General features: G+C 63.4%; 49 protein-coding genes and 2 tRNA genes (1 of these 51 running past the window's edge). 29 read left to right on the top strand and 22 right to left on the bottom strand.

Features of this window, described 5'->3' with window-relative positions; all coding sequences use genetic code 11:
- The 7 genes from dnaK to AYB31_RS10175 form a co-directional block, all read left to right on the top strand.
- Positions 1–1,424, top strand: the 3' portion of a protein-coding gene (gene dnaK, locus AYB31_RS10205) for a molecular chaperone DnaK (protein WP_068828280.1). It extends 493 nt beyond the left edge of the window; 1,424 of the gene's 1,917 nt are visible here — the last part of the coding sequence; the start codon falls outside the window, past its left edge; the stop codon is at positions 1,422–1,424.
- 123 nt (positions 1,425–1,547) lie between these two features.
- Positions 1,548–2,675: a molecular chaperone DnaJ gene (gene dnaJ / locus AYB31_RS10200; protein WP_068828275.1), complete on the top strand. Its 1,128-nt coding sequence runs from the start codon at positions 1,548–1,550 to the stop codon at positions 2,673–2,675.
- A 10-nt stretch (positions 2,676–2,685) separates the two neighbouring features.
- Positions 2,686–3,489 (top strand): 4-hydroxy-tetrahydrodipicolinate reductase, encoded by an 804-nt coding sequence (gene dapB, locus AYB31_RS10195; protein ID WP_068828273.1) that lies wholly within the window; start codon positions 2,686–2,688, stop codon positions 3,487–3,489.
- Positions 3,490–3,674: 185 nt separating this feature from the next.
- Positions 3,675–4,811: a glutamine-hydrolyzing carbamoyl-phosphate synthase small subunit gene (gene carA, locus AYB31_RS10190; protein ID WP_068828272.1), complete on the top strand. Its 1,137-nt coding sequence runs from the start codon at positions 3,675–3,677 to the stop codon at positions 4,809–4,811.
- Between the two features lie 36 nt (positions 4,812–4,847).
- A complete protein-coding gene (gene carB / locus AYB31_RS10185; RefSeq protein ID WP_068828270.1) occupies positions 4,848–8,069 on the top strand; it encodes a carbamoyl-phosphate synthase large subunit in 3,222 nt (1,073 codons plus the stop codon).
- Positions 8,066–8,542 carry a transcription elongation factor GreA gene (greA, locus tag AYB31_RS10180; RefSeq protein WP_068828269.1) on the top strand — a complete coding sequence of 159 codons (477 nt, stop codon included), beginning with the start codon at positions 8,066–8,068 and terminating at the stop codon, positions 8,540–8,542. The genes carB and greA overlap by 4 nt, the downstream gene beginning before the upstream one ends.
- A gap of 10 nt (positions 8,543–8,552) precedes the next feature.
- Positions 8,553–8,954, top strand: a complete 402-nt coding sequence (locus tag AYB31_RS10175; protein ID WP_068828321.1) for a DUF4149 domain-containing protein — start codon at positions 8,553–8,555, stop codon at positions 8,952–8,954.
- Positions 8,955–8,967: 13 nt separating this feature from the next.
- Here the strand turns inward: AYB31_RS10175 and yhbY are convergent, their stop codons facing one another.
- A complete protein-coding gene (yhbY, locus tag AYB31_RS10170) occupies positions 8,968–9,279 on the bottom strand; it encodes a ribosome assembly RNA-binding protein YhbY (protein ID WP_068828267.1) in 312 nt (103 codons plus the stop codon).
- Positions 9,280–9,839: 560 nt separating this feature from the next.
- Between yhbY and ftsH the strand changes: the two genes are divergently transcribed.
- The 17 genes from ftsH to AYB31_RS10085 all read left to right on the top strand — a co-directional run bounded on the left by ftsH (position 9,840) and on the right by AYB31_RS10085 (position 26,553).
- Positions 9,840–11,747, top strand: a complete 1,908-nt coding sequence (gene ftsH, locus AYB31_RS10165; protein ID WP_068828265.1) for an ATP-dependent zinc metalloprotease FtsH — start codon at positions 9,840–9,842, stop codon at positions 11,745–11,747.
- A gap of 9 nt (positions 11,748–11,756) precedes the next feature.
- Positions 11,757–12,608, top strand: coding sequence for a dihydropteroate synthase (folP, locus tag AYB31_RS10160; protein WP_068828263.1), 852 nt, complete (start codon positions 11,757–11,759; stop codon positions 12,606–12,608).
- Positions 12,609–12,623: 15 nt separating this feature from the next.
- Positions 12,624–13,961, top strand: coding sequence for a phosphoglucosamine mutase (gene glmM, locus AYB31_RS10155; protein ID WP_068828261.1), 1,338 nt, complete (start codon positions 12,624–12,626; stop codon positions 13,959–13,961).
- Between the two features lie 66 nt (positions 13,962–14,027).
- Positions 14,028–14,783: a triose-phosphate isomerase gene (tpiA, locus tag AYB31_RS10150; protein WP_068828259.1), complete on the top strand. Its 756-nt coding sequence runs from the start codon at positions 14,028–14,030 to the stop codon at positions 14,781–14,783.
- Positions 14,784–14,787: 4 nt separating this feature from the next.
- Positions 14,788–15,168, top strand: coding sequence for a preprotein translocase subunit SecG (secG, locus tag AYB31_RS10145; protein WP_068828257.1), 381 nt, complete (start codon positions 14,788–14,790; stop codon positions 15,166–15,168).
- A 10-nt stretch (positions 15,169–15,178) separates the two neighbouring features.
- Positions 15,179–15,264: transfer RNA gene (locus AYB31_RS10140), tRNA-Leu, on the top strand.
- Positions 15,265–15,361: 97 nt separating this feature from the next.
- Positions 15,362–15,438, top strand: a tRNA-Met gene (locus AYB31_RS10135).
- 131 nt (positions 15,439–15,569) lie between these two features.
- On the top strand, positions 15,570–16,028 hold the full coding sequence (rimP, locus tag AYB31_RS10130; protein WP_068828319.1) for a ribosome maturation factor RimP: 459 nt from the start codon (positions 15,570–15,572) through the stop codon (positions 16,026–16,028).
- 47 nt (positions 16,029–16,075) lie between these two features.
- On the top strand, positions 16,076–17,557 hold the full coding sequence (nusA, locus tag AYB31_RS10125; RefSeq protein ID WP_068828255.1) for a transcription termination factor NusA: 1,482 nt from the start codon (positions 16,076–16,078) through the stop codon (positions 17,555–17,557).
- A 27-nt stretch (positions 17,558–17,584) separates the two neighbouring features.
- Positions 17,585–20,080, top strand: coding sequence for a translation initiation factor IF-2 (gene infB, locus AYB31_RS10120; RefSeq protein WP_068828253.1), 2,496 nt, complete (start codon positions 17,585–17,587; stop codon positions 20,078–20,080).
- Between the two features lie 99 nt (positions 20,081–20,179).
- Positions 20,180–20,557, top strand: a complete 378-nt coding sequence (gene rbfA, locus AYB31_RS10115; protein ID WP_068828251.1) for a 30S ribosome-binding factor RbfA — start codon at positions 20,180–20,182, stop codon at positions 20,555–20,557.
- 2 nt (positions 20,558–20,559) lie between these two features.
- The gene (truB, locus tag AYB31_RS10110) at positions 20,560–21,480 is read left to right on the top strand and encodes a tRNA pseudouridine(55) synthase TruB (RefSeq protein WP_068828249.1); all 921 of its coding nucleotides are present in this window, start codon (positions 20,560–20,562) and stop codon (positions 21,478–21,480) included.
- A 176-nt stretch (positions 21,481–21,656) separates the two neighbouring features.
- The gene (gene rpsO / locus AYB31_RS10105; RefSeq protein ID WP_068828248.1) at positions 21,657–21,926 is read left to right on the top strand and encodes a 30S ribosomal protein S15; all 270 of its coding nucleotides are present in this window, start codon (positions 21,657–21,659) and stop codon (positions 21,924–21,926) included.
- 210 nt (positions 21,927–22,136) lie between these two features.
- The gene (gene pnp, locus AYB31_RS10100) at positions 22,137–24,242 is read left to right on the top strand and encodes a polyribonucleotide nucleotidyltransferase (protein WP_068828246.1); all 2,106 of its coding nucleotides are present in this window, start codon (positions 22,137–22,139) and stop codon (positions 24,240–24,242) included.
- A gap of 95 nt (positions 24,243–24,337) precedes the next feature.
- Positions 24,338–25,750: a DUF4013 domain-containing protein gene (locus AYB31_RS10095; RefSeq protein ID WP_068828245.1), complete on the top strand. Its 1,413-nt coding sequence runs from the start codon at positions 24,338–24,340 to the stop codon at positions 25,748–25,750.
- 202 nt (positions 25,751–25,952) lie between these two features.
- Positions 25,953–26,303 (top strand): BON domain-containing protein, encoded by a 351-nt coding sequence (locus tag AYB31_RS10090; RefSeq protein WP_068828243.1) that lies wholly within the window; start codon positions 25,953–25,955, stop codon positions 26,301–26,303.
- Positions 26,304–26,355: 52 nt separating this feature from the next.
- Positions 26,356–26,553, top strand: a complete 198-nt coding sequence (locus tag AYB31_RS10085; protein ID WP_068828242.1) for a CsbD family protein — start codon at positions 26,356–26,358, stop codon at positions 26,551–26,553.
- Positions 26,554–26,601: 48 nt separating this feature from the next.
- Here the strand turns inward: AYB31_RS10085 and AYB31_RS10080 are convergent, their stop codons facing one another.
- The 19 genes from AYB31_RS10080 to dksA form a co-directional block, all read right to left on the bottom strand.
- Positions 26,602–28,056: a rhomboid family intramembrane serine protease gene (locus AYB31_RS10080; protein WP_068828240.1), complete on the bottom strand. Its 1,455-nt coding sequence runs from the start codon at positions 28,054–28,056 to the stop codon at positions 26,602–26,604.
- 25 nt (positions 28,057–28,081) lie between these two features.
- Positions 28,082–28,378 (bottom strand): DUF2845 domain-containing protein, encoded by a 297-nt coding sequence (locus AYB31_RS10075; RefSeq protein ID WP_068828239.1) that lies wholly within the window; start codon positions 28,376–28,378, stop codon positions 28,082–28,084.
- Positions 28,379–28,406: 28 nt separating this feature from the next.
- Entirely contained in the window at positions 28,407–28,709 is a 303-nt protein-coding gene (locus AYB31_RS10070) for a DUF2845 domain-containing protein (protein WP_068828237.1), read from the bottom strand.
- A 34-nt stretch (positions 28,710–28,743) separates the two neighbouring features.
- Positions 28,744–29,031 (bottom strand): DUF2845 domain-containing protein, encoded by a 288-nt coding sequence (locus AYB31_RS10065; RefSeq protein ID WP_068828236.1) that lies wholly within the window; start codon positions 29,029–29,031, stop codon positions 28,744–28,746.
- 2 nt (positions 29,032–29,033) lie between these two features.
- Positions 29,034–32,063 (bottom strand): DUF748 domain-containing protein, encoded by a 3,030-nt coding sequence (locus AYB31_RS10060; protein WP_068828234.1) that lies wholly within the window; start codon positions 32,061–32,063, stop codon positions 29,034–29,036.
- Between the two features lie 89 nt (positions 32,064–32,152).
- Entirely contained in the window at positions 32,153–33,169 is a 1,017-nt protein-coding gene (locus AYB31_RS10055) for a class I SAM-dependent rRNA methyltransferase (RefSeq protein ID WP_068828232.1), read from the bottom strand.
- A gap of 175 nt (positions 33,170–33,344) precedes the next feature.
- A complete protein-coding gene (locus AYB31_RS10050) occupies positions 33,345–34,523 on the bottom strand; it encodes an acetyl-CoA C-acetyltransferase (RefSeq protein WP_068828230.1) in 1,179 nt (392 codons plus the stop codon).
- Between the two features lie 97 nt (positions 34,524–34,620).
- The gene (locus AYB31_RS10045; RefSeq protein WP_068828228.1) at positions 34,621–35,499 is read right to left on the bottom strand and encodes an oxygenase MpaB family protein; all 879 of its coding nucleotides are present in this window, start codon (positions 35,497–35,499) and stop codon (positions 34,621–34,623) included.
- A gap of 38 nt (positions 35,500–35,537) precedes the next feature.
- Entirely contained in the window at positions 35,538–37,475 is a 1,938-nt protein-coding gene (gene acs / locus AYB31_RS10040; protein WP_068828317.1) for an acetate--CoA ligase, read from the bottom strand.
- A 151-nt stretch (positions 37,476–37,626) separates the two neighbouring features.
- Positions 37,627–39,291, bottom strand: coding sequence for a glucose-6-phosphate isomerase (gene pgi / locus AYB31_RS10035; protein WP_068828226.1), 1,665 nt, complete (start codon positions 39,289–39,291; stop codon positions 37,627–37,629).
- A 114-nt stretch (positions 39,292–39,405) separates the two neighbouring features.
- The gene (gene panC, locus AYB31_RS10030) at positions 39,406–40,254 is read right to left on the bottom strand and encodes a pantoate--beta-alanine ligase (protein ID WP_068828224.1); all 849 of its coding nucleotides are present in this window, start codon (positions 40,252–40,254) and stop codon (positions 39,406–39,408) included.
- Positions 40,251–41,051, bottom strand: a complete 801-nt coding sequence (gene panB, locus AYB31_RS10025) for a 3-methyl-2-oxobutanoate hydroxymethyltransferase (protein WP_068828222.1) — start codon at positions 41,049–41,051, stop codon at positions 40,251–40,253. Before panB ends, panC begins: the two co-directional genes overlap by 4 nt.
- 179 nt (positions 41,052–41,230) lie before the next feature.
- On the bottom strand, positions 41,231–41,716 hold the full coding sequence (folK, locus tag AYB31_RS10020; RefSeq protein ID WP_068828221.1) for a 2-amino-4-hydroxy-6-hydroxymethyldihydropteridine diphosphokinase: 486 nt from the start codon (positions 41,714–41,716) through the stop codon (positions 41,231–41,233).
- A 1-nt stretch (position 41,717) separates the two neighbouring features.
- Entirely contained in the window at positions 41,718–43,121 is a 1,404-nt protein-coding gene (locus tag AYB31_RS10015) for a polynucleotide adenylyltransferase PcnB (protein WP_068828219.1), read from the bottom strand.
- A 672-nt stretch (positions 43,122–43,793) separates the two neighbouring features.
- Positions 43,794–45,215, bottom strand: coding sequence for a sigma-54-dependent transcriptional regulator (locus AYB31_RS10010; protein ID WP_068828217.1), 1,422 nt, complete (start codon positions 45,213–45,215; stop codon positions 43,794–43,796).
- 63 nt (positions 45,216–45,278) lie between these two features.
- On the bottom strand, positions 45,279–48,233 hold the full coding sequence (locus AYB31_RS10005; protein WP_068828215.1) for a sensor histidine kinase: 2,955 nt from the start codon (positions 48,231–48,233) through the stop codon (positions 45,279–45,281).
- Positions 48,217–48,393 carry a hypothetical protein gene (locus AYB31_RS21480; protein WP_153020693.1) on the bottom strand — a complete coding sequence of 59 codons (177 nt, stop codon included), beginning with the start codon at positions 48,391–48,393 and terminating at the stop codon, positions 48,217–48,219. Before AYB31_RS21480 ends, AYB31_RS10005 begins: the two co-directional genes overlap by 17 nt.
- Positions 48,394–48,483: 90 nt before the next feature.
- Positions 48,484–49,371 carry a tRNA glutamyl-Q(34) synthetase GluQRS gene (gene gluQRS / locus AYB31_RS10000; RefSeq protein WP_068828213.1) on the bottom strand — a complete coding sequence of 296 codons (888 nt, stop codon included), beginning with the start codon at positions 49,369–49,371 and terminating at the stop codon, positions 48,484–48,486.
- 93 nt (positions 49,372–49,464) lie between these two features.
- Positions 49,465–49,908 (bottom strand): RNA polymerase-binding protein DksA, encoded by a 444-nt coding sequence (dksA, locus tag AYB31_RS09995; protein WP_068828211.1) that lies wholly within the window; start codon positions 49,906–49,908, stop codon positions 49,465–49,467.
- 185 nt (positions 49,909–50,093) lie between these two features.
- Between dksA and AYB31_RS09990 the strand changes: the two genes are divergently transcribed.
- A complete protein-coding gene (locus AYB31_RS09990; protein ID WP_068828209.1) occupies positions 50,094–51,275 on the top strand; it encodes a pyridoxal phosphate-dependent aminotransferase in 1,182 nt (393 codons plus the stop codon).
- A complete protein-coding gene (gene sfsA, locus AYB31_RS09985) occupies positions 51,265–51,969 on the top strand; it encodes a DNA/RNA nuclease SfsA (RefSeq protein WP_068828207.1) in 705 nt (234 codons plus the stop codon). Before AYB31_RS09990 ends, sfsA begins: the two co-directional genes overlap by 11 nt.
- Positions 51,970–52,001: 32 nt before the next feature.
- Here sfsA and AYB31_RS09980 read toward each other — a convergent pair whose 3' ends face one another.
- Together AYB31_RS09980 and AYB31_RS09975 are read right to left on the bottom strand one after the other, a co-directional pair.
- Positions 52,002–52,319, bottom strand: a complete 318-nt coding sequence (locus tag AYB31_RS09980; protein WP_068828205.1) for a Rieske (2Fe-2S) protein — start codon at positions 52,317–52,319, stop codon at positions 52,002–52,004.
- A gap of 74 nt (positions 52,320–52,393) precedes the next feature.
- The gene (locus AYB31_RS09975; RefSeq protein ID WP_068828204.1) at positions 52,394–54,688 is read right to left on the bottom strand and encodes a TonB-dependent hemoglobin/transferrin/lactoferrin family receptor; all 2,295 of its coding nucleotides are present in this window, start codon (positions 54,686–54,688) and stop codon (positions 52,394–52,396) included.
- Positions 54,689–54,900: 212 nt separating this feature from the next.
- Here AYB31_RS09975 and AYB31_RS09970 point away from each other — a divergent pair, with 212 nt between their 5' ends.
- The 3 genes from AYB31_RS09970 to AYB31_RS22015 all read left to right on the top strand — a co-directional run.
- Complete coding sequence (locus tag AYB31_RS09970; protein WP_068828202.1) at positions 54,901–55,974, top strand: hemin-degrading factor; 1,074 nt, start codon at positions 54,901–54,903, stop codon at positions 55,972–55,974.
- Between the two features lies 1 nt (position 55,975).
- Complete coding sequence (locus AYB31_RS09965) at positions 55,976–56,860, top strand: heme/hemin ABC transporter substrate-binding protein (RefSeq protein WP_068828200.1); 885 nt, start codon at positions 55,976–55,978, stop codon at positions 56,858–56,860.
- 53 nt (positions 56,861–56,913) lie between these two features.
- The coding region (locus AYB31_RS22015; RefSeq protein WP_236715536.1) for an iron chelate uptake ABC transporter family permease subunit at positions 56,914–57,111 on the top strand (198 nt) is incomplete at its 3' end.

Here is a 57,111-nt window from a genome sequence, read left to right as displayed (position 1 = left end):
TCAAGCGCATCATCAACGAGCCGACTGCTGCGGCACTGGCTTACGGCATGGACAAGGCCAAGGGCGACCACACCGTGATCGTCTATGACCTGGGTGGCGGTACCTTCGACGTGTCGGTGATCGAGATCGCCGAAGTCGACGGCGAGCACCAGTTCGAAGTGCTGGCCACCAACGGTGACACCTTCCTCGGTGGTGAAGACTTCGATATTCGCCTGATCGACTACCTCGTCGACGAGTTCAAGAAAGAAACCGGCATGAACCTCAAGGGCGACCCGCTGGCCATGCAGCGCCTGAAGGAAGCCGCCGAGAAAGCCAAGATCGAGCTGTCCTCCAGCCAGTCGACCGACGTCAACCTGCCGTACATCACCGCCGACGCCAGCGGTCCGAAGCACCTGAACGTGAAAATTTCCCGTTCCAAGCTCGAAGCCCTGGTTGAAGACCTGGTGCAGCGCACCATCGAGCCGTGCCGTATCGCACTGAAAGACGCGGGCATCGACGTGGGTTCGATCAACGACGTGATCCTGGTCGGTGGTCAGACCCGCATGCCGCTGGTGCAGAAGACCGTTGCCGACTTCTTCGGCAAGGAAGCGCGCAAGGACGTCAACCCGGACGAAGCCGTGGCCATGGGCGCCGCCATCCAGGGCGCGGTACTGGCTGGCGACGTGAAAGACGTGCTGCTGCTCGACGTGTCGCCGCTGACCCTGGGTATCGAAACCATGGGCGGCGTGATGACCGCGCTGATCGAGAAGAACACCACCATTCCGACCAAGAAGTCGCAGGTGTTCTCCACCGCCGACGACAACCAGAGCGCCGTGACCATCCACGTGCTGCAGGGCGAGCGCAAGCAGGCGGCGCAGAACAAGTCGCTGGGCAAGTTCGACCTGGCCGAGATCCCGCCGGCGCCGCGTGGCGTTCCGCAGATCGAAGTGACCTTCGACATCGACGCCAACGGCATCCTGCACGTCGGCGCCAAAGACAAGGCCACCGGCAAGACTCAGTCCATCGTGATCAAGGCCAACTCCGGCCTGTCCGATGAGGAAATCGAGCGCATGGTGCGTGACGCCGAGGCCAATGCCGAGGAAGACCGCAAGTTCGAAGAACTGGCTGCAGTGCGCAACCAGGGCGACGGTCTGGTGCACGCCACCCGCAAGATGATCACCGAGGCGGGTGACAAGGCCACTGCTGACGAGAAGGCTGCCATCGAGAAAGCCATTGGCGATCTGGAAGCTGCGCTCAAGGGCGATGACAAGGAAGCCATCGAGGCCAAGATCAACGCCCTGTCCGAGGCCACCACGCCGCTGGCGCAGAAGATGTACGCCGAGCAGCCGCAGCCGGGTGCCGAGGCTGCTGAAGCCGATGCTGCCAAAGATGGTGCTGACGACGTGGTCGACGCCGAGTTCGAAGAGGTCAAGGACAACAAGTAAGCCCGCGGGACTACTTGCCTTCAGCCGGTCGCGGCGTGTGCCGCGGCCGGTCGCTCGACCACGCGGGGGCATGCTCCCGCGTTGGCGTGTCTGGAGCCGACGAATCAGAGGTGTTGAGGATTTATGGCCAAACGTGACTATTACGAAGTGCTCGGTGTGGAGCGCGGCGCCAGCGAGGCGGAGCTGAAAAAGGCTTACCGTCGCCTGGCGATGAAGCACCACCCCGACCGCAACCCGGACGACAAGGCCGCGGAAGAGAAATTCAAGGAGGCCAACGAGGCCTACGAAGTGCTCTCCGATGCCGGCAAGCGTTCGGCCTATGACCAGTACGGCCATGCGGGCGTCGACCCGCAAATGGGTGGCGGCGGTGGTTTTGGCGGTGGCGGAGCGAACTTCTCCGATATATTCGGCGACGTGTTCAGCGACTTTTTCGGTGGCGGCGGTGGCCGCTCCCGTGGCGGTGCCCAGCGTGGCAGCGACCTACGCTACACCCTGGAGCTGGACCTGGAAGAGGCGGTGCGCGGCACCACCGTGACCATCCGCGTGCCGACCCTGGTGGGTTGCAAGACCTGCGATGGCAGTGGCGCGAAGAAGGGCACCAGCCCGGTGACCTGCACCACTTGCGGCGGCATCGGCCAGGTGCGCATGCAGCAGGGCTTCTTCTCGGTGCAGCAGACCTGCCCGCGTTGCCACGGCAGCGGCAAGATGATCAGCGACCCCTGTGGCAGCTGTCATGGCCAGGGTCGGGTGGAAGAGAGCAAGACCCTGTCGGTCAAGGTGCCGGCGGGAGTCGATACGGGGGATCGCATTCGTCTGTCCGGCGAGGGCGAGGCGGGTTCCCATGGCGGGCCGGCCGGCGACCTCTACGTGGTGGTCAACGTGCGCGAGCACGCGATCTTCCAGCGTGACGGCAAGCACCTGTACTGCGAGGTGCCGATCAGCTTCGCCGACGCGGCCCTAGGTGGCGAGCTGGAAGTGCCGACCCTGGATGGCCGGGTCAAGCTGAAAATCCCGGAAGGAACGCAGACCGGCAAGCTGTTCCGCTTGCGTGGCAAGGGCGTGGCGCCGGTGCGTGGTGGCGGTGCTGGCGATCTGATGTGCCGGGTGGCGGTGGAAACACCGGTCAATCTGGACAAGCGCCAGCGCGAGCTGCTGGCGGAGTTCCGCAAGTCTCTGGAAGGCGACACTTCCCACTCGCCCAAGGCCAGCGGCTGGTTTGACGGCATGAAGCGCTTCTTCGGCGACATCTAAGGAATCGGCTATGCGACGTATTGCAGTGATGGGCGCCGCCGGGCGTATGGGCAAGATTCTGATCGAGGCGGTCGGCCAGGCGGAGGGGGCGCAGCTGACGGCGGCCATCGACCGCCCGGACAGCAGTCTGATCGGTGCCGATGCCGGCGAGCTGGCGGCGCTGGGCAAGATCGGCGTGACCCTGGTGGGTGATCTGGCGGCGGCGCTCGACCAGTTCGACGTGCTGATCGACTTCACCCATCCCTCGGTAACCCTGAAGAACCTGGAAATCTGCCGTCAGGCGGGCAAGGCCATGGTCATCGGCACCACTGGCTTCACGCCGGAGGAAAAACAGCTGCTGGCCGAAGCGAGCAAGCAGGTTCCGATCGTCTTCGCCGCCAACTACAGCGTCGGCGTCAACCTCTGTCTGAAGCTGCTGGATACCGCCGCGCGTGTGTTGGGCGATGATGTCGATATCGAGATCATCGAGGCGCATCACCGGCACAAGGTCGATGCGCCATCCGGCACCGCGTTGCGTATGGGGGAAGTGGTGGCCAATGCTCTGGGGCGTGACCTGCAGAAGGTTGCGGTCTACGGTCGCGAAGGTCAGACCGGTGCGCGCGAGCGCGAGACCATAGGTTTTGCCACGGTGCGCGCAGGCGACGTGGTCGGTGATCACACCGTGCTGTTCGCCGCCGATGGCGAGCGGGTGGAAATCACCCACAAGGCCAGCAGTCGCATGACCTTCGCCAAGGGCGCTGTTCGTGCTGCGTTGTGGCTGCAAAGCCAGCCTGCGGGGCTTTATGACATGCAGGATGTGCTGGGGCTGAGCTGAGATAGCTTTTTGGTCCATGCAGGCGGTGGACCGAAAAGGGACTTTCCTGTAAGCTTCCCGCTTTAGTGTGTCCACTAAAAGTAACGCAGAATGAATCAGATAAAAAAGCGGGGTGACGGTCAATACGTCACCCCGCTTTTTTACAATCTGCGTTTGAGCAAGTTCCAGATCTAAGGGAGGTCTTCTTGACTAAGCCAGCCATTCTCGCCCTTGCCGACGGCAGCATATTCCGCGGCGAAGCCATCGGGGCCGACGGCCATACCATTGGTGAGGTCGTCTTCAACACGGCCATGACCGGCTATCAGGAAATCCTCACCGATCCTTCCTATGCCCAGCAAATCGTTACCCTGACCTACCCGCACATCGGCAACACCGGCACCACGCCGGAAGACGCCGAGTCCAGCCGCGTGTGGGCTGCCGGTCTGATCATTCGCGATCTGCCGCTGATCTCCAGCAACTGGCGTGATAAGCAGCCGCTGGACGAGTACCTGAAAGAAAACGGTACCGTGGCCATCGCCGGCATCGACACCCGCCGCCTGACCCGCATCCTGCGCGAGAAGGGCTCGCAGAACGGCTGCATCCTGGCTGGCGAGGACGCTACCGAGGAAAAGGCTCTGGAGCTGGCGCGCAGCTTCCCCGGCCTGAAGGGCATGGACCTGGCCAAGGTGGTCAGCGCTACCGAGCGTTATGAGTGGCGCTCCAGTGTGTGGAATCTGAAGGACGACAGTCATCCGGAAATCGCCGCCAGCGAGCTGCCTTATCACGTGGTCGCCTATGACTACGGCGTCAAGGTCAACATCCTGCGCATGCTGGTTGCCCGTGGTTGCCGCCTGACCGTGGTGCCGGCGCAGACCCCGGCCAGCGAAGTGCTGGCGCTGAATCCGGACGGTGTGTTCCTCTCCAACGGTCCCGGCGACCCCGAGCCGTGCGACTACGCCATCACTGCGATCAAGGAAATTCTCGAAACCGAGATTCCGGTGTTCGGCATCTGCCTCGGTCATCAGCTACTGGCCCTGGCCTCAGGTGCCAAGACCCTGAAGATGGGCCACGGCCACCACGGTGCCAACCACCCGGTGCAGGATCTCGACAGTGGCGTGGTGATGATCACCAGCCAGAACCACGGTTTTGCCGTGGATGAGACGAGCCTGCCGGCTAACCTGCGCGCCACCCACAAGTCGTTGTTCGATGGCACCCTGCAGGGCATCGAGCGCACCGACAAGGCGGCCTTCAGCTTCCAGGGTCACCCGGAAGCCAGCCCCGGCCCGCACGACGTGGCCCCCTTGTTCGACCGCTTCATCGAAGCCATGGCCAAGCGCCGTTAAGCCCCGCCGACTGACCCAAGGATTCGAGTAAGAAACATGCCAAAACGTACAGACATCAAAAGCATCCTGATCCTCGGCGCCGGCCCCATCGTCATCGGCCAGGCCTGCGAGTTCGACTACTCCGGCGCCCAGGCCTGTAAGGCCCTGAAGGAAGAAGGTTTCCGCGTCATTCTGGTGAACTCCAACCCGGCCACCATCATGACCGACCCGGCCATGGCCGACGCCACCTACATCGAGCCGATCAAGTGGGCCACCGTGGCCAAGATCATCGAGAAGGAGCGCCCGGACGCCCTGCTGCCGACCATGGGCGGCCAGACCGCGCTGAACTGCGCCCTGGACCTGGAAAAGCACGGCATCCTGGAGAAATTCGGCGTCGAAATGATCGGCGCCAACGCCGACACCATCGACAAGGCCGAAGACCGCTCGCGCTTCGACAAGGCGATGAAGGACATCGGTCTGGCCTGCCCGGTTTCCGGCATCGCCCACAACATGGAAGAAGCCTACGGCGTGCTGGAGAAGGTCGGCTTCCCCTGCATCATCCGGCCGTCCTTCACCATGGGTGGCACTGGTGGTGGCATCGCCTACAACCGTGAAGAGTTCGAGGAAATCTGCGCCCGCGGCCTGGATCTGTCGCCGACCAGCGAGCTGCTGATCGATGAATCGCTGATCGGCTGGAAGGAATACGAGATGGAGGTGGTCCGCGACAAGAAGGACAACTGCATCATCGTCTGCTCCATCGAGAACTTCGACCCGATGGGCGTGCACACCGGCGACTCGATCACCGTGGCCCCGGCACAGACCCTGACTGACAAGGAATACCAGATCCTGCGTAACGCCTCCCTGGCGGTGCTGCGCGAGATCGGCGTGGAAACCGGCGGCTCCAACGTGCAGTTCGGTATCTGCCCGAACACCGGGCGTATGGTCGTGATCGAGATGAACCCGCGTGTGTCGCGCTCCTCGGCGCTGGCCTCCAAGGCCACCGGCTTCCCGATCGCCAAGATCGCCGCCAAGCTGGCCGTGGGCTACACCCTCGACGAGCTGAGCAACGACATCACCGGCGGCCGTACCCCGGCCTCGTTCGAACCGGCCATCGACTACGTCGTGACCAAGATTCCGCGTTTCGCCTTCGAGAAGTTCCCCAAGGCCGATGCCCGCCTGACCACCCAGATGAAGTCCGTGGGTGAAGTCATGGCCATCGGTCGTACTTTCCAGGAGTCCCTGCAGAAAGCCCTGCGCGGCCTGGAAGTCGGTGTCGCCGGTTTCGACGAGAAGCTCGAACTGAACGATCCGGAAGCCGAAAGCACCCTGCGCCGCGAGCTGACCGTGCCCAGCGCCGACCGCATCTGGTATGTGGCCGATGCCTTCCGGGCCGGCAAGACTGTCGCCGAGGTCTTCGACCTGACCCGTATCGACGAGTGGTTCCTGGTGCAGATCGAGGACCTGATCAAGGACGAGGAGCGCATCAAGACCCAGGCGCTGTCGGCCATCGACCGCGACCTGATGTTCAAGCTCAAGCGCAAGGGCTTCTCCGACATCCGCCTGGCCAAGCTGCTGGGTGTGACCGAGAAGACCCTGCGCAGCCACCGTCACAAGCTAAAAGTGCTGCCGGTGTACAAGCGAGTCGACACCTGCGCCGCCGAGTTCGCCACCGACACCGCCTACATGTACTCGACCTATGAGGAAGAGTGCGAGGCCAATCCGTCGACTCGCGACAAGATCATGATTCTTGGTGGTGGCCCCAATCGTATCGGCCAGGGTATCGAGTTCGACTACTGCTGCGTACATGCAGCCCTGGCGATGCGTGAAGACGGTTACGAGACCATCATGGTCAACTGCAACCCGGAAACCGTGTCCACCGACTACGACACTTCCGACCGTCTGTACTTCGAGCCGGTGACTCTGGAGGACGTACTGGAAATCGTCCGCGTCGAGCAGCCCAAGGGTGTGATCGTGCAGTACGGCGGGCAGACCCCGCTGAAGATCTGCCGCGCCCTGGAAGAAGCCGGCGTGCCGATCATTGGTACCTCGCCGGACGCCATCGACCGCGCCGAAGACCGCGAGCGCTTCCAGCAGATGGTCCAGCGCCTCGGCCTGCGCCAGCCGGCCAACGCCACCGCGCGCAGCGAAGACGAAGCTCTGGCTCACTCGAAGAATATCGGCTACCCGCTGGTGGTGCGTCCGTCCTACGTGCTGGGCGGTCGCGCGATGGAGATCGTCTACCAGGAAGACGAGCTCAAGCGCTACATGCGCGAAGCGGTGAAGGTCTCCAACGACAGCCCGGTGCTGCTTGACCACTTCCTCAACTGCGCCATCGAAGTGGACGTGGACGCGGTGTGTGACGGCGAAACCGTGGTGATCGGCGCGATCATGCAGCACATCGAACAGGCTGGCGTGCACTCTGGCGACTCCGCCTGTTCGCTGCCGCCGTACTCGCTGCCGGCACACATCCAGGACGAGATCCGCGATCAGGTCAAGAAAATGGCCCTGGAGCTCGGCGTGGTCGGCCTGATGAACGTGCAGATGGCCGTGCAGGGCGAGGACATCTTCGTCATCGAAGTGAACCCGCGCGCTTCGCGTACCGTGCCGTTCGTTTCCAAGTGCGTCGGCGAGTCGCTGGCCAAGGTGGCTGCCCGCGTCATGGCCGGCAAGTCGCTGGCTGAGGCAGGCTACGCCAAGGAAATCATCCCGCCGTACTTCAGCGTCAAGGAAGCGGTGTTCCCGTTCGCCAAGTTCCCGGGCGTCGACCCGATCCTCGGCCCAGAGATGAAGTCAACCGGTGAGGTGATGGGTGTCGGCGACAGCTTCGGCGAAGCCTTCGCCAAGGCTCAGCTGGGTGCCAGCGAAATCCTGCCGAACAGCGGCTGCGCTTTCATCAGCGTGCGCGAGGATGATAAAGAGCAGGCCGTGCAGGTGGCTCGCGACCTCGTCGGGCTGGGCTTCGAAGTCGTTGCTACAGCAGGTACCGCCCGTGTCATCGAGGCTGCCGGCCTGCCGGTACGCCGGGTCAACAAGGTGACCGAAGGCCGTCCGCACGTGGTCGACATGATCAAGAATGACGAAGTCACTCTGATCATCAACACTACCGAAGGTCGTCAGTCCATCGCTGACTCCTACTCCATTCGTCGTAACGCTCTGCAGCACAAGATCTACTGCACCACCACCATCGCGGCGGGGCAGGCGATCTGCGAGGCGCTCAAATTCGGTCCCGAGAAGACCGTGCGCCGGTTGCAGGATCTGCATGCAGGAATCAAGGCATGAATAAATACCCCATGACCGTCCAGGGCGCTCGCGCTCTGGAAGAGGAACTGGCACACCTGTCCAAGGTCGTTCGTCCCAAGCTCAGTCAGGATATCGGTGAGGCCCGTGAACTCGGCGACCTCAAGGAAAACGCCGAATACCATGCCGCCCGCGAGCAGCAGGGTATGGTCGAGGCGCGTATCCGTGATATCGAAGGTCGTCTGCAGAATGCGGTGGTCATCGACGTCACCACCATCGCCCATACCGGCAAGGTGATCTTCGGTACCACAGTTGAGATTGCCAACTGCGATACCGATGAAAGCGTGACCTATCAGATCGTGGGTGAGGACGAGGCGGACATCAAGCGCGGCAAGATTTCCGTGGGCTCGCCCATCGCCCGCGCCCTGGTGGGCAAGGAAGAGGGCGACGTGGTCGCCGTGCAGACGCCAAGCGGCCTGGTCGAGTACGAGATTGTCGAAGTCCGTCATCTTTAAGCGCCAGTCCCTGCGCGCAGGGGCTATCAGTTGGCAGCTGGCCCAGACGTTCTGGGTCGGCGGCCTGTGGCTGCTGCATTTCGTCATGCTGCCGGCACTGGAGAAACTTGGGCTGGCGCCCTTGCTGATCGAGGAGATTGGTGGGCTGCTGGGGCCACTGCTGATTGGCTTTGCCGCCTTCTGTGCCTTGCTGCAAGCCGTGGTACTGGTGCAGGCCGAAGGGCTGCGCAGCCTTTGGCAGGACATGCGCGGGCAGTTGTTGCTGGTGGTGGTGGTGATGGCGCTGGTGTTCTTCGCCGTCAGCCACTGGCAGCCGGATGCCGCGCGCTGGCTGCTGTTCAACTATATGGTGGTGGCTCTGTGCGGCCTGGTGCTGGTTCTGCAGCCGCTGCCGGGGCAGCGGGGCGAGTAAGGCGCAGCCGCTATCAGGCCTGATAGCGGTGGATGTTCGAGAGGTTCTTGTTCGGCTTGGGGTTCTTGCGGTAGATCAGTGCCATCTTGCCGATGACCTGAATCAGCTCGCAGCGGCCGGCGGCGGCCAGTTCGTCGATCAGGGCGCGGCGATCGTCGCGCTCGGTCAGGCGGAATTGCACCTTGATCAGCTCGTGATCGTTGAGGGCGCGCTCCAGCTCGGCGAGTACGCCTTCAGTCAGGCCGTTCTCTGCCACGATCAATACCGGTTTCAGGTGGTGGCCGATAGATTTGAAGTGTTTCTTCTGTTCGTTGGTAAGCGCCATAATCTGACCCTGTTGCTGAGAAACCCTGTCGCCAGGGCGCCTGGTGAAGCGCAGTCCGCTTCCCATGTGCCGGCGTGCCGGTTTCTGAAGTGTAAAAACGGCGTAGTTTACCCGAGCCGCCTCGGTAACGCCCATCTATCAGCATATCTGTTCGGGCGAAGAGCTCCGGGGTTCGTTACAAGGCTGGATTGCACGGCTTTAAAGGACACTTCGTTGCCTGTTGAGTGTTGCGATTGATCGAGGTTTTACCCTGAGAGGGGCGTCGGTGATCGTCATGCGGGCCTTGTGATTTCCGATATAGGCCCAATATGTACCATGTGAGTGCCGATACGGCTGGGTCCTGTCGTTTCAGGGTGGTGCTGGCTGGCGGATTTCGCGGCGCCTAGACTGGAACTGCAGTAGCGTCGCTCGATCAGAGTACCGAGGCCTCATAAAGGGTTACAGACGGCTCCTGCCTGCTGCGGGTGTTGTGTAGTAAGTTAGGTTGGTATCCATGCCAGCCGTCACGCGAAGCGCGTTTCAGGACGGGGCTTGCTTCAGAGGGTAGCGAATTGAACGACATGGCAAAGAACCTGATCCTGTGGCTGATCATTGCAGCCGTACTGGTCACGGTGATGAACAACTTCTCCAGCCCGAGTGACTCCGGCAAGCTGAACTACTCCGAGTTCATCCAGCAGGTGCAGGGTGGCAAGGTCAAACAGGTCACCGTCGATGGCTACATCATCAGCGGGCAGAATCTGGATGGCACCAGTTTCGAGACCGTTCGTCCGGCTATCGAAGACCGTGGCCTGATCAAGGACCTGATCGACAACAACGTCGAGATCGTCGGCAAGCAGCCGGAGCGCCAGAGCATCTGGACCCAGCTGCTGGTGGCCAGCTTCCCGATCCTGGTGATTATCGCCGTGTTCATGTTCTTCATGCGCCAGATGCAGGGCGGCGGCGGTGGCCGCGGCGGGCCGATGAGCTTCGGCAAGAGCAAGGCGCGTTTGCTGTCCGAGGATCAGGTCAAGACTACTCTGGCTGACGTCGCGGGTTGCGACGAGGCCAAGGAAGAAGTGGGTGAGCTGGTCGAGTTCCTGCGCGATCCGGGCAAGTTCCAGCGCCTGGGTGGCCGGATTCCTCGTGGTGTGCTGATGGTCGGTCCGCCCGGCACCGGCAAGACCTTGCTGGCCAAGGCCATTGCCGGCGAGGCTAAGGTGCCGTTCTTCACCATCTCCGGTTCCGATTTCGTGGAAATGTTCGTCGGTGTCGGCGCCTCTCGCGTGCGCGATATGTTCGAGCAGGCCAAGAAACACGCCCCCTGCATCATCTTCATCGACGAGATCGACGCCGTTGGTCGCCATCGTGGTGCTGGCCTAGGTGGTGGTCACGACGAACGTGAGCAGACGCTCAACCAGTTGCTGGTAGAGATGGATGGCTTCGAAATGAACGATGGCATCATCGTCATTGCCGCCACCAACCGCCCGGATGTGCTCGACCCCGCGTTGCTGCGGCCAGGTCGTTTCGACCGCCAGGTGGTAGTTGGTTTGCCAGATATTCGTGGCCGTGAGCAGATTCTGAAAGTGCACATGCGCAAGGTGCCGGTTGGCGACAATGTCGAGCCGGCGGTGATTGCGCGCGGTACCCCAGGCTTCTCCGGCGCCGACCTGGCCAACCTGGTCAACGAGGCTTCGCTGTTCGCGGCCCGTTCCAGCAAGCGTCTGGTGGAAATGAAGGAATTCGAGCTGGCCAAAGACAAGATCATGATGGGTGCCGAGCGCAAATCCATGGTCATGTCCGAGAAGGAAAAGCTCAATACGGCTTATCACGAGGCAGGTCATGCCATTGTCGGTCGACTGGTGCCCGAACATGATCCGGTTTACAAGGTATCGATCATTCCGCGTGGGCGTGCGCTCGGCGTAACCATGTTCCTGCCGGAGGAAGATCGCTACAGCCTGTCCAAACGTGCGCTGATCAGTCAGATCTGCTCCCTGTTTGGTGGTCGTATTGCCGAAGAGATGACGCTGGGGTTCGATGGAGTTACCACCGGTGCCTCCAACGACATCATGCGTGCGACTCATCTGGCGCGGAACATGGTGACCAAGTGGGGCTTGTCCGAGAAGCTCGGTCCGCTGATGTACGCGGAAGAAGAGGGGGAAGTGTTCCTTGGTCGCAGTGCCGGAAGTCAGCACACCAATGTTTCCGGTGAGACAGCCAAGGCGATCGACGAGGAGGTGCGCAGCATCATCGACGGCTGCTATGGCACTGCAAAGCGTTTGCTGGAAGAGAATCGCGACAAGCTGGACATGATGGCTGACGCGCTGATGAAGTACGAAACCATCGACGCCGACCAGATCGACGACATCATGTCTGGGCGCGATCCGCGTGAGCCGCGGGACTGGCAGGATGGTTCGGGTACTCCTCCGGCGTCGAAGGAAGAGGCCGAGCGTCCGCAAAGTCCAATCGGCGGTCCGGCGGGCGAGCACTAAGGCTGGCCCATGACTGTCGTGCAATACCCGTCCCGGCTGTCATGTGGCGGCCGGGTGCTTGATCTGACCCATCCGCAGGTGATGGGTATTCTCAATGTCACTCCAGACTCTTTCTCCGATGGTGGTCGTTTCGCTGCTCGCGACGCGGCCCTTCGGCATGCTGTTGAGATGGTGGCTGCGGGGGCGACCCTGATTGATGTGGGTGGCGAATCGACGCGTCCTGGTGCGCGTGCGGTTTCTCCGGTCGAGGAGCTGGAGCGTGTCGCGCCGGTGGTCGAGGCTATCGCGGCCGAACTGGATGTGGTTATTTCCCTGGATACCTCAACGCCTGCGGTAATGCATGAAGGTGCGCGCCTGGGTGCCGGTTTGATCAACGATGTGCGGGCCCTGCGCCGTGATGGGGCTCTGGAAGCGGCTGCCGATAGTGGTTTGCCGGTGTGTCTGATGCATATGCTTGGCGAGCCCGGCACCATGCAGCAGGATCCGCAGTACGACGATGTGGTGGTCGAAGTGCGTGATTTCCTTGCGCAGCGCATGGCTGTCTGTGTCGCAGCAGGTATTCCGTTGGAACGTATCGTGCTCGATCCTGGGTTCGGTTTTGCCAAGACCCTCGATCACAATCTGAGCCTGTTTCGGCATCTGGACGTGCTGCATGAGCTGAGGCGCCCTCTGCTGGTCGGGGTTTCGCGCAAGAGCATGATCGGGCAGGTGCTGGGGCGTGAGGTGCACGAGCGCCTTGCCGGCGGGTTGGCACTGGCTGCGTTGGCGGTGGCCAAGGGGGCTTGCATTTTGCGGGTTCACGATGTGGCCGAAACCGTCGATGCCGTTCGCATGATTGCCGCAGTGCAGTCTGCAAAATAAGAATTTGGAGTCGCCATGAGCAGAAAGTATTTCGGCACGGATGGTATCCGTGGTCGCGTTGGTCAGTTCCCCATCACGCCTGAGTTCATTCTCAAGTTGGGCTGGGCGGCTGGCATGGCCTTTCGCAAGCAGGGCAAGTGCCGGATCCTGATCGGGAAGGACACGCGCATCTCTGGCTACATGTTCGAGTCGGCGCTGGAGGCCGGACTGTTGGCGGCGGGTGCTGACGTGATGCTTCTTGGGCCTATGCCGACTCCCGCTGTTGCCTACCTGACCCGAACCTTTCAGGCCGAGGCGGGGATCGTGATCAGTGCTTCGCACAATCCGCATCATGACAACGGATTCAAGTTCTTTTCCGGATTCGGAACCAAGCTGCCGGATGAAATCGAATTGATGATCGAGGAGCTGCTCGATCAGCCGATGACGGTGGTTGAGTCCGAGCAGCTTGGCAAGGTCACCCGCATCAATGATGCGGCGGGGCGCTATATCGAGTTCTGCAAGGGCAGCGTACCCAATCACACCAGCTTTGCCGGACTCAAGGTGGTGCTGGACTGTGCTCATGGGGCTACCTACAAGGTCGCTCCCAGTGTGTTCCGCGAGCTGGGTGCCCAGGTTTCGGTGCTGGCGGCGCAGCCCAATGGCCTGAATATCAATGACAGCTGCGGTTCTACTCATGTCGAATCGCTGCAGGCCGAGGTATTGGCGCAGCAGGCTGACCTGGGGATCGCCTTCGACGGTGACGGTGACCGGGTGTTGATGGTCGACCACACTGGCGCTGTGGTTGATGGCGATGAGTTGCTGTACATCATTGCGCGCGATCTGAAGCAGCGTGGCAAGTTGCAGGGCGGCGTGGTTGGTACCTTGATGAGCAATCTTGGGCTGGAGCTGGCGCTCGCCGAGTTGCAGGTGCCTTTCGTGCGCGCCAAGGTCGGTGATCGTTATGTAATGGCTGAGCTGCAGGGACGGGAGTGGCAGTTGGGTGGGGAAAACTCCGGGCACCTCGTGTGCTTCCAGCACACCACCACTGGTGATGCGGTCATTGCTGCGTTGCAGGTGCTGATGGCCCTCAAGCGCAGTGGTGAAACGCTGGCGCAGGCGCGCCTGGCGCTGCGCAAATGTCCGCAGGTCCTGATTAATGTGCGTTTGGCGGGTGATGTCGATCCGCTTGAGGCTGTCGCTGTCAAGGATGCTTGCGCCAGCATTACCGAACGGATGGCCGGGCGTGGGCGGGTGCTGCTACGCAAGTCCGGTACCGAGCCATTGGTGCGGGTAATGGTGGAAGGTGATGACGAGAGTATGGTGCGGGGCTATGCCGAGGAGCTGGCCCGAGTCGTCAGTGATCTCTGTGCCTGATTTCGGCTTGCTAGTGCATAAGCTCTTGGGTAACATCTGCGCCCACTTTGAACGACGAGGTCTGGCATGCGTCGCCCCCTGGTAGCTGGTAACTGGAAAATGCACGGTACCCGCGCCAGCGTCGCAGAGCTGATCAAAGGCTTGCGTCAATTGGCCCTGCCTGCCGGCGTCGAAGTGGCAGTGATGCCGCCTTGCCTGTACATCGGTCAGGTGCTGGTCGGCATGGAAGGCAAGGCAATTTCGGTTGGTGCGCAGAACTGTGCGGTTGAGCCCGTGCAGGGTGCGTTGACCGGCGAAATAGCGCCGAGTCAGCTGGCGGATGCTGGTTGTAGTCTCGTGCTGGTTGGGCACTCGGAACGTCGCCTGATTTTGGGTGAGCGGGATGAGCAGGTAAGTCGCAAGTTTGCTGCTGCGCAATCCTGTGGTCTGGTGCCGGTGCTGTGCATTGGTGAGACTCTGGAGCAGCGTCAGGCGGGTCGAACTCTTGAGGTGGTTTCTGCTCAGTTGGGCAGTGTGATCGAAGAGTTGGGTGTCGGTGCTTTCGCTCAGGCGGTGGTGGCTTACGAGCCAGTTTGGGCTATCGGTACCGGCCTGACGGCGTCGCCGCAGCAGGCTCAGGAAGTGCACGCGGCAATTCGTGCGCAGCTGGCTGCTGAGAGTGCAGAAGTGGCACGCGGTGTAAGAATTCTGTATGGCGGTAGTGTCAAGGCTGCCAATGCTGCCGAGCTGTTCGGTATGCCGGATATCGATGGGGGGCTCATTGGTGGGGCCTCCTTGAATGCGGATGAGTTCGGTGCGATCTGTCGCGCCGCAGGAAGCTGAAGAAATGCTGGAAACAGTCGTAATCGTTGTGCATCTGCTGGGGGCTCTTGGGGTCGTCGGCTTCGTGCTGATTCAGCAAGGTAAGGGTGCCGATGCGGGCGCTTCCTTTGGTGCTGGTGCTTCTGCAACTGTGTTCGGCAGTCAGGGTTCGGCTACCTTTCTGAGTCGGGCTACTGCTATTCTCGCGGCGATTTTTTTCATTACCAGCTTGGGTTTAGCTTTCTTTGCTAAACAAAAGTCTGATAATCTTGTGCAAGCAGGTTTGCCAGATCCGGCAGTCCTCGAAGTACAACAGAAGCAACCGGTCGTTGAAGATGTTCCGGTGCTCGAAGCGCAAAAAGCTCCTGCCGGCTCGGCGGATGTGCCAAGCGCTCCGGAGCAGTAATACCCTCTTTGCCGAGGTGGTGGAATTGGTAGACACGCTACCTTGAGGTGGTAGTGGCCATAGGCTGTAGGGGTTCGAGTCCCCTCCTCGGTACCATATCTGGCAAGGCCCGCTGATCGCGGGCCTTGCTGTTTCAAATGGGGTCAGGTTGACCCTGCGGGGCAAGCTCCTTATAATCTTCGCCCAGCTTTGACGCGGGGTGGAGCAGTCTGGTAGCTCGTCGGGCTCATAACCCGAAGGTCGTTGGTTCAAATCCAGCCCCCGCAACCAGTAGTAGAGAAGCCCCTGTCAAGGGGCTTTTTGCTAGCTGAACAGTCCGCCACCGGCATAGATGCTGGGTGGCTCGATGGATGGGCGTTTCGCCCATTTTTTATTTCTACGACATGCGCGGAGGGCTTCGAGTGTCGAGCAAGCTGGAACAGTTGCAGGCCATGTTGGCCCCTGTGGTCGAGTCTCTTGGCTATCAATGCTGGGGAGTCGAGTTCATTTCCCAGGGCAGGCATTCCCTGCTGCGCGTTTATATCGATCACAGCAATGGCATTCTCGTCGACGACTGCGAAGCGGTTAGTCGGCAAATCAGTGCGGTGCTGGATGTTGAAGATCCCATTACCAGTGAGTACACCCTGGAGGTGTCGTCGCCGGGCATGGACCGACCGCTGTTCACTCTCGAGCAGTTTGCCGGGCATGTAGGGGAGCAGGTGAAGATCAAACTGCGTTCGCCCTTTGAGGGGCGGCGCAATTTTCAGGGTCTCCTTCGCGGTGTGGAGGAGCAGGACGTGGTGGTGCAGGTGGATGACCACGAGTTCCTGTTGCCGATCGATCTGATCGACAAGGCCAACATTATCCCCCGTTTTGACTGAGACGCGGATCCCGCGGATCCAATGGATTGCGAAAGGCGAGGCGTACGATGAGTAAAGAAGTACTGCTGGTTGTAGAGTCGGTATCCAACGAGAAAGGCGTGCCGGCTAGTGTGATTTTTGAAGCGCTGGAACTGGCGCTGGCGACAGCGACCAAAAAGCGTTTCGACGATGAGGTTGAGCTGCGCGTGGCGATCAATCGCCAAAGTGGCAACTATGAAACGTTCCGCTGCTGGACTGTTGTCGAGGATGACGCGCTGGAGAATCCGGCTGCCGAACTGACCGTCGAGCAGGCTCAGGAGCAGAAGCCCGGTGCCGTGGTCGGCGATATTGTCGAAGAACCGGTCGAGTCCATCGAGTTCGGTCGTATTGCAGCGCAAACTGCCAAGCAGGTCATCGTGCAGAAAGTGCGCGAGGCCGAGCGAGCTCAGGTGGTGGATGCCTACCGTGAGCGTGTTGGCGAGATCATCTCCGGGACCGTTAAGAAGGTCACCCGCGATAGCGTGATCGTCGATCTCGGTAACAACGCCGAGGCGCTGCTGGCTCGCGAGGACATCATTCCGCGTGAGACTTTCCGGGTCGGTGCCCGCATGCGCGCCCTGCTCAAGGAAATTCGTACTGAGAACCGCGGCCCGCAACTGATCCTGTCGCGCACCGCGCCGCAGATGCTGGTCGAGTTGTTCACCATCGAAGTACCGGAAATCGCCGAGGGCCTGATCGAAGTTATGGCCGCCTCTCGCGATCCGGGTTCGCGTGCCAAGATTGCCGTGCGTTCCAAGGACAAGCGAATCGATCCGCAGGGTGCCTGTATCGGCATGCGCGGTTCGCGTGTGCAGGCCGTTTCCGGTGAAATCGGTGGCGAGCGCGTGGACATCGTACTGTGGGACGAGAACGTCGCTCAGTTCGTGATCAATGCCATGGCCCCGGCTGAAGTGGCGGCGATCATCGTCGACGAAGATGCTCATGCCATGGATATCGCCGTCGCCGAGGACAACCTGGCTCAGGCCATCGGTCGTGGCGGTCAGAACGTGCGTCTGGCCAGTCAGTTGACCGGCTGGACCCTGAACGTGATGACCGAGGCGGACATCCAGGCCAAGCAGCAGGCCGAGACTGGCGACATCCTGCAGAACTTCATCGACGAGCTGGAAGTCGACGAAGAACTGGCCCAGGTTCTGGTCGAGGAAGGCTTCACCAGCCTGGAAGAGATCGCCTACGTGCCGATGGAAGAGATGCTCAGCATCGATGGTTTCGACGAGGACATCGTCAACGAGCTGCGTGCTCGTGCGAAAGACCGTCTGCTGACCAAGGCCATCGCCAACGAAGAGAAGCTGGCGGATGCCCAGCCTGCCGAGGACCTGCTGTCCCTGGAAGGCATGGACAAGAACCTGGCGCAAGAACTGGCAGTCCGCGGCGTAATCACCCGCGAAGACCTGGCCGAGCAGTCGATTGACGACCTGCTCGACATCGACGGCATCGACGAAGAACGTGCCGGCAAGCTGATCATGGCCGCTCGAGCCCACTGGTTCGAATAAGCGGTTGCGGCCTGAGGAGAGAAGTGCATGACGCAAGTCACGGTGAAAGAACTGGCCCAGGTGGTCGACACACCGGTGGAGCGCCTGCTGTTGCAGATGCGTGAGGCAGGTTTGTCTCACACCAGCGCCGAGCAAGTGGTGACCGATAATGAGAAACAGGCCCTGTTGGCCCATCTCAAGAGCAGTCACGGCGAAAAGCTGGAAGAACCACGCAAGATCACGTTGCAGCGCAAAACCACCACCACCCTGAAGGTTGCAGGTAGCAAGACCATCAGCGTGGAAGTGCGCAAGAAGAAAACCTATGTCAAGCGCAGCCCCGACGAGATCGAGGCTGAGAAGCAGCGCGAACTGGAAGAGCAGCGTGCTGCTCAGGAAGCCGAGCGCCTCAAGGCCGAGCAGGAAGCTGCACGGCGCGCCGAGGAAGAGGCTCGCAAGCAGCCTGCTGCTGCGGTAGCTGAAGCGGCCGTCGAGCCCGCACCGGCTCCCCTCGCTCCTGTGCTGGATGCCGAGCCGGTTGCTGCCCCGGCACCTGAGCGCAAGAAGGAAGAGCCGCGCCGTCCCGAGAAGGCGCGTAACGACGATGCCGATCGTCGTGGTGGTGATCGCAAGACCACCCAGCACCGTCCTACCGTCAAGGAAAAGGCCCCTGCGCCGCGCGTTGCGCCGCGCACTGTCGACGAGGAAACCGACGGTTTCCGTCGCGGCGGTCGTGGCAAGGGCAAGCTGAAGAAGCGTAACCAGCACGGGTTCCAGAGCCCGACAGGACCGGTAGTGCGCGAAGTATCGATTGGCGAAACCATCACCGTTGCCGACCTGGCTGCGCAGATGTCGGTCAAGGGTGTCGAAGTCGTCAAGTTCATGTTCAAGATGGGCAGCCCGGTGACCATCAACCAGGTGCTGGACCAGGAAACTGCCCAGCTGATCGCCGAAGAGCTGGGCCACAAGGTCAAGATCGTCAGCGAGAATGCCCTGGAAGACCAGCTGGCCGAGTCGCTGCGCTTCGAAGGTGAAGCCGTTTCTCGTGCGCCGGTGGTGACCGTCATGGGTCACGTCGACCACGGTAAGACCTCGCTGCTCGACTATATCCGCCGTGCCAAGGTGGCTTCCGGTGAGGCGGGTGGTATCACTCAGCACATCGGTGCCTACCACGTGGAAACCGATCGTGGCATGGTCACCTTCCTCGATACCCCGGGCCACGCGGCGTTCACCGCCATGCGTGCTCGTGGTGCCAAGGCAACCGACATCGTCATCCTGGTGGTGGCGGCGGACGACGGCGTGATGCCGCAGACTCAGGAAGCCGTACAGCATGCGAAAGCCGCTGGCGTGCCCATCGTGGTCGCGATCAACAAGATGGACAAGCCGGAAGCCAACCCGGACAACATCAAGAACGGCCTGGCCGCGCTGGATGTAATTCCGGAAGAGTGGGGCGGCGATGCCCCGTTCGTAGGTGTCTCGGCCAAGGCCGGTACCGGCGTCGACGAGCTGCTGGAAGCCGTATTGCTGCAAGCCGAAGTACTCGAGCTGAAAGCCACTCCCTCGGCCCCGGGTCGTGGTGTGGTGGTCGAGTCCCGCCTGGATAAGGGCCGTGGCCCAGTGGCTACCGTGTTGGTCCAGGACGGCACCCTGCGTCAGGGCGATATGGTCCTGTGTGGCGTCAACTATGGCCGCGTTCGCGCCATGCTCGACGAGAACGGCAAGCCGATCAAGGAAGCCGGTCCGTCGATTCCGGTCGAGATTCTCGGCCTCGACGGCACTCCGGATGCCGGTGACGACCTCACCGTGGTCGCAGACGAGAAGAAGGCCCGTGAAGTCGCCCTGTTCCGTCAAGGCAAGTTCCGCGAAGTGAAACTGGCGCGTGCTCACGCAGGCAAGCTGGAAAACATCTTCGAGAACATGGGCCAGGAAGAGAAGAAGACCCTCAACATCGTCCTCAAGGCCGACGTGCGTGGTTCTCTGGAAGCCCTGCAAGGCTCGCTCAGCGGTCTGGGCAACGACGAAGTGCAGGTTCGCGTGGTCGGCGGCGGTGTCGGTGGTATCACCGAATCCGATGCCAACCTGGCGCTGGCCTCCAACGCCGTACTGTTCGGCTTCAACGTGCGTGCCGATGCCGGTGCGCGCAAGATCGTCGAAGCCGAATCCCTGGATATGCGTTACTACAACGTGATCTACGACATCATCGAAGACGTCAAGAAAGCCCTGACCGGTATGCTTGGCAGCGATGTCCGCGAGAATATCCTGGGTACCGCCGAAGTTCGTGACGTGTTCCGTTCGCCGAAATTCGGTGCCGTTGCCGGCTGTATGGTCATCGAAGGTACGGTGTTCCGTAACCGTCCGATTCGCGTACTGCGCGACGACGTGGTGATCTTCGAGGGCGAGCTGGAATCCCTGCGTCGCTTCAAGGACGACGTCGCCGAAGTGCGTAACGGCATGGAGTGCGGTATCGCGGTGAAGAGCTACAACGACGTCAAGGTCGGCGACAAGATCGAAGTGTTCGAGAAGGTCCAGGTGGCTCGTACGCTGTAAGCGCGAGCTGCAACACGCAACGCCCGGCCCCGCATCTGCGCGGCCGGGCGTTTGCCGCTTTTGAACCCGTGGGCATTACCGGCGGGTGAGGTAAGAAAAATGGCAAAAGTTTATAGCCGTACCCAGCGTATCGGCGATCAGATCCAGCGCGAGCTGGCACAGATGATTCCGCGTGAGGTCAAGGACCCGCGCCTGGGCTTCGTCACCATCACCGCCGTTGAGGTCAGCCGCGATGTCGGCCACGCCAAGGTGTTCATCACCGTGATGGGCGAGAACGACGCGGACAAGATCAAGCAGAACGTGCGAGTGCTGAACGACGCCGGCGGTTACCTGCGCATGCTGCTGGGCAAGGCCATGAAGCTGCGTAGCGTGCCGACCTTGCATTTCCACTATGACGAAAGCATTTCCCGTGGCGTGCACTTGTCCTCGTTGATCGAGCGTGCCGTCGCCGAAGACAGCAAGCATCAGGACGATTGAGCGTGGCCCAGGTCAAACGTATCCGCCGCAATGTCAGCGGCATCATCCTGCTCGACAAGCCCCATGGCTTCAGCTCCAACGCTGCACTACAGAAGGTGCGCTGGCTGCTCAATGCCGAGAAGGCCGGCCACACCGGCAGTCTCGACCCGCTGGCCACCGGCGTGCTGCCTTTGTGCTTCGGCGAGGCGACCAAGTTCTCCCAGTACTTGCTGGATGCCGACAAGGGTTACGAGACCCTGGCTCAGCTGGGCGTGACTACCACCACTGGCGACGCCGAGGGCGATGTCCTGGAGCGGCGCGAGGTGACCGTCGGTCGGGATGACGTGGAGGCCCTGCTGCCACGTTTTCGTGGGCAAATCAGTCAGATACCGCCGATGTACTCGGCCCTGAAGAAGGATGGCCAGCCGCTGTACAAGCTGGCCCGCGCAGGCGAAGTAGTGGAGCGCGAGGCGCGTTCTGTTACTATTGCGCGCCTGGATTTGCTGGCCCTGGACAATACGCAGCTGCGTCTGTCCGTGGCCTGCAGCAAAGGCACCTATATTCGTACCCTGGTTGAAGACCTGGGCCAGCTGCTCGGCTGTGGCGCGCATGTCGCTGAACTGCGCCGAACCCAGGCTGGGCCGTTCAAGCTGGCGCAGACGGTAACCCTGGAAGAGCTGGAAAAGGCCCATGCCGAAGGCGGCAGCGAGGCGCTGGACCGCTTCCTGTTGCCGGCAGATAGTGGCCTCGAGCATTGGCCGCTGCTGCAGTTCAGCGAACACAGTGCCTACTACTGGCTGCATGGTCAGCCAGTGCGAGCCCCGGAAGCGCCGAAGTTCGGCATGGTTCGGGTGCAGGATCACACCGGTCGCTTCATCGGCATCGGTGAAGTGAGCGAAGACGGGCGCATTGCGCCGAAGCGTTTGATATCGACCAAGGCCTAGCCTTGGTTTGCAGACCTAGGCCTTAAGGCCTGGGTCGACAGATTCGGTCGAAATGACCGGAGCGGGCTGTTGTTAGCAATGGTTCGTCTATGAGGGTGGCTGTCAGCAGGCACGGTCACTCCTCTTATTTAAAACACGGGACTCGTCCCGGCCTGTTCACTTAGGAGCCCATTACCATGGCACTGAGCGTTGAAGAAAAAGCCCAGATCGTAAGCGACTACAAGCAAGCTGAAGGCGACACCGGTTCTCCGGAAGTGCAGGTTGCCCTGCTGACCGCCAACATCAACAAGCTGCAAGGCCACTTCAAGGCCAACGGCAAAGACCACCACTCGCGTCGTGGCCTGATCCGTATGGTTAACCAGCGTCGTAAGCTGCTGGACTACCTGAAGGGCAAAGATGCCTCGCGTTACAGCGCCCTGATCGGTCGCCTGGGTCTGCGTCGTTAAGACGTAAACCTGAAGTGAGAAGCTGGAAGTTTGAAGCGGCAGACGGGTTGAACCGACTGTGGCTTCGGGCTTCCAGCTTCTGGCTTTCTGCAGAAGGGATTTAGAGCTTGTCCAAAATGCGCTGCCACGGCGGCGGATTCTGAACAGACTTTCGGGGCCCAGCCCTCGATCCACCAGTTCCCCCAAGGCAACAAAGAGAAGGAAGACACCGTGAACCCGGTAATCAAGAAGTTCCAGTTCGGTCAATCGACCGTAACCCTCGAGACTGGCCGCATCGCCCGTCAGGCCTCCGGCGCCGTGCTGGTCACCGTTGACGACGACGTCACCGTGCTGGTCGCCGTAACCGGTGCCAAGAGCGCCGACCCGGGCAAGGATTTTTTCCCGCTGTCCGTGCACTACCAGGAAAAGACCTACGCTGCCGGCAAGATCCCGGGCGGCTTCTTCAAGCGTGAAGCGCGCCCCAGCGAGAAAGAAACCCTGACCTCGCGCCTGATCGACCGTCCGATCCGCCCGCTGTTCCCGGAAGGTTTCCAGAACGAAGTGCAGGTCATCTGCACCGTGGTCTCCACCAGCAAGAAGACCGATCCGGACATCGCCGCGATGATCGGTACCTCGGCTGCCCTGGCCGTTTCCGGCATCCCGTTCAACGGCCCGATCGGCGCCGCGCGCGTAGCCTTCCACCCGGAAACCGGCTACCTGCTGAACCCGACCTACGAGCAGCTCAAGGCCTCCAGCCTGGACATGGTCGTTGCAGGTACCAAGGACGCCGTACTGATGGTTGAGTCGGAAGCCAAGGAGCTGACCGAAGACCAGATGCTGGGCGCCGTGCTGTTTGCCCACGACGAATTCCAGGCCGTGATCCAGGCCGTGAGCGAGCTGGCAGCCGAAGCCGGCAAGCCGACTTGGGACTGGCAGCCGAAGGCTGAGAACACTGCGCTGCTGAGCGCCATTCGCAGCGAGTTCGGCGAAGCGATTTCCCAGGCTTACACCATCACCGTCAAGCAGGAACGCTACGCGCGCCTGGGTGAGCTGAAAGATCAGGTGGTTGCCAAGTTCTCCGGCGAAGAAGGCCAGCCTTCCGCTGGCGAAGTGAAGGAAGCCTTCGGCGAAATCGAATACCGCACCGTGCGCGAGAACATCGTCAACGGCAAACCGCGCATCGACGGTCGCGACACCCGCACCGTGCGTGGTCTGAACATCGAAGTCGGCGTACTGGACAAGACCCACGGTTCGGCCCTGTTCACCCGTGGCGAAACCCAGGCCCTGGTGGTTGCCACCCTCGGTACCGCCCGTGATGCGCAGCTGCTCGACACCCTCGAAGGCGAGAAGAAAGACCCCTTCATGTTGCACTACAACTTCCCGCCGTACTCGGTCGGTGAGTGTGGTCGCATGGGTGCCACCGGTCGCCGCGAAATCGGTCACGGCCGTCTGGCCCGTCGTTCGGTACAGGCCATGCTGCCGGCCGCCGACGAGTTCCCGTACACCATCCGCGTGGTCTCGGAAATCACCGAATCCAACGGCTCCAGCTCCATGGCTTCGGTCTGCGGTGCTTCCCTGGCTCTGATGGACGCCGGTGTACCGATGAAGGCCCCGGTTGCCGGTATCGCCATGGGTCTGGTCAAGGAAGGCGAGAAGTTCGCCGTTCTGACCGATATCCTCGGTGATGAAGATCACCTGGGCGACATGGACTTCAAGGTTGCCGGTACCGCCAATGGCGTCACCGCACTGCAGATGGACATCAAGATCCAGGGCATCACCGAAGAGATCATGGAAATCGCCCTGGGCCAGGCCCTGGAAGCGCGCCTGAACATCCTCGGCCAGATGAACCAGGTCATTGCCCAGTCGCGCAGCGAGCTGTCGGCCAACGCGCCGACCATGATCGCGATGAAGATCGACCAGGATAAAATCCGCGACGTCATCGGCAAGGGTGGCGCGACCATCCGTGGTATCTGTGAAGAGACCAAGGCTTCGATCGACATCGAAGACGACGGCTCGATCAAGATCTTCGGCGAGACCAAGGAAGCTGCCGAGGCCGCGCGTCAGCGCGTGCTGGGTATCACCGCGGAAGCCGAGATCGGCAAGATCTACGTCGGCAAGGTCGAGCGCATCGTCGATTTCGGTGCCTTCGTCAACATCCTGCCGGGCAAGGACGGTCTGGTGCACATCTCCATGCTCAGCGATGCGCGTGTCGAGAAAGTCACCGACGTACTGAAGGAAGGCCAGGAAGTCGAAGTACTGGTACTGGACGTGGACAACCGCGGCCGTATCAAGCTGTCGATCAAGGACGTTGCCGCTGCCAAGGCTTCTGGTGTCTGAACCTTAGCCAGGCAGTCATAGAGAGGGCCCCTTGCGGGCCCTCTTTTTTTGCCCGGACAATAGTGCTCCTGCAGTACTCCAAGGATGTTACCCACATGGACGTCACCTACTGTCGTTACCACCCCGCACAACCGGCGACCTGGCATTGCCCGGCCTGCCCACGCGACTACGGCGACTGCTGCGTGCCGCTGAATGCCGAGGCACCGGACGATGCCCCGCTCTGTACTCTGTGCCGTGACAAGCTGCATTTCCTGGGGGCCGCCAATACCGCTCAGCCGTTCTGGCAGCGCATCCCGCAGTTCTTCCTCTATGGCCTGCAGCCCGGGGCGCTGGCGTTTGCGGCGGTGCTCTGCCTGGCCAGCCTGTTCATGCCGGCCTGGAAGCTGCTGTGGCTGGCGCTGTTCTGCGTCGCCACCAAATATCTGCAGACGGTCATCGAGAACGCCAGCCTGGGGGTTAGGGAAGCGCCATCACTGCTGACCGCTTTTTCCGCCGAAGGCTTCAGCCTGTTCTGGCGGCTGCTGGTGATCTTCTTCATCGCCTTTGCCGTGGTGTGGCTGGCGGCCGACTTCCACAGTGAGGCGCTATTCTGGGCAGCCACCCTGGGCGTCCAGTTGCTGATCCCGGCCAGTATCATCCGCCTGGCCCTGGACAAGACCCTGGGGGGGGCGCTGAGCCCCGACCAGGTGGGCGCGGTGATCAAGGCCATGGGCTGGCGTTACCTGATCCTCTGGGCCTTTCTGTTCATCCTCTGGCAGTCGCCGGACTGGGTCACCTACATGCTTTCCGGTGGCCTGCCCAGAGTCGTACTGCTGCCTGTCGCCACGCTGTTGTTCGGCTACTTCAGCGTGGTGATGTGCGCCATGATGGGCTACGCCGTATTCCAGTATCAGGGTGCCCTCGGCTACGTAGCGGTAGAAGAGGAGGTGCGTGGCTATCCGGCCGAGGAATACCGCCGTCGGCATGCCCTGGCCGAAGCCGAAATTCGTCTCAAGGAAGGTCAGGGCACGCAGGCGCTGGAGCTACTGGCCCGCGCCCTGGACGTGATGCCCAACGACCTGCGCCTCAATGAGCGCTTTCATCAGCTGCTGTTCGGCCTGCATGCCCGTGAGCGCTGCCTGCGCCATCTGGCCCACTATCTACCGCTGGCGGCACGGCTCAATCCGGCACAGGCCGCTATGGCACTGCTCAATGCGCGTCAGCTACAGGCCGATTATCTGCCGGACGATGCCCTGGTCTGCGAGCGGGTGGCGCAGGCCCTGCTGGAGCGCCACAAGACCCGCGAAGGGCTCAGCCTGCTGCGCAACCTGCATCTGCGCTTTCCCGACTACCCGCATATTCCCCGCGCCTATCTGCTGGCCGCACGCGGCTTTGCCGAAGACCTGGGGCAGATCGAGCCGGCTCAACGGCTGCTGGGCTTCATCCGGGCCAAGTACCCACAGTCGCCGCTGCTGGGCGAAGTGGCGAACCTGGAGGCCACGCTGGCCAGGCTGGCAACAGGCGCTTGATGGCTAACATTGCAATCTGCACGGTCGCGCAGGTGTGGAATCGGTAGTTTGCATGGGTCTGTGAATTTTCATTTAAAATAAGTTATTGATATTTAAGTAAATTATTTTTTACGGAGCCTGGCACAGGGCTTGCGAAGTTACTCCTGCAGACGCAGCCAAGGGTTGGCTGCCGACTTTTCGAAGCAACCAGGAGTAAATCGCCATGAAACAGTCCTTCAACAAGTGGACCCTTGCCGCTCTGACCGCTACCGCTCTGGGCCTGCCGCTAGCAGGTGCCTATGCTGCCGAGCCGCTGCAAGTGGCCAGCAATGACAGCGTGGAAGAGGCGCAGGCCGTGGTGTCCGATACCTGGATTACCAGCAAGGTGAAAGCGGACTTCCTGGCTGACGACAGCATCAGTGGTCTGGATATCGAGGTTGAAACCAACAAGGGTGTGGTGTCGCTGTCCGGCGTCGTGCCGACGGCCGCCGAGCGCGACCTGGCGGTGGAGAAGGCCAAGATGGTCAAGGGTGTGACTGCGGTTTCCGCCGACGGTCTGAAAGCCACCGACTAATCCTAAGTGCTGCCGGCCACCCGTCGGCAGCCCGCAACCCGAGGGAAAAACCATGAATTCCGATGTAATCAAAGGCAAGTGGAAGCAGCTCAGTGGCCGTATTCGTGAACGCTGGGGCAACCTGACCGACGACGATCTGGATGTGGTCGATGGCCATAGTGAGTACCTAGAAGGCAAACTGCAGGAGCGCTACGGTTGGACCAAGGAGAAGGCGCAACAGGAGATCCGCGATTTCAGCAGCAAGCTGTAGTCGCCTCGCTCCAAGGAAGCCCCGTTCGCGGGGCTTTTTTGTGGGCGTTCAGCGGCCCAGGTGCTGCTGGTAGAGGCTCAGTTGTACAGTCTGCTCGGCTTCGGGGAAGGCCTTGCGCAGGTATTGGGCCAGTTCACTGACGCCCCGCAGATCCTGGCGCGGGCCCAACTGCTTGGCCAGTTGCAGGGTCAGCGCCGGCAATTGGCCGACGGGTTGCGCTGTCTGGCTGAGCTTGCGCCAGGCGGACATGGCGCGCGGGCCTTCTCCTGCTCTGAGCAGCTTTTGCAGCAGGTGCAGTTGCACGGCGGGATGGCTGAGCAGTGGTTGGCCAGGGCCGGCGCTATCTTCTGCAAGGCGTAGCAGCAGTGGCTTTATTTCAGCGTTGTCGGGTAGGGCGAACAGCTGCTTGAGCACTTGTGACAGCAGCGCTTTATCCTGCCGACCGCTGGCGACCGCATAGAGCCGTTCCAGCAGGGCGAGGCGACCCGGATAGCGGGCTAGCAGATCGGGTCCACGGGCGGCGGCCTGGGCCAGGGCGAACTGGCCGATGAGCTGATCGAGGGCAGCCAGTTCGCGCTTGAAGGGCGCGTCCGGGTCCTCCTTGTGCAGATAGGCTTCGTCCATCTGCAGGCGACCGCTGAGGCGAGCCAGCCAGACGGCCAGGAAGCCCGCGCCCAGGCCTCCCAGGTGGGCGTAATAGTTGACGTGATCGTCCGCCGCCAGCAGGCCGTAAAGCTCCTTGCCCATCCACACCGGCAATATCCATAGGGCCGGCGCCTTGAAATAACCGATCAGTGGGCCGAGCCAGTAAAAGAAATTGATTCGGCGCAGGCCATAGACACCGATGTACATACCCATCAGCCCGGAGATGGCGCCAGAGGCGCCAACGCCGCTCACCCAGACCGGGTCCAGCGCCCACCACAGCAGGTGCGAGGCCACCCCGCTGAGCAGATAGAAGCCCAAGTAGATGGCCTTGCCCAGGGCGATCTCCAGGGCGAAGCCGAAGATGAACAGAAACAGCATATTGCCCAGCAGGTGGTCGAAGCTGCCATGCAGGAACATCGCGCCGAACAGCCCCTGCACGCTGAACCGGGCCGGGATGAAGCCGAAACGGATGGTACTCAGCCGATTGCGTGCGGCCTCGGCCTGCTCCCGAGCGTTCTGCCAGGCAGCATCGGCTTGGTAGTCGGGGCGCTGATGCAGACTGTTCTCGAACTCCAGGTCATACAGGATCCAGCGCGCCAGTTCCTGGCGGCGCATGCCGTCGACATAGGCACGCTCGTCGCTGTCCAGACTCTCTCGCTGACCGATGCTCTCCAGAAACAGCGCCCGCTCGCGATTGAGCAGGCCGCCATCGAGGTAGGCGTGAACGGCAATCTCCAGGCGCTTCTCATCGCCACCCTGATAACCGAAGTAGATCAGGGTGTTGAGCAGGATCAGGAGCAGGGTGATGACCGGCGGGCGCTTCCAGTCCAGCGGGTGTTCGGCAGGGGTGATCAGCATTAGCTACGTCCTTGTCGCTCGGCAGTTAGCTGCCTCGCTTGCTATCGATGCGGGTCAGAACGCCGCCCTCGATCAGCAGGAAGTACTGCATGCCGCCTTCCGGCGTGTAGATCCACTCTTCCTGCGGTACCTCAAGGTTCTGTCGTTCACTGACGACATAGCCGGTGACGGCTTTGCTGGCCGGCTCTCCGCACTTGCTCAGCACTTCCACACTGCGGTCGCCGGTGCTGACAATGCCTTTGGCGCAACGTAGGGAGTCAGCATGGCTGGTGGCGCTGAAGGCGAGCAGCAGGCTGCCGATGAGCAGGGTTTTCCCTTTCATGAAGTTCATCCTTGTGTAGTGGTTGATGTCAGTTTTTGCGTTTGCTCTCGATCTTGATCAGGCGGTTGCCTTCCAAGCGGAGGAAATAATACATGCCGTTTCTGGGGCCGTAGACCCACTCTTCAATAGCGACCTCGGTAATCGTGCCGTAATAGTCGCTGACTTCCCGGTAGCCAAGGAAGCTCTGGCTCACCGGTTCACCGCATTTGCTCCGCAGCTCGCTGGCCAGGTCGCCAGTGCTGACCAGGCCAGTACCGCACCTGAGTGTCGAGCTCGCGGTGGCAGTTTCACTCAGGGCAAGGGTTATGGCGAGCAGTATTGCAGTACGCATCTGGGTGTCGACTCGAGCGGGTAGTGGGGCTGGGTTAGTCGTTGCGCTTGCGTTCGATACGGGTGAGACGATTGCCTTCGAACGTGAGGATGCTGAGCATGCCGTTATCCGGTCCGTAGACCCATTCTTCTACCCGGTACTCGCGGCGATCGTAGCCACCCAACGTGTAGCCGACAATGTCGCGATAGGTTGGCGCACCACATTTGTTCTCCACCTCGAATGCGCGGTCGCCGACACTGACCAGCTTGCTGCCACAGCGCAGGCTGTCAGCCTGGATTTGACCAGCCGCCAGCAACATGGCGAGGGCAACCGCAAGGCGCATGATCACAGACTTCCCAGATGCAGCGCAGTACCGACGGGGGTGCTGGTGGCACCTTCCGTCAGGCCCACATCGAGCAGGTAGATGCGCTGGTCTTCCAGGCCGCCGCGCTCCACCAGGTAGTCCTTGATGCTGGCGGCGCGAGCCTGGCCCAGCTGACGCAGCAGCAGTTCGCTCTTGGCCCAGGACTGCAGGACGGCGTCGCGCATCTTCGCCGTGCGCTCTTCATCCGGCAATTCCTTCCACTCGGCCGGCGGCTGCTGCTTCAGGCGAGTGCGGTAGATGCCTTCCAGCAGCACCGGCTTGTCGTCCTCGTCCACTACCAGCAGTGCTGGCTCGGCGGGCACCTTGTCGCCACTGCGTTGCAGCATCTTGTACTGGGTGTTCTGGTATTCGCGCTCCAGGCGTTGTTCGGCCAGCAGGGGGCCGTCGCTGGCGCTGGCGCTCATACCCTCGACCTCCAGGCGTAGCACCGGGCGTTCCTTGAGGGCTGCGGCCAGGGTATCCAGGGTCTTCTGTGCCGGGCCGTCCAGTTCGCTGCTGCCGGCGGCGAACTGCACCTGACTGAGATCTTCGCTGCCGCCGCCGACCAGTCCGGCGATGAACTTGAACGGGGCCTGGGCCGCGCGTAGTACCAGATTGCGCAAGGTCTGCCAGACGATAGGCATGACGCTGAATTCGGGGTTGTTGAGGTCGCCCTTGACCGGTAGCTGGATGTCGATATTGCCCTGGGTATCCTTGAGCAGGGCCACGGCCAGGCGGATCGGCAGATCCACCGCATCCTTGCTGTCGACCTTCTCGCCCAGCTGCAGGTCTTCCAGCAGCAGCTTGTTATCGGCATTGAGCAGGCCTTTCTCGATCTGGTAGTGCAGGTCCAGATTGAGGCGACCCTTGCGGATGCGATAGCCGGCGAACTTGCCGGAATAGGGGGTGAGGGTGGTCAGCTCGACGTTCTTGAAGCTGGTGGCGATATCCAGGCTGTTCATCGGGTCGAACGGCGTCAGCCCGCCCTTGATACTGACCGGCGCGTACTTGTCGACCTTGCCGGTGATATCGACGCTGGCGGTTTTCGGGCTCTGGTTGTCGAGGGTGCCGATCTGGCCATTGAGCTGCTGGATGGCAGTGGCGAAGTTGGGCGTCAGGCTGAAGTCGGCGAAGTTGGCCGAGCCGTCCTTGATGGCGATGCCGCCGATGCGGATCGGCAGTGGCTTGTTGCTCTGCGTGGGTTTGGCGTCCGACTCTGCCGGTTGCGGGATCATCAGGTCGCTGACGTTGGTGGTCAGGTTCTCGTTGATGATGAAGCGTACATAGGGCTGCTGCAGATTGACCTGCTGGATCGCCAGGCCTTCGCCATGGCGGTAGTCGAGCCCGCTCACCTGCAGCTGTTGCCACTTGAGAAAGTCGCGATTCTTGATGGTGTCCAGGGTATGCAGTTGGCCGACCTCGGCGCTGCCGGCGATGCTGAAGGCCAGTGGCTCTACGCTTTTCAGGTCGACGGCCAGCTCGCTGCCGAGCATGCCGCTGCGTAGCTCCAGGCGTGCGAAGGGCTCGATATAGGCCTGGGCCAGACGCAGGTCGATGTCGCGGCTGACCACTTGCAACTTGGCCCAGGTGGGGCTGATCTGCACCTGGCCGTCGACCTTGAGCTGACCATTCTTGTTCAGCCCGGTATCCAGTTTGAGGCCAAAAGGCGAGGTGCCCAGGCTGTCGAAGTCGGTGATGTCCAGGTTGAGCGGGGCCAGGTCGAGTTTGACTTCCTGCTTTCCGGCAGCCTTGTCGACCAGGTGAACTTGATACTTGCGTAGTTGCACGTCGCGCAGCAGAACTTGCCAGGGCTTGGTGGGTTGGGCCTCGCTCGGAGCTGGTGGCGCGTCGCTGGTATCGGCCACCGGGGGCGCGGGCTGCGCCGCCGGCTCGGCAGCGGGCTCACTTGCTACGGGTTTTGGCTCCGAACCGGCGCCACCCTCACTTGCAGCAGGCGTCGCGGTGTTCGTGGTGGGCGGCTCAGTCGGTTCGGCTACTGGCTTGCTATGGCTGGCGAACAGTTTCTGCCAGTCGAGCTGACCATCGGCTTCGCGGGCGGCCCAGGTTTCCAGGTTATGGCTGCGTACTTTGCCGACGATGACCTGTTGTTTGGCCAGATCCAGGCTGGTTTCGCTGACGTCCAGGCGTTCCAGGCGAACCAGCGGCTTCCCGGCCGGGCTGTCGATGGCGAAGGGTGCCAGGCCGATGTTCAGATTGCTGAGCAGCAGTTCGGTGCCCTCGGCCAGGCTCAGCGAATAGTCGCTGTCCAGGCTGACGATGCCGTCTTGCAGGACCAGGGGCACGGCGTCGCGCACGTAGGGCCAGACACCTGTGAGTTTGCCGTCAGTGATCTTGACGTGCCCCTTGGAGGCAATCGGCGTCAGGCTGATCTGGCCTTGCCAGTCGACGCGTCCGCCGTAGGGACCGGTCGCCACCAGGTTCATCTCTGCGTTGTCGTTGGGCAGGGTGCTGAGGTTGTTCAGCTCCAGATTGAGCGAGTCGTAAACGAATTCCACCGCCTCGCTAGGGCGCAGATCCGCGAAATGCAGGCCGTTCTCGATCAGTTCGATGCGCTCGATGCGCAGCGGGAAGGGGTCGCTGGCAGCCTCGTCGTCCGACTTGGTCTCACTGGGTGGCAGCTTGAACAGCTGGGTCAGGTTGAGCGTGCCGTCCTTGGCGAACAGCACCTCGGCATGGGCCTGTTCCAGCTCGATGTCGGTCAGGTGCAGGGCGCCACTCCACAGGCTATCCAGCTGCAGGTTGGCGTACAGGCGCTGAAAGGCCACCTGCGGCTTCTCGGCTTCGCCTATCTGCAGGCCCCAGAGTTGCAGCTCCAGGGAGAAGGGATTGAGCTCGATGCGCTGCAACTTCGCCGGTACGGTGGCCAGCTCGGCGAGCTGCTGGTTGGCGATGCGCAGGGCGACGCCAGGCAGGATCAGGAAGCCCAGCAGGCTATAGAGGGCGAAGGCGATCACGAGCGCGCAGGCCGTGTTTTTCAATCCTTTGGGCATGTGGCAGCTTCATCTTCCAGGCTGAGGTGCCGGGAAGTATGGCATGGCTCCGGCAACCCTGTGGGCCATCAGAGTGCTCACGCGCTAGATCAGAAATGCAGAACCAGGGTCTTCAGTGGCGGCTGGCCGTCGCGTGAGGGGAAGTCGGCAGCAGGGGCAATCTGTTGCCATTCGCGCACGGGGCGGCCGAGTTTCTCCGCACAGCGCAGCACCTGGGGCCGCCAGTCGTCCATGCTCACTTTTGCCAGGTTGTTGCAGCACACCAGGGTGCCGTTCTCAGCGGTGGCCAGGATCGCCGGTTTGAGCAGGCTCTGGTAGTCGCGCAGCAGGTCGACCGTGCCGAAGGCGCTCTTGGCCCAGGCCGGTGGATCGAGAAATACCAGGTCGAACTGGCGCTGTTGCAGGCGTGGGTAAGCGGGCAGCTTGTGGCCACGGCGGCTGGCGATGGGTAGACCGGCCAGTTGGCGAATGGCCGGGAAGTAGTCGGACTGAATGAACTGCATCGGCGTCAGCTCGGGGTTCAGCGCGCCGTTCTCCTTGCCCACGGCCAGGTTGCCTTCGGCGAAGTCCAGGTTGACTACTTCGCTGGCGCCGCCGGCCGCGGCACAGAGGCCGACACCGCAGGTGTAGGCAAACAGGTTGAGCACCGACTTGCCAGCGCTGTTGGCCTTGATCCAGCCGCGGGCGTTGCGCAGGTCGAGGAACAGCAGCGGATCCTGGCCCGGATGGCGGCCGCGTACCCTGTAATTCAGGCCCCATTCCTGGCCGATCAGATCTTCCAGCGCTTCGGGGGCGGCCTGGTACACCGGGTCACGGCGGTCGATGCGCGAATTGCCACCGGAGCGGTCGTTGTAGACCAGCTGCAGATCGAGGCCCAGCTGTTCGCCGATGCTGGCATGCAGGTCGAGCAGGGCGTCGAGCTGCAGTGGCTGGTGAAAACTCTGGACCAGCAGCTGTGGGCCGTAGCGGTCGGCGGTGAGGCCGGGGGCGCCTTCCTGGCTGCCGTGGAACAGGCGGTAGCAGTCGGTGCCCTGCTGGTGCAGTTCGGCGAGCAGTGGTTGGCGAGAATCGAGAGCGGCGCGCAGCGCCTGATGGAGAGAGGACATGCGCGGCGTCTCGGCAAAAGGGCGCGCAGTTTACCAAGAAAAACGCCGGCACTAGGCCGACGTTACTCTGTGATCAGTCGCATGCAGCGCTCGTGGTCGCAGGGAGGCGGTGCGCAGAAAGGCCGCCTACGGCACGCGCCGCCGACACCGCGAATGCGAGCGTTGGGCGTAACCTTTAGCGCTCAATCGCCAGCGCTACGCCCTGGCCGCCACCGATGCACAGGGTGGCCAGGCCCTTCTTGGCGTCGCGCTTGAGCATCTCGTGCAGCAGGGTCACCAGCACCCGGCAGCCGGAGGCGCCGATCGGGTGGCCTAGGGCGATGGCGCCACCGTTGACGTTGACCTTGCTGGCGTCCCAGCCCAGCTCCTGGCCCACCGACAGAGCCTGGGCGGCGAAGGCCTCGTTGGCTTCGATCAGGTCGAGGTCGGCCAGCTGCCAGCCAGCCTTCTCCAGGCAGCGCTGGGTCGCCGACACCGGGCCGATGCCCATGATTGCAGGGTCGACGCCAGCATTGGCGTAGGCGGCGATCTTGGCCAGCACCGGCAGGCCGAGGGCCTTGGCTTTCTCGGCGCTCATCAGCAGTACGGCGGCGGCGCCGTCGTTGAGGCTGGAGGCGTTGCCGGCGGTGACGCTGCCGTCCTTCTTGAACGCCGGCTTGAGCTTGCCCAGGGATTCGGCGGTGGTGCCGGCGCGCGGCTGCTCGTCGGTGGCGAAGCTGACCGGATCGCCCTTGCGCGAGGGGATCAGGACCGGGGTGATTTCATCGGCGAAGCGCCCGGCCTCGATGGCGGCGCAGGCCTTCTGCTGCGAGGCGGCGGCGAAGGCATCCTGGGCGTCACGGCTGATGCCGTATTTTTCGACCAGGTTCTCGGCGGTGATGCCCATGTGGTAGTCGTTGAAGGCGTCCCACAGGCCGTCCTGGATCATCGTGTCGATGAGCTTACCGTGGCCCATGCGCAGGCCGGTGCGGGCGGCAGGCATGACGTAGGGCGCCAGGCTCATGTTCTCCATGCCGCCGGCGATGATTACCTCGGCGTCGCCGCAGCGAATCGCCTGGGCGCCCAGGTGCAGGGCCTTGAGGCCCGAGCCGCAGACCTTGTTCAGGGTCATGGCCGGTACGGCGTGCGGTAGGCCGGCCTGGATTGCGGCCTGGCGCGCGGTGTTCTGCCCGGCGCCGGCGGTGAGTACGTGGCCGAGCAGTACTTCATCGACTTCGGCCGGGTTGAGGCCGGTTTGTGCCAGCAGCTGCTTGATCACGGCGGCGCCCAGGTCGACGGCCGGCACGTTGGCCAGGGAACCCTGGAAGCTGCCAATGGCGGTACGGGTGGCGGCGACGATGACGACTTCTTGCATGACAGGCTCCTCGAATTCGGGCTGCGCAGTGTAGGCGCGACGGGGGCGTTATGGTGGCATAGCCTGTTCCGCCGCGACCAGCACGCGAACTGGCCGGTCAGCCCCTGGCTGGCAGGCCCAGGCGCTGGCGGGCGCGATGCACGGCGCCACCACGTACCGCCCAGCGCAGGGTCGGTGCCAGGCTGTTGACGCCGCTGCGGATGGCGCGGCTCTGCACTGCGCCGATGCGGGTGTCGAGCATGGCCTGAGCCCAGTCCGGCAGCAGGTCGACGCCAGCCTGCATCAGCAGCCTGCCTACCGGTACTGCCAGCGCACTGGGGGCCGGTGCGCCCTTGAGGATGCGCAGGATTTCCCGCGAGCGTTCATCGCAGAGCAGTTGCGGGCGGGCCTCGGCGAGGTAGGCGGCTACCGCGGAGCGCGAACGCGGCACGTTTTCGGCGCCCAGGCGTTCGGCGATCAGTGCGACCTCGGCGTAGTAGCGGTCCTGATCGGCTTCGCTCAGCTGCGGGTTGCGGTAACGCAGGTGCGCTGCGAGGAAGCTGGAGACTTCGGCCACGTGCACCCAGGTCAGCAGCGCCGGGTCACTCGCCGCATAGGGGCGGCCATCGGGTGCGCTGCCGACTACCTGCAGGTGGATGGTGCGTACCTTGTCGATCAGCCATTCGGCATCGCGGGTGGAGCCGAAGGTGGTGCCGGAGATGAACTGCCCGGTGCGGCGCAGACGGCCGATCAGGTCCTCGCGGAAATTCGAGTGATCCCACACGCCGGCCAGCGCCAGCGGGTGCAGGGCCTGCAGCAGCAGAGCGGAGATGCCGCCGACCATCATGCTGGTGAAGTCGCCGTGCACTTGCCAGCACACAGACTGCGGGCCGAACAGGCCAGGGTCGCCGGGTGGCTGGCTGAAGTCGATCTGGCCGAGGGCGATGCCACTGAGACTGAGCACCTGGGCTTCGATCTTGCGACGGACGAACTCCATGGGTAGGCGGCTCCTGCGAGGGGGTCGCCATTCTACCCTCAGCGGTTCAGGCGCTGTTCGATCAGGTTGTCGACCACGGAAGGATCGGCCAGGGTCGAAGTGTCGCCCATGTTCTCCAGCTCGTTGCAGGCGATCTTGCGCAGGATGCGCCGCATGATCTTGCCCGAGCGGGTCTTCGGCAGGCCCGGTGCCCACTGGATCAGCTCCGGTTTGGCAAAGCTGCCGATCTCCTTGCCGACCAGTGCCAGCAGCTCCTTCTGCAGGGCTTCGGACGGCTCGCTGCCCTTCATCAGGGTGACGTAGGCGTAGATGCCCTGGCCCTTGAGGTCGTGCGGGTAGCCGACCACCGCCGCCTCGGCCACTGCGTCGTGCAGCACCAGGGCGCTCTCCACTTCGGCGGTGCCGATGCGGTGGCCGGAAACGTTGATCACGTCGTCCACCCGGCCGGTGATCCAGTAGTAGCCATCCTCGTCGCGGCGCGCGCCATCGCCGGTGAAGTAGTAGCCGGGGTAGGGCTTGAAGTAGGTGTCGATCATGCGCTGGTGATCGCCGTAGACGCTGCGAATCTGGCTCGGCCAGCTGGCTTTGATGGCGAGTACGCCGCTGCCTGCCCCTTCGATCTCCTTGCCCTGCTCGTCGAGCAGCACCGGTTGCACGCCGAAGAAGGGGCGGGTGGCCGAGCCGGGCTTGAGCTCAGTGGCGCCAGGCAGCGGGGTGATCAGGATCGAGCCGGTTTCGGTTTGCCACCAGGTGTCGACGATCGGGCAGCGTTGGTCGCCGACCACGTTGTAGTACCACTCCCAGGCTTCGGGGTTAATCGGTTCACCGACGCTGCCGAGCAGGCGCAGGCTGGTGCGTTCGGTGGCCTTGACCGGTGCCTCGCCCTCGCGCATCAGCGCGCGCAGGGCGGTGGGCGCGGTGTAGAAGATGTTGACCTGGTGCTTGTCGATCACCTGCCAGAAGCGCGAGGCGTCCGGGTAGTTGGGCACGCCCTCGAACATCAGGGTGGTGGCGCCGTTGGCCAGCGGACCATAGACGATATAGCTGTGTCCGGTGACCCAGCCGACGTCGGCGGTGCACCAGTAGATGTCACCCTCGTGGTAGTCGAACACGTATTTGTGGGTCATCGCCGCGCCCAGCAGGTAGCCGCCGGTGGTGTGCAGCACGCCCTTGGGTTTGCCGGTCGATCCCGACGTATAGAGGATGAACAGCGGGTCCTCGGCATCCATCGGTTCGGCCGGGCAGTCGCCGCTGGCGTCCTTGAGGGCCTGGTGATACCAGAGGTCGCGGCCTTCCACCCAGTCGATCTCGCCCTGGGTACGTTCGACCACCAGTACGGTGGAAACGCTGGGGCAGCTCTGCAGGGCCTTGTCGACATTGTTCTTCAGCGGAATGTACTTGCCGCCGCGTACGCCTTCATCGGCGGTGATCACCGTGCGGCAGTCGGCATCGAGGATGCGGTCGCGCAGGGCGTCCGGGGAGAAGCCGCCGAACACCACCGAGTGGATGGCGCCGATGCGCGTGCAGGCGAGCATGGCGTAGGCGGCCTCGGGGATCATCGGCATGTAGATGCACACCCGGTCGCCCTTCTGCACGCCGCGGCTCTTCAGCACGTTGGCCAGGCGACTGACGTTGTGGTGCAGCTTGTTGTAGGTGATGTGCGCGGATTCGGCCGGGTTGTCACCTTCCCAGATGATGGCGATCTGTTCGCCGCGCTTTTGCAGATGGCGGTCGATGCAGTTGTGCGCAACGTTGAGTTGACCGCCCTTGAACCACTCGGCCTCGCCCTTGGCCAGGTCGCTGCGGTGCAGTTCGTCCCAGGGTTTGAACCAGTCGAGGAAGCTGTTGGCCTGCTCGCTCCAGAACGCTTCCGGTTGTTCTATGGACTGTTGGTACAGCTGCAGGTAACCCGCGTTGTCCAGCAGGGCGCGCTGGCGCACGGCATCGGGCACGGGGTGGCGAGTGATTTCGAACATGGCTTGGGCCTTCTTGTTGTCGTTCGCGATGGGGCTAGGGTGCATCCAAGCGACTGCGCGGTTCAACCCGCATTCGGACTACCCCTCCACTTTAGAACACTCCACAAAGCACGAACCCGGCACAGGGCCGGGTTCGTCGGGTTGGTGTCTGTCAACCGCGGTGCCGGCCGCGGAAGAAATCGATCAGACCCTGGGTCGAGGCGTCTTCGGCGGGTGGCTGGTCCCAGCCGGTGAGGCGTTGGTAGACGCCCTTGCCCAGCTCCTTGCCCAGCTCGACGCCCCATTGGTCGAAGGCGTTGATGCCCCACAGCACGCTCTGCACGAAGACCTTGTGCTCGTACATGGCGACCAGAGCGCCCAGGCGGCGTGGGCTGATGCGCTCCAGCACCAGGGTGTTGCTCGGCCGGTTGCCGGGGATCACCTTGTGCGGCGCCAGGCGCTGCACTTCGGCCTCATCGGCGCCGCGCGCACGCAGCTCGGCCTCGGCCTCGGTGCGGGTCTTGCCGAGCATCAGCGCCTGACTCTGCGACAGACAGTTGGCGTACAGCCACTGATGGTGGTCGGCCACCGGGTTGTAGCTGACCACCGGCACGATGAAGTCGGCCGGAATCAGCTCGGTGCCCTGGTGCAGCAACTGGTGATAGGCGTGCTGGCCGTTGCAGCCGACGCCGCCCCAGATCACCGGGCCGGTCGCGCAGCTTACCGGGCTGCCGTCCTGGCGCACGCTCTTGCCGTTGGATTCCATGTCCAGCTGCTGCAGGTGCTTGGTGATGTTGCGCAGGTAGTGGTCGTACGGCAGGATCGCGTGGCTCTGCGCACCCCAGAAATTGCCATACCAGATGCCGAGCAGGGCCAGCAGCACCGGCATGTTCTGCTCGAACTGGGCGGTGCGGAAATGCATGTCCATGCTGTGCGCGCCGGACAGTAGCTCCTTGAAATTGGACATGCCGATGGCCAGGGCGATGGGCAGGCCGATAGCCGACCACAGCGAGTAGCGCCCACCGACCCAGTCCCACATCGGGAAGATGTTGTTGGCGTGGATGCCGAAGGCGATGGCCGCTTCCTTGTTGCTGGTCACCGCGATGAAGTGGCGATACAGGCGCTCCTCGGTACCGCCACGGGCCAGGTACCAGGTGCGCGCGGCCTGGGCGTTCTTCAGGGTCTCCAGGGTGCTGAAGGACTTGCTGGAGACGATGAACAGCGTGGTCTCGGCATTCAGTTTGGCGGCCAGTTCGTGGAACTCGCTGCCGTCGATATTGGCCAGGTAGTGGCAGCGCACGCCGCGCTGGGTAAAGGGCAGCAGCGCCTCGGAGACCAGCTGCGGGCCGAGGAAGGAACCACCGATACCGATGTTCACCACGTCGGTGATGGCCTTCTCGCTGTAGCCACGCCACAGGTTGCTGTGGATGCGCCCGACGATGTCGGTCATCTGTCCGAGTACCCGATGCACTTCGGGCATGATGTCGACGCCATCGACTTCGACGGAGTCGCCGAAGGGGCGACGCAGGGCAGTGTGCAGGGCCGGACGCTGCTCGGAGGCGTTCACCGGGGCGCCGTCGAACAGCGCGTCAATGGCCTCCTGCAGACCGGCCTCGCGAGCCAGTTGGACCAACAGGGTGCGGGTCTGTGCGTCGATCAGGTTCTTCGAGTAATCGAGAAACAGGCCGCAACTGCTCATGGAGAAGTGCTCGAAGCGCCTGCCGTCATTGGCGAAGGCCTCGCGCATGCTGAAGCCCTGCATGGCCTGGCGGTGCTGAAGCAGGGCCTGCCAGGATGGCAGGCTGGTGACGTCGAGCGGCTGCTGGTAATACCCCATGGGCGGCGTGTTCCTTGTTCTGCTTGTGCGGCGTTCGGGCAATAAAAAGCCCGGAAGGTTCCGGGCTTCGAGTTTAACGGTATGCGCCAGGTTCAGGCGACTCGTTGCGCGGGATTACAGCTCGAACGTCAGGTTGTCGATCAGGCGGGTCTTGCCGAGGAAGGCGGCGACCAGGATCACCAACTGGCGAGTGGCCTCAGTGGCAGGGCGCAGGTCGTTGCTGTCGCGCACTTCCAGATAGTCCGGGCGCAGGCCGGCGGCCTCCAGCGTGGACTTGCCCTGTTCGAGCAGGCGCGGGTAGTCGCGTTCACCGCCGCGGATGGCTTCGGCCAGCTGCGTCAGCGTGCGATACAGCACCGGCGCCGTGGCACGCTGTGTCTCGTCCAGGTAGCCGTTGCGCGAGGACAGGGCCAGGCCGTCTTCGGCGCGGGCAGTGGGCTCGCCGACGATCTGGATCGGCAGGTTCAGGTCGCGCACCAGGGTGCGAATCACCGCCAGTTGCTGGAAATCCTTCTCGCCGAATACGGCGATATCCGGCTGCACCATGTTGAACAGCTTGGTCACCACGGTGGCGACGCCGTCGAAATGGCCGGGACGGCTGCCGCCGCACAGGCCCTCGGAGACACCGCGCACGCTGACGCGAGTCTGGCCGTCCATACCGTGCGGGTACATCTCCTCGACATCCGGATGGAACAGCAGGTGGCAGCCGGCGCCAAGCAGCTTCTCCTGGTCGGCGGTGAGGGTGCGCGGGTAGCTGGCCAGGTCTTCCTGGGGGCCGAACTGCAGCGGATTGACGAAGATGCTGGCGACCACGAAGTCGGCACGCTGGCGGGCCTTCTCGACCAGGGCGATATGCCCGGCGTGCAGATTGCCCATGGTCGGCACGAAGGCGATGCGCTTGCCTTCGCTACGCGCACGCGCGACGGCGGCGCGCAGGTCCAGTACGGTCTTGACGGTGTTCATGCGGAGAATCCGTGCTCCTCGGCAGGGAAGCTGACGTCCTTCACGGCACGTACATAGGCGGCGAATGCCGCTTGCACGCTGGGCTGGCCTTCCATGAAGTTCTTCACGAACTTGGGTGTGCGGCCGGTCAGCGCCAGGCCGAGCAGGTCGTGCATGACCAGTACCTGGCCGTCGGTGGCGCTGCCCGCGCCGATACCGATCACTGGAATCTTCACCGCCTGGGTGATTTCGGCGGCCAGCTCGCTGGGCACGCATTCGAGCAGGAGCATGGCCGCGCCGGCCTGTTCCAGGGCCATGGCGTCGGCGCGCAGCTGGCGGGCGGCGGCATCGCCACGGCCCTGTACCTTGAAACCGCCAAACACGTTGACCGCCTGCGGGGTCAGGCCCAGATGGGCGCACACCGGCACACCGCGCTCGGCGAGCTGGCGGATCGGCTCGGCCAGCCAGCCGGCGCCCTCCAGCTTGACCATGTGGGCGCCGGCTTGCATGACCGCTGCGCAGCTGGCGAAGGTTTGCTCCAGGGTGGCGTAACCCATGAACGGCAGGTCGGTGAGGATCAGCGCGCCTTGGTTGCCGCGTTTGACTGCGGCGGTGTGGTAGGCCATGTCCGCGACGGAGACCGGCAACGTGCTGTCGTGGCCCTGCAGGACCATGCCGAGGGAATCGCCCACCAGCAGCACTTCCACCCCGGCCTGGCAGGCTGCCTGGGCGAAGGTGGCGTCGTAGGCGGTCAGCATGGCGATCTTCTCGCCTTTCTGCTTGAGGCCCAGGAGGGTGCTTACGGTTGTATCAGGCATCAACGAATCCTCATCAGCGGGCCGGATTCCGGCACTTGTGGCACCTGCTCTCGGCCTCTATGGACGGCGCTGTGTGCGCCGCCTGTGGGCAACGGGACGCCTATAGTCCCGATGAGGGTGCATGAAGTCAATCGTGGGGTGTTACCGCGCTGTTACGGCGTTACCGCAGCGCGGCGGACCTAGTCGGACAGGCGTTCCAGGCCGACATAGGGGCAGGCCGCCAGCAGTTGCTGCAGGGCACGGCCATCGGGCAGCTGCAGCTCGGGGGCGATCTCGGCCAGCGGGTAGAGGACGAAGGCTCGGGCATGCATATGGTAGTGCGGCACGGTCAGGCGTTCCTCGGCGAGCTGGCGCGTGCCGAACAGCAGAATATCCAGGTCCAGGGTCCGCGGCCCCCAGCGTTCGGCCTTGCGCACCCGGCCCTGCTCCAGCTCGATGCGCTGCAGGGCGTCGAGCAGCTCGAGTGGTGCGAGCTCGGTGTCCAGCGCGGCCACGGCATTGACGTAGCGCGGCTGATCCGGCGGGCCGAGCGGGTCGCTGGCATAGAAGGAGGAGGTGGCGGCCAGGCGGCTGTGTGGCAGCTCGGCTAGGGCGTTCAGCGCCGCCTGTAGCTGTTGGCGCGGCTCGGCCAGATTACTGCCGAGGCCGATGTACACCCGTTCCATCTTATTCGCCGGCCGGAGCGTCGCTGCGCGGCCCGCGTTTGCGATTGCGGCCGCCACGGCGACGCTTGCGGGCCGGGGCGTCGCCGCCTTCGTCCGGGCGGCTGCTGAGGTCGCGAATCATGGCGCGGCGCTCGCTGTCGCTGGCGTCCTGGTAGTCGGTCCACCAATCGCCCAGACCTCCGGTCTGCTCGCCGGCTTCTTCGCGCAGCAGAAGGAAGTCATAGCCGGCGCGAAAGCGCGGGTTTTCCAGCAGCAGATCGGCGCGCTTGCCCTGGCGACGTGGCAGGCGCTCCTGCATGTCCCAGATTTCGCGGATCGGCAGGGTGAAGCGCTTGGGTACGGCGATGCGCTTGCACTGCTCGCTGATCAGGTCGTGCGCGGCTTCCTGCATGGCCGGGATCGGCGGCATGCCGCGCGCCTGCAACAGCGCAGCGCGGGCTGGCAGGGCCGGCCAGAGCAGCGCAGCGAAGAGGAAGGCGGGGGTGACCGGCTTGCCCAGGGCGATGCGCTCATCGGTGTTGGCCAGGGCCTGGCGAATCAGCTTGCCGGTGTACTCGGGGTTCTGCGCCAGGGCCTTGGCGCTGGCCGGGAACAGCGGCGCGAACAGGTCGTATTCGACCAGCAGCTCGAAGGTGTATTCGGCATAGCCGGCGAGGAACAGCTTGAGCACCTCGTCGAACAGGCGTGCAGCCGGGATGTCGTGCAGCATTGGCGCCAGGCGACGGATCGGCGCAGCGCTGTGCTTCTCGATATCGAAGTCGAGTTTGGCAGCGAAACGCACGGCGCGGAGCATGCGCACCGGGTCTTCCAGATAGCGTTGCTCGGGGTCGCCGATCAGGCGGATCAGGCGATTGCGGATGTCGTGTACGCCGTGGGCGTAGTCCAGTATGCGCTCGCCGCTGACGTCGAAGTACAGGGCGTTGATGGTGAAGTCGCGGCGCTGGGCGTCGTCTTCCTGGCTGCCGTAGACATTGTCGCGCAGGATGCGACCGCTCTCGTTGCGCGAGGACAGGTGGCTGTCTTCCTCCTCGTCGCCCTGGGGGTGATTGCTGCGAAAGGTGGCCACTTCGATGATTTCGCGGCCGAAATGCACGTGGGCCAGCTTGAAGCGGCGGCCGATCACCCGGGCATTACGGAACTCGGCACGGACCTGCTCGGGAGTGGCGCTGGTGGCGACGTCGAAGTCCTTGGGCTGGATGCCGAGCAGCATGTCGCGCACACAGCCGCCGACCAGATAGGCCTGATAGCCGGCCTTCTGCAGGCGATCCACCACACTTACGGCATTGCGGCTGAACTGGCCGCGTTGCAGCGAGTGCTGGTGCGGGCCGAGAATTTCCGGCGTGCTGCGCGGGCGAGCGGCGCGCTTGAGTGGCGAACGAAACGACTTGAACAGCTTTTTCAGCATGAGGGGCACTGTTTGCAGGAATAGACGGCTGGAAATACCTTCAGCCACACGAATGGCGCGGATTCTAGCATCGGGAGAGGGAATGAGGGTAAAGGCAGGCTGGGGATGACGAGGGGACTGAAGCTACTGGGGGAGCCGAAGCTCCCCCCCAAATAGGTGCGTGCTTTGTTTTTGTTATTTTTGCGGGCCTGTTGTTTTTGTTTTCGGCCCGTTGTTGGTAACCCCATCCGGGTACCAGGAGCAAACGGATTGCTTTGGATGCTGATGCTGCCTTGATCTTTCCGTGACCCAACCAGGGTAGGCGCTGCTTTAGTGCAGTTTTTGTTGTTCTCGGCCTGGTCGTGAGGCGAACCTCGAAGGCAAATCCTCTCCAAAAGAATCAGTTAGCTGCGCCTCCGCGTTGTTGTTTTTGTTGTGCTGGAGTCGTTCTGTATTGTTTTTATTATTTGAGGTTTCGAGCGTTGTTATTGTTGTTGTGCCAGAGATAAAGCAGAAGCCGTGCCAGTTTTTGTGAATCCTTTATTTTCAATGGTTTACGAGTTTCTGGCGTGAGCGATGGGCAGAAAAAAGCCGGGTTCTCGTTACCGATGAACCCGGCTTTTGTTACGTGATGTTGGATTGGGGTAACAGGTGCGGAACCTTTGCCGCACACATCTGTCACCGACCCTCGACTCAGGAGCCGGCGGCCGCGCCGGTCTTGCGTCGCGGAATGCCCAGGCGCTGACGACGTTCCCACAGGCACTTGCGGCTGATGCCGAGCTTGCGCGCCAGCTCGGTCTCGGTCATGTGGTCCTGGTGTTCGAGCACGAAGTGCTGGAAATAGTCTTCCAGCGACAGATCCTCGGTCGGCTCATGGTTGTTGCTGGCGTTCTGCTGGCTGGATTGCGAGCCGTAGTCGTCGTCTTCCAGGTCATCCAGCTCGATGTCGATGCCCAGCAGTTCGGCGGAAATTTCCATGCCTTCGCAGAGAATCACCGAGCGCTCGATGGCGTTCTCCAGCTCGCGCACGTTGCCCGGCCAGGGGTAGTGGCGAATGGCCTGTTCTGCATCCTGGGCGAAGCGCAGGCCTTCGCGACCCATGCGGCTGCACTGGCGGGCGAGGAAGGAGTGGGCGATCTCGTTGACATCGGCGCCGCGCTCGCGCAGTGGCGGCAGCTTGAGGGCGATGACGTGCAGGCGGTAGTAGAGGTCTTCGCGGAACTGGCCGGTCTTGGCCAGGGTCTTGAGGTCGCGGTGGGTCGCGGCGATCAGGCGTACATCGACCTTCTGCGACTGCACCGAGCCGACCCGGCGGATCTCGCCTTCCTGCAGTACGCGCAACAGGCGCGCCTGGGCTTCCAGCGGCAGTTCGCCGATTTCGTCGAGGAACAGGGTGCCGCCGTCGGCCGCCTCGACCAGGCCGGCGCGTCCGGCGCTGGCTCCGGTGAAGGCGCCTTTTTCGTGGCCGAACAGTTCCGACTCGATCAGGGTTTCCGGAATGGCCGCGCAGTTCACCGAGATCAGCGGTGCCTTGGCGCGCTTGGAGAGGTTGTGCAGGGCGCGGGCAACCAGCTCCTTGCCGGTGCCGGACTCACCCTGAATGAGTACGTTGGAATCGGTCGGGGCAACCTTGCGGATCTTGCCGTAGAGATCCTGCATGGCCGCGCAGGAACCGATGATGCCGATTTCGCCTTCGGCGGCGGCGCCATTGCTCTTGCCGGCGGATTTGCTCGGCGCCTCGCTGGGCGGATTGCGCCGCGCTTCCTGGAAGTCGCGCAGGATGCGCGCCACGGCCTGGAGCATTTCGTCGTGGTCGAAAGGCTTGGCGATGTAGTCCACCGCGCCCATCTTCATCGAGTCCACTGCCGAGCGCAGGCTGGCATAGCTGGTCATGATCAGCACAGGAATGCCTTGGGCCAGCTTGATCAGCTCGGTACCGGGAGCGCCGGGCAGACGCAGGTCGCTGACCACCAGGTCGAAGCTGGGAATGCTGAAGCGTTCCTGAGCTTCCTGCACGGAGCCGGCCTCACTGACCTGGTACTGGTTGCGTTCCAGCAGGCGGCGCAGCGCGGAGCGGATGATGGTTTCGTCTTCGACGATGAGGATATGCGGCATTGACTCTCTCTCGACGGTCTCGGAATCCGGCGGTTTGCGCCGCTCGGCTTCTTAGGTCACTACTCAGGTCGCTACGGACGTCGCTTCGACATAGCGCGGCAGAGTAACGCGGAATCGGGTTCCGCGCTGGCTTTGCGGGTCGGCCGGGCTGTCGATGGTGATCTGTCCATAATGCTCTTCCACGATCGAATAGACCAGCGCGAGCCCCAAACCGGTGCCCTTGCCGGGGTCCTTGGTGGTGAAGAACGGCTCGAACAGGCGGTCCATGATCGCCTGGGGAATGCCCGTGCCTTCGTCCTCGACGATCAGCTCGACGCTCTGCTCCGATGCTTCACTGCGTACGCGGATGGCACCACCGGGTGGCGAAGCATCGCGGGCGTTGGACAGCAGGTTGATCAGCACCTGGGCCAGGCGTTGTGGGTCGCCCTTGGCCAGGTGCTCGGGGTCGCACAGGTTGAAGAACTGCACTTCGGTGCCATTGCGATTGAGCGACAGCAGACCGATGGCATCCTGCGCTGCTTCGGCCAGGCTCACCGGGTACTCGGCCTGCTGCTGGGCGCCAGCGTGGGCGAAGTTCATCAGCGACTGCACGATGCGCGAGATGCGCTTGGTCTGCTGCAGGATCTGCCCGCTCAGCTCGACCATTTCCTCGTCTTCTTCGCGGTCCTCGCGCAGGTTCTGCGCCAGGCAGGCGATGCCGGTGACCGGGTTGCCAATCTCGTGGGCCACGCCGGCGGCCAGGCGACCGATGCTGGCCAGGCGCTCGGAGTGCACCAGCTGGTCCTCCAGCACGCGGGTTTCGGTAACGTCCTCGATCAGCAGTACCAGGCCGCTGTTGCCGGGCGCCAGTGGTTCGTCGATGGCGGCCTTGTGCAGGTTGAGCCAGCGCACTTCACCGTCCAGGGCCAGGTGTTGCTTGTGCTGGTGCTCTTCGCCCTGGGCGATGAAGTCCTGCAGCAGGCTGCGCCAGGGCTCGTCGAGACTGAGCAGGCGCGAGCCGACCACTTGTTGTGCACTGACTCCGGTGAGCTCTTCCAGGGCGCGGTTCCACATCAGCACTTCCTGGTCCTTGGCCAGGGAGCACACGCCCATGGGCAGGTCCTGCAGGGTCTGGCGATGGAAGCGGCGCAGGGCGTCGAGCTCGGCAGCCAGGCCGGTGAGGCGCGACTGGTAGTCCTCCAGGCGGCTCTCGATAAAGTGGATGTCCTCGCTGACATAGGCCTCGCTGCCGGCCTTGTAGGGCAGGAAGGTCTCGACCATATCCTGGGCCACGCTGGGGCCCATCAGACCGGAGAGGTTAGCCTCGATGCGGTCGCGCAAACGGCGCAGCGCGTAGGGGCGACGTTCATCAAAAGGCAGATGCAGGTCGCGCAGGGCGCGCTCCACTTCCTTTTGCGCGGTGACGGCGCCGAGCGGCTTGGCCAGTTCGCTGGCGAATTCCTGCGGCGATGCGGCCACCAGTTCGCGGCGCTGCGGACGGCGTACGTTGTCCACGGTGCAGGCTTCGGCGGCGCTTTTTTCCTCGTCGCTGGTTTCACTGAACAGCGAGACTAGGGTGAACACCAGCACGTTGGCGGCCAGCGAACCGACCGCCGCGTAGTGCCAGCTGTTCTCGTCGAGCATGTAGACGATGTCGAACCACGGCAGGTGCACGCTTTGCAGATTGCTGACCAGCGGGACCAGCATGCTCAGGGTCCACACCAGAATGCCGGTGAGCAGGCCGGCGATGAAGCCGCGGCGATTGGCGGTCGGCCAGTACAGCACCGAGAGGGCGCCCGGGAGGAACTGCAGGGTGGCGACGAAGGCGACGATGCCAAGGTTGGCCAGGTCCTGTTCCGCCCCGAGCAGCAGGTAGAAACCATAGGCGGCGGCGATGATGGCGATGATCAGGCCGCGCCGGGTCCACTTCAGCCAGCGGTAGATATTGCCTTCGGCCGGCGGCTGGTACAGCGGCAGCACCAGGTGGTTGAGGGCCATGCCGGACAGCGCCAGGGTGCTGACGATGATCAGCCCGCTGGAGGCCGACAGGCCGCCGACATAGGCCAGCAGCGCTAGGCTGCGGTCGCCCACGGCCAGGCCCAGGCCCAGGGTGAAGTATTCCGGGTTGGTGGTGGCGCCGAGCTTGAGGCTGGCCCAGAGGATCAGCGGCACCGACAGGCTCATCAGCAGCAGGAGCAGCGGCAGGCCCCAGCTGGCGCTGACGATGGCCCGCGGGTTGAGGTTCTCGGTGAAGGTCATGTGGTACATGTGCGGCATGACGATGGCCGAGGCGAAGAACACCAGCAGCAGGGTGCGCCAGGGGCCTTCCTGCAGCGGCGTGTGCAGCTCGTTGAGGGCGTGCTGGTTCTGCAGCAGCCATTGCTCCAGCTCGCCGGGGCCGCCGAACACGCCATACAGCGCGTACAGACCGATGCCGCCGATGGCCAGCAGCTTGACCACCGATTCGAAGGCGATGGCGAACACCAGGCCCTCGTGCTTCTCGCGGGTGGCGATATGGCGGGCACCGAAGAGGATAGTGAACAGGGTGATCAGGGCGCAGAAACCGAGGGCAAAGCGATCCTGCAGTGGCTCGCGGGTGAGGATGCCGATGGAGTCGGCCACGGCCTGGATCTGCAGGGCCAGTAGCGGCAGCAGGCCGACCAGCATGAACAGGGTGGTCAGCACGCCGGCCCAGGTGCTGCGGAAGCGGAAGGCAAACAGGTCGGCCAGCGACGAAAGCTGGTAGGTGCGGGTGATGCGCAGGATCGGGTAGAGCAGCACCGGTGCCAGCAGGAAGGCGCCCGTCACGCCCAGGTAGCTGGCGAGGAAGCCGAAGCCGTACTGGTAGGCCAGGCCCACCGTGCCATAGAAGGCCCAGGCGCTGGCGTAGACGCCCAGCGACAGGGTGTAGGTCAGCGGATGGCGGATTACCCAGCGCGGGATCAGGCCTTTTTCGCTGACCCAGGCCACGCCGAACAACATCAGGAGATAAGCGCAGCTGATCAGGATCAGCTGGCTGAGATCAAAGCTCATCGGCATCGCGTTGACTCTGCAGGATCAGGGTTACCACGATGAGGATCAGCCACAGCAGGTAGGGCCGGTACCAGGCGCCGCTCGGGTCGATCCACCAGTCCATGATGGCGGGGGAGAACAGATAGATGCCCACCACCAGAATCAGCACCAGTCGGTAGATGTACATGGAATAGGTCCGCGGGGAGTTGTGGTGGATGGTAATGGAAAAGCGCCGAGGGCTGGAGTCCGGATGTGCCGCGGCCAGCGGTTCCGGCGGTTAGCGGATTTGCGCCTCGGCTAGGGTGCGGCTGCGCGGGATGCGTGCGGTACTCCAGTGGGCGATGGCCCAGTTCAGTACTTCGCGCGGTGTGGCGCCATTCAGCTCGGCTGGCGGTTGCTGGCCGAGAGCGCGCAAGGCGCGGTTGAGCAAGGGCGCGGCCTGATCGGCCGGCAGCGGCGGCGAGCGGTAGCTCTTGCCCAGTTTGTGGCCGTCCGGCTGGATGATCAGCGGCACGTGCAGGTAGCGCGGCTGGTGCAGGCCGAGCAGCTCCTGCAGGTACAGCTGGCGCGGGGTGGAATCGAGCAGATCGGCGCCGCGCACGATGTCGGTGATGCCTTGCCAGGCGTCGTCCAGCACCACTGCTAGCTGGTAGGCGAACAGGCCGTCGCGGCGGCGGATGACGAAGTCGCCGACCTCGCGGCCCAGGTGCTGGCGGAATTCGCCTTGCACGCGGTCGGTGAAGCGGTACTCCAGCTCCGGTACGCGCAGGCGGATGGCGGCGTCGCGGTCGGGGTGGCCGGCGTTGCGGCAGGTGCCGGGATAGATGCCGCCGCTGCCTTCCAGCTGCTTGCGCGAGCAGGTGCAGGCATAAGCCAGGCCCTGGTTGAACAGGCGCTCGATCAGCACGGCGTACTCTGCGTGACGGTCGCTCTGGCGCACCAGCTCGCCGTCCCACTCGAAACCGTAGGCCTCCAGGCTATGCAGGATGGCGTCCTGGGCGCCGGGCACCTCGCGCGGTGGGTCGAGGTCTTCCATGCGCAGCAGCCAGCGGCCGCCGACGCTGCGGGCATCCAGGTAGGAGGCGAGGGCAGCCACCAGCGAGCCGAAGTGCAGGTAGCCGCTCGGGGTGGGGGCGAAGCGCCCGATATAGGCGGAGTCGTTCATGAGGCGGGAGGCTATCGGCTGGTGCTGGCGAATGCCAGCCCCACAAATGCAAACGGGGCGCCTGAGCGCCCCGTCGTGTAACTGCGATTCCGATCAGGAACCGAGCTGCTTTTCCTTGATTTCCGCCAGCGTCTTGCAGTCGATGCACAGGGTCGCGGTGGGGCGGGCTTCCAGGCGGCGGATACCGATTTCCACGCCGCAGGAGTCGCACCAGCCGTACTCGTTGTCTTCGATCAGCTGCAGGGTCTCGTCGATCTTCTTGATCAACTTGCGCTCGCGGTCGCGGGCGCGCAGTTCCAAGCTGAACTCTTCTTCCTGGCTGGCACGGTCGGCCGGGTCCGGGAAGTTGGCTGCTTCGTCCTGCATGTGGTGCACGGTGCGATCCACTTCCTGCATCAGCTCCAGCTTCCATTTGTTGAGGATGCTGGTGAAGTGAGCTCGCATCGGATCGCTCATGTACTCCTCGCCCTTTTTCTCTTTATAGGGTTCGAAGCCACGAATCAGCTGACTGCCGTTCTGTTTTGCTTTGGTGGGCATGGATGACCGCCTCTCACTTTCTCTGATCCATTGCGCAGGATCTGTTCCTTTGCCAGCAAATTCGCCGGCCCTGCGGCTGCAAGCCGGCGAACTTACCAGATCAATTCCGACGATGCTACTCCCGGTTGTCATGGCTGACGGGCAGTTGGTTAGAATCACTCCTTTTCCCGGATAAAGGAAGGCCAATGGCCCAGCCCTACAGCGGGCGCAGTCGCGCCATCGAACCCTTCCACGTCATGGCCCTGCTGGCCAGGGCCAACGAATTGCAGGCGGCCGGTCACGATGTGATCCATCTGGAGATCGGCGAGCCGGACTTCACCACGGCAGCGCCTATCGTCCAGGCCGGGCAGGCCGCGCTGGCTGCCGGTCACACCCGCTACACGGCGGCACGTGGCATTCCGCAGCTGCGCGAAGCCCTGGCCGGCTTCTACGCCGAGCGTTACGGCGTGCAGATCAGCCCTGAGCGCATCCTCATCACGCCTGGCGGCTCCGGCGCCTTGCTGCTGGCCGCTAGCCTGCTGGTCGATCCGGGCAAGCACTGGCTGCTGGCCGACCCCGGCTACCCCTGCAATCGGCACTTTCTGCGTCTGGTCGAGGGGGCCGCGCAGCTGGTGCCGGTCGGCCCCGAGAGCCGCTACCAGCTCACCCCGCAACTGGTCGAGCGCTGCTGGGACGGCGACAGCGTCGGCGCCCTGGTCGCGTCGCCGGCCAACCCTACCGGCACCTTGTTGCACCAGGATGAACTGGCGGCACTGTCGGCCAGCATCAAGCAGCGTGGCGGGCACCTGGTGGTGGACGAGATCTACCACGGCCTGACCTATGGTTGTGACGCCAGCAGCGTGCTGGAGGTCGATGACGAGGCTTTCGTCCTCAACAGTTTCTCCAAGTATTTCGGCATGACCGGCTGGCGCCTGGGCTGGTTGGTAGCGCCGGAGAACGCGGTGCCGGAGCTGGAAAAGCTGGCGCAGAACCTCTACATCAGCGCGCCGAGCATGGCCCAGTACGCCGCGCTGGCCTGCTTCGAACCGGCAACCCTGAGCATCCTCGAAGAGCGTCGCCACGAGTTCCAGCGCCGTCGCGACTACCTGCTGCCGGCCCTGCGCGAGTTGGGCTTCAAGATCGCGGTGGAGCCGGAGGGCGCCTTCTATCTATACGCCGACATCTCCGCATTCGGCGGCGACGCCTATGCCTTCTGCCGCCACTTCATCGAAACCGAGCACGTCGCCTTCACGCCGGGCCTGGATTTCGGTCGCCACCTGGCTGGCCACCATGTACGCTTCGCCTACACGCAGAACCTGGAACGGCTGGAGCAGGCAGTCGAACGCATCGCCCGAGGGGTCAAGACCTGGAGGCCCGATGCGCTTTGATCCGCCGCTGGAAGAAGGGCACCTGGTCAAACGCTACAAGCGTTTCTTCGCCGATATCGAGACGGCCAGCGGGCCGCTGACCATCCACTGTCCCAACACCGGCTCCATGCTCAACTGCCTGAGCGCAGGTGGGCGGGTCTGGTTCAGCCGCAATGACGACCCTAAGCGCAAGCTCAAGGGCACCTGGGAACTGGGCGAGACCCCGCACGGGCGCCTGGCTTGCCTGAACACCGGTCGCGCCAATGGCCTGGTGGAAGAGGCCCTGCGCGCCGGGGTGATCGGCGAGCTGGCCGGCTTCAGCGAGCTCAAGCGCGAGGTGCGTTATGGCGAGGAGAACAGCCGGGCGGACTTTCGCCTCGATTATCCAGGCGAGTCTGTCTTTGTCGAAGTGAAGAGCGTGACCCTGGGCTTTGCCGACTCGGCCGTGGCGGCCTTCCCCGATGCGGTGACCACGCGCGGCGCCAAGCACTTGCGTGAACTGGCCGCGTTGGCGCGCCAGGGCATGCGCGCGGTGCTGCTGTACTGCGTGAACCTGGCCGGCATCGAGGCGGTGCGCGTGGCCGAGGAGATCGACCCGGCCTATGCGGCGGCCCTGCGCGAAGCGAAAGCGGCAGGGGTCGAGGTGCTGGCCTATGGCGTCGATATCACGCCCGAGGCAGTGCGCCTGCTGCGGCGTCTGGACGTACTGGAGTAGGCGCAAGCTCTGCTGGTAGCGCCGCGCCAAGCCTAAGGCTCGATCCAGATACCGTCGCTGTCTTCCCGGCAGGGCAAGGACTGCAAGGATTGCCCGGCGCAGGGCCCGGTCACGCACTCGCCACTCTCGATCAGGAACAGCGCGCCGTGGTGGCTGCACTGCAGCATGCTACCGCTGGCGTCGAGGAAGTCGTCTGCGCGCCATTCCAGATTCAGGTCGCGGTGCGGGCAGCGGTTGCGGTAGACGTAGACCTGGCCTTCGCGGCGTACCGCCAGTACCTGCAGGCCATCGAGGGAAAAGCCCCGGCTCTGGCCTTCGACCAGCTCGCCCGGGGTGCAGAGAAGGACCATCACAACCTCCAGCAACGTGGTGGCGGATTATCCCTCAAGAGAAGAGGGGGCGCATCCTTGCGCCGGGATGAAGCTCAGTACTGCCAGGAGGCGGAGACGCGGAAGTTGCGCCCGACCTCGCTGTAGTAGTCGTCTGGTTGGGCGAGCGCGCCCGTGGGCACGTTGAGGGCATTCCAGTATTTCTTGTCGAAGGCGTTGAACAGGCCAGCCTGGAGTTTCACGCCCTTCAGTTCGGCGGGTTGCCACCAGCCGGTCATGTCGACCACGCCGTAGCCGGGTGCCTCGAAGTCGCCGTCGGTTTCCACCTTGTCGCGGGCAGCGGCCGCTCGCAGCATCAGGTCGGCACCGTACTGGTCACGCGCGTAGCTGAGGCCGAGCAGGCTGGTGATGGGCGCGACCGAACTCAGGCGCTGGTTGGTCTGGCGATCCTCGCCGTTGGCCCAGGCCACCGAGCCCCACAGCTGCCAGTGCGGCACGAACTGCCAGTGCGCCGCCACTTCGGCGCCGTAGATCTGCACCTTGGCGCGATTCTCGGAGCGGGTCACGCCGTAGGGGTAGTCGGCCGTGTCCAGGCCGATGGCGGCCAGGTCGGCAGCAGCCATGGCCACGTCGTCGTCGATGAAGTTCTTGTAGTGGTTGTCGAACAGGCTGATCGAGCCGCCCAGCTGCTCGTCACCCAGTTGCGCGCCGATCTCGTAGCCGTTGCTTTCTTCTGGCTTGAGCTCGCTGTTGCCCAGGCGCAGGTAGCTGCCCTCGGCGCCGTAGTTCATGTACAGCTGGGTGGCGTCCGGGGCCTTGAAGCCCTGCGCCCACTGGGCGTAGAGCAGCACCTGCTCAGCCGCCTGCCAGGTCAGCAGCAGGCTGCCGGAGAGCTTGTGGTCCGAGCTGGTCTCCAGGGTCTGATCGTTGGCCGGGTTGATGTTGTTGGCGAAGTCACTGCTGGCCTGTGGGTTCTGTTCGTAGTGGTCGTAGCGCAGGCCGGGAGTCAGCTTGATCAGGCCGTCGGCGAAGCTGATCTCGTTGCTGGCATAGAGCGCCCACAGGGTGCCTTCGGCCTTGGGCATGTCGGCCTGGTTGGTGTGCAGGAAGCTGCAGGCGCTGGGGCCCATCAGTTCGTTGAGCACGGCCGGGCAGTTGTCGTAACCCTCGGAGACCTGCTCGGTGTCGACCCGGTACAGCTCGCCCCCCAAGGTCAGGGTGTTTGGCAGGCCGGCGACGGAGAAGGTCTTGCCGATGTCGCCGGAAACCCCGTACAGCTCCTTCTCGATCTGGTTGTCGCGGCCAAAGGCGCCGCTCGGGTATTTGTACGGGTTGCCGCTGGGGCCGAAGACGAAGTCAGGGATCGCGGCACGCGAGTCGCTGACGGTGCGAATTCCGGTCTGGTCATCGTGGCGGCGCAGCTTCTGCCAGTAGGCGATGGCGTTGGCGCTGTCGATCAGGCTGCTGTCGTCCTCTGCACGGAAGGCGTAGTCGAGCGACAGGCGTTGGCGTTTGACGTGCTCGTCGGTGCTGTTTTCGCCGAGCAGGTAGGTGCTGCCCTGGTTAGTGCGGCTGTCGATGTCGTTCTCGCGCTCGAAGAGCTCGCCGGTGAAACCGAGCTTGTGACCGCCGGCGAAGCGCTGCTGCAGCTTGATCAGCAGGCTCTGCTGTTCGCTGTCGGCGGGGTTGGCCGCAGTGCGCGAGGTGCCGTAGCTGTTGTCGCTGCCGCTGCTTTCCAGCTCATGCCCCAGGCGCTGGCCGGCCTGCAACAGCCAGGCGGTGTCCTGGTAGCGGCCGGCGAGGGCGCCGTTCAGGCCCCAGCTGTTGTCGGCGCTGTCGTAGTCACTCTTGACCAGGCTGCCGAAGTCCTTGCCGTCGCCGAGCAGGTCCTCGGGGTTGAGGGTGAACAGTTGGACCGCGCCGCCCAGCGCGCCGGAGCCGACCGCGCTGGAGTTGGCGCCACGCACGATGTCCACCGAGGACAGGCCGTTGAAGTCGACCGAGTCGAGGCCACCCTGGGCGCCGCCGGTCGGGCCCTGGCTGCGCGCGCCGTCGGTCAGCCACGGCACACGGATGCCATCGATGGTGGTCAGCACGCGGTCGCGGTCGAGGCCGCGAATGTTGATGCTCTCCGTGGTGCGGCTGTAGTTCACCCCCGGCTCGGCGCGCTGGCCGAGATCATCGAAGCTGCGGATCTGGCGCTGGTCGAGGGTTTCGGCGCTGGTCTTGGTGGTGGTTGGCAGCGACTGCTCGACACCCTGGCCAACCACTTGTGTGGCGGCAAGTTCGGTGGCGGTGCTGGAGGTATCGGCATCCTGGGCGAGCGCCAGCGATGGGTTGAGCAGTAGCAGCGCCATCCATGGGCGCAGGGCGAAGGGTGGTTTGAACATGGCTGTACTCCCGCGATACGGCTCTGGGGGCCGGTTGAATTGGCGGACGCACGTTACTTGAATGCATTTCTTAAATGCAAATAGTTCTCACAAGCATTGGAAAGTAATTGTCGTTGATGTAGCCTGCGCTCATTCGCTTCATGTGAGGCGCCGCCTTCCTCTGTCCGGGGTGGGGGTGCTTCGGCCGTCATCTAGCCATTTCGAGGAACGTCATGAGCCTATCCACGCTGCCCGACAACATTGCCGCCGATTCGCTTTACCAGCGCTGGCAGAACCTGCGAACCGAACAAACCGGCCTGCGCGCCCGCGATGCCGCCGCCAGGCTCGGCGTCAGCGAGGCCGAGCTGACCGCCAGCCGGCTCGGCGTGGATACCGTGCGCCTGTGCCCGGAGTGGGCCGCGTTGCTGCCGGCGCTCGGTGAGCTGGGTTACATCATGGCGCTGACCCGCAACGAGCATTGCGTGCACGAGCGCAAGGGCTACTACCGGGATGTTTCGGTGATGGGTAATGGCCAGATGGGCCTGGTGGTGTCTGCCGACATCGATCTGCGTCTGTTCCTGTCCGGCTGGAGCAGCGTGTTCGCCGTCGCCGAACACACCGAGCGTGGCGTGCAGCGCAGCATTCAGGTGTTCGACCGCCAAGGCACCGCCGTGCACAAGGTTTACCTCACCGCGACAAGTGAAGAGGCAGCCTGGGCGCCACTGGTTGAGCGCTTTCGTGCCGAGGAGCAGAGCGCCGAGCTGGCCCTGCAGCCGTTGCCTGAACGTAAAGCGCTACGCGCCGATGCCGAGGTGGATGCCACGGTTTTGCGCGCCGACTGGGCCGCGCTGAAGGACACCCACCACTTCTTCGCCATGCTCAAGCGCCACGACGTGGCCCGTACCCAGGCCCTGCGCCTGGCCGGCCGAGAGTGGGCCGAGCCGCTGGCCAGCGCCGAACTGCCCAGACTGCTGGAAGAGGCCGGCGCGCGTGAAGTACCGATCATGGTCTTCGTCGGCAACCCGCACTGCATCCAGATCCACTCCGGCCCGGTCAGCAACCTGCGCTGGATGGGCGACTGGTTCAACGTGCTCGACCCCGAATTCAACCTGCACCTGAAGACGCCGGGCGTGGTCGAGCTGTGGCGTGTGCGCAAGCCCAGCAGTGACGGCATCATCACCAGCTACGAGGCCTTCGACGCAGAGGGCGAGCTGGTGCTGCAGCTGTTCGGTGCGCGCAAGCCGGGCATTCCCGAGCGTGGCGACTGGCGCGAGCTGGCCGAAGCCACTGCCGCCCTGGAGGTCTGATATGCGCCTGGCCAGAGTTCTCGCGCTGGGTGGTGGTCTGCTGCTCAGCCTCACTGCCGGCGCCGCCGACCTGCCGCAGCGCTGGGTCAGCTCCGGTGGCTCGCTCTCCGAATGGCTGGTGCGCCTAGGGGGGGAAAGCAAGCTGGTCGGTGTCGATACCACCAGCCTGCACCCGCAGTCGTTGCGCCAGCTGCCGAGCATTGGCTACCAGCGCGCGCTGTCTGCAGAGGGGGTGCTGTCGCTGCACCCGGATATCCTCATCGGCAGCGAGGAAATGGGCCCGCCGCCGGTCATCGCCCAGCTCAAGGCCGCCGGTGTTCGCATCGAGAGCTTTTCGGCCAAGCCTGAGCTGGCGGTGCTGGAAGGCAATGTGCTGCGCCTGGGCGAGCTGCTCGGCACGCCCGCCAAGGCTCGCGAGCTGGTGGCCGCCTACCGCCAGAGCCTGCAGTTGCAGGCCGAGCGGGTCGCGCAGGCGCAGGCACAACAAGCAGCGCCACGGGTGCTGATGCTATTGGGTCATGCCGGCAGCAACCTCCTGGCTGCCGGCAAGGACAGCCTGGCGGTGTGGTTGATCGAGCATGCCGGTGGGCACAGCCCGACCTCGCACAGCGGTTACAAGCCGATCTCCAACGAGGCGCTGCTGGCCATGGACCCGCAGGTGGTGATCTTCGCCGACCGCAGCCTGCACGGCGACGAGGCGCGTCAGGCCTTGCTGCAGCAAAACCCGGTGCTGCTGCAGACCCGCGCGGCGCGTGACGGGCGTCTGCTGACGCTCGACCCGACCCTGCTGGTCGGCGGCCTGGGGCCGCGTCTGCCCGAGGGGCTGGCCGAGTTGTCTGCGGCCTTTTATCCTTCCGCGCACGCCCTGACCGCCGAAGCCGACTGATGAATCCTGTGTTCCGACCGCGCCCCTTGCTGCTGGCAATGGGTGCTCTGCTGCTGCTCGCATTCTGGCTGTCGCTGGCCCTGGGGCCGGTCAGCCTGCCGTTGGGCGATACCCTGTTGGCCGCGCTGCGCCTGCTCGGCCTGCCCGTCGATGGCGAGGGACTGCAGCAGGCCGAGCTGATCCTCGGCCAGATCCGCCTGCCGCGCAGCCTGCTGGGCCTGTGCGTGGGTATCGTGCTGGCGCTGTCCGGC

The sequence above is a fragment of the Pseudomonas sp. BMS12 genome (genome assembly GCF_001592875.1).
GTDB lineage: Bacteria > Pseudomonadota > Gammaproteobacteria > Pseudomonadales > Pseudomonadaceae > Aquipseudomonas.
Note: the sequence above shows the minus strand (reverse complement) of the source record. Positions and strands in the feature narration are given on the sequence as shown.

What these genes read in the sequence shown, in the direction of transcription:
- AYB31_RS10060 (WP_068828234.1), bottom strand. Translation starts at nt 32,063, where the DNA reads ATGCCCAAAGGATTGAAAAACACGGCCTGCGCGCTCGTGATCGCCTTC.
- dnaJ (WP_068828275.1), top strand. Translation starts at nt 1,548, where the DNA reads ATGGCCAAACGTGACTATTACGAAGTGCTCGGTGTGGAGCGCGGCGCC.
- AYB31_RS10010 (WP_068828217.1), bottom strand. Translation starts at nt 45,215, where the DNA reads ATGCCGCATATCCTCATCGTCGAAGACGAAACCATCATCCGCTCCGCG.
- AYB31_RS09990 (WP_068828209.1), top strand. Translation starts at nt 50,094, where the DNA reads ATGGCCCAGCCCTACAGCGGGCGCAGTCGCGCCATCGAACCCTTCCAC.
- AYB31_RS10065 (WP_068828236.1), bottom strand. Translation starts at nt 29,031, where the DNA reads ATGCGCCTTGCGGTTGCCCTCGCCATGTTGCTGGCGGCTGGTCAAATC.
- AYB31_RS09975 (WP_068828204.1), bottom strand. Translation starts at nt 54,688, where the DNA reads ATGTTCAAACCACCCTTCGCCCTGCGCCCATGGATGGCGCTGCTACTG.
- sfsA (WP_068828207.1), top strand. Translation starts at nt 51,265, where the DNA reads ATGCGCTTTGATCCGCCGCTGGAAGAAGGGCACCTGGTCAAACGCTAC.
- AYB31_RS10070 (WP_068828237.1), bottom strand. Translation starts at nt 28,709, where the DNA reads ATGCGTACTGCAATACTGCTCGCCATAACCCTTGCCCTGAGTGAAACT.
- dapB (WP_068828273.1), top strand. Translation starts at nt 2,686, where the DNA reads ATGCGACGTATTGCAGTGATGGGCGCCGCCGGGCGTATGGGCAAGATT.
- folK (WP_068828221.1), bottom strand. Translation starts at nt 41,716, where the DNA reads ATGGAACGGGTGTACATCGGCCTCGGCAGTAATCTGGCCGAGCCGCGC.
- glmM (WP_068828261.1), top strand. Translation starts at nt 12,624, where the DNA reads ATGAGCAGAAAGTATTTCGGCACGGATGGTATCCGTGGTCGCGTTGGT.
- AYB31_RS10080 (WP_068828240.1), bottom strand. Translation starts at nt 28,056, where the DNA reads ATGCTGATCACCCCTGCCGAACACCCGCTGGACTGGAAGCGCCCGCCG.
- infB (WP_068828253.1), top strand. Translation starts at nt 17,585, where the DNA reads ATGACGCAAGTCACGGTGAAAGAACTGGCCCAGGTGGTCGACACACCG.
- AYB31_RS09980 (WP_068828205.1), bottom strand. Translation starts at nt 52,319, where the DNA reads ATGGTCCTTCTCTGCACCCCGGGCGAGCTGGTCGAAGGCCAGAGCCGG.
- secG (WP_068828257.1), top strand. Translation starts at nt 14,788, where the DNA reads ATGCTGGAAACAGTCGTAATCGTTGTGCATCTGCTGGGGGCTCTTGGG.
- AYB31_RS10075 (WP_068828239.1), bottom strand. Translation starts at nt 28,378, where the DNA reads ATGAAAGGGAAAACCCTGCTCATCGGCAGCCTGCTGCTCGCCTTCAGC.
- AYB31_RS10050 (WP_068828230.1), bottom strand. Translation starts at nt 34,523, where the DNA reads ATGCAAGAAGTCGTCATCGTCGCCGCCACCCGTACCGCCATTGGCAGC.
- nusA (WP_068828255.1), top strand. Translation starts at nt 16,076, where the DNA reads ATGAGTAAAGAAGTACTGCTGGTTGTAGAGTCGGTATCCAACGAGAAA.
- dksA (WP_068828211.1), bottom strand. Translation starts at nt 49,908, where the DNA reads ATGCCCACCAAAGCAAAACAGAACGGCAGTCAGCTGATTCGTGGCTTC.
- AYB31_RS21480 (WP_153020693.1), bottom strand. Translation starts at nt 48,393, where the DNA reads ATGTACATCTACCGACTGGTGCTGATTCTGGTGGTGGGCATCTATCTG.
- yhbY (WP_068828267.1), bottom strand. Translation starts at nt 9,279, where the DNA reads ATGGCGCTTACCAACGAACAGAAGAAACACTTCAAATCTATCGGCCAC.
- rpsO (WP_068828248.1), top strand. Translation starts at nt 21,657, where the DNA reads ATGGCACTGAGCGTTGAAGAAAAAGCCCAGATCGTAAGCGACTACAAG.
- folP (WP_068828263.1), top strand. Translation starts at nt 11,757, where the DNA reads ATGACTGTCGTGCAATACCCGTCCCGGCTGTCATGTGGCGGCCGGGTG.
- AYB31_RS10015 (WP_068828219.1), bottom strand. Translation starts at nt 43,121, where the DNA reads ATGCTGAAAAAGCTGTTCAAGTCGTTTCGTTCGCCACTCAAGCGCGCC.
- AYB31_RS10045 (WP_068828228.1), bottom strand. Translation starts at nt 35,499, where the DNA reads ATGGAGTTCGTCCGTCGCAAGATCGAAGCCCAGGTGCTCAGTCTCAGT.
- AYB31_RS10085 (WP_068828242.1), top strand. Translation starts at nt 26,356, where the DNA reads ATGAATTCCGATGTAATCAAAGGCAAGTGGAAGCAGCTCAGTGGCCGT.
- acs (WP_068828317.1), bottom strand. Translation starts at nt 37,475, where the DNA reads ATGTTCGAAATCACTCGCCACCCCGTGCCCGATGCCGTGCGCCAGCGC.
- panC (WP_068828224.1), bottom strand. Translation starts at nt 40,254, where the DNA reads ATGAACACCGTCAAGACCGTACTGGACCTGCGCGCCGCCGTCGCGCGT.
- panB (WP_068828222.1), bottom strand. Translation starts at nt 41,051, where the DNA reads ATGCCTGATACAACCGTAAGCACCCTCCTGGGCCTCAAGCAGAAAGGC.
- carB (WP_068828270.1), top strand. Translation starts at nt 4,848, where the DNA reads ATGCCAAAACGTACAGACATCAAAAGCATCCTGATCCTCGGCGCCGGC.
- AYB31_RS10055 (WP_068828232.1), bottom strand. Translation starts at nt 33,169, where the DNA reads ATGTCCTCTCTCCATCAGGCGCTGCGCGCCGCTCTCGATTCTCGCCAA.
- AYB31_RS09965 (WP_068828200.1), top strand. Translation starts at nt 55,976, where the DNA reads ATGCGCCTGGCCAGAGTTCTCGCGCTGGGTGGTGGTCTGCTGCTCAGC.
- pgi (WP_068828226.1), bottom strand. Translation starts at nt 39,291, where the DNA reads ATGGGGTATTACCAGCAGCCGCTCGACGTCACCAGCCTGCCATCCTGG.
- ftsH (WP_068828265.1), top strand. Translation starts at nt 9,840, where the DNA reads ATGGCAAAGAACCTGATCCTGTGGCTGATCATTGCAGCCGTACTGGTC.
- greA (WP_068828269.1), top strand. Translation starts at nt 8,066, where the DNA reads ATGAATAAATACCCCATGACCGTCCAGGGCGCTCGCGCTCTGGAAGAG.
- AYB31_RS09970 (WP_068828202.1), top strand. Translation starts at nt 54,901, where the DNA reads ATGAGCCTATCCACGCTGCCCGACAACATTGCCGCCGATTCGCTTTAC.
- gluQRS (WP_068828213.1), bottom strand. Translation starts at nt 49,371, where the DNA reads ATGAACGACTCCGCCTATATCGGGCGCTTCGCCCCCACCCCGAGCGGC.
- AYB31_RS10005 (WP_068828215.1), bottom strand. Translation starts at nt 48,233, where the DNA reads ATGCCGATGAGCTTTGATCTCAGCCAGCTGATCCTGATCAGCTGCGCT.
- AYB31_RS10090 (WP_068828243.1), top strand. Translation starts at nt 25,953, where the DNA reads ATGAAACAGTCCTTCAACAAGTGGACCCTTGCCGCTCTGACCGCTACC.
- rbfA (WP_068828251.1), top strand. Translation starts at nt 20,180, where the DNA reads ATGGCAAAAGTTTATAGCCGTACCCAGCGTATCGGCGATCAGATCCAG.
- tpiA (WP_068828259.1), top strand. Translation starts at nt 14,028, where the DNA reads ATGCGTCGCCCCCTGGTAGCTGGTAACTGGAAAATGCACGGTACCCGC.
- AYB31_RS10095 (WP_068828245.1), top strand. Translation starts at nt 24,338, where the DNA reads ATGGACGTCACCTACTGTCGTTACCACCCCGCACAACCGGCGACCTGG.